We start from the raw sequence: 57671 nt of genomic DNA, 5'->3' as shown, positions 1-57671 counted from the left end.
CGACCTGGACCTGCTGAGTGCCAACTACGGCAGCAACAACGCCAGCGTGCGCTTCAATAATGGCAGCGGCATCTTCAGCGGGGGCACCGAATACACGACCGGGAGCGGGCCAAGCAGCATTTCTGCGGCCGACCTCGACGGCGATGGCGACCTGGACATGTCGGTGGTGAACTTCAACTCAAACAACCTTACCGTGCGCCTGAACAACGGAGCCGGTGTGTTTGGCAGCAGCAGCACGGTACTGACCGGCACCAACCCCAACGGCATTGCCACCGCCGATGTGGACAACGACGGCGACCTGGATTTCCTCGCCGCCAACTTTGCCAGCGCAACGGTCAGCGTGCGCCTCAACCAGCTCGCTGCTCTGCCCGACCTCATCGTGAGCACGCCGCAAAACGTGAGCGGCAACTACGGCAACGTAACCGTGACCGGCCCTGCCACCGGCGGGGCCGGCATCGGCACTCTCACTGGCCCTCTCACCGTAGCCGGTACCCTCACCATTCAGAACGGCGGCACCTTGCTCACGGCCTGCCAGCCGCTGACGGGCACCGGCAACTTTGTACTGGAAGCCAGCGGCACGCTGGGCATCTGCGACCCGGCCGGCATTGAGCTGACGGGCAACGTTGGCTCGGTGCAGCTCAGCGGCACACGCAGCTTCAGCAACGATGCCAGCTACATTTATAACGGCACGGCGGCACAGGTAACCGGCGGGGCCCTGCCCAGCCAGGTGCGCAATCTGACCACGACCAACGCTAATGCCGTGACACTGAATGGCCCCGAAACGGTGATGCAGGTGCTCACGGTGGGCGCGGCCGGCAACCTCGTGCTGAATGGCCAAACGCTGACCCTGCCATCGAGCGCAGCCGGCACGGCACTGGTGGTGAACAGCAGCACCGGCGCCGTGCAGGGCAGCACCGCCGTGGTGCAGCGCTACATCGACCCTTCGGTGAATGGCGGCCCCGGCTACCGCCACTACAGCGCGCCGGTGGCCGGCACCAACGTGGCCGATTTGACAACGGGTGGTTTTTCGCCGGTGCTGAACAGCGCATACAATATCAGCGCCCGGCCCGATTTGGAAAACCCCTTCCCCACCGTGTACGGCTACGACCAGAGCCGCCTGGCCACCACGACCAACAATTCCAGTGCGTTTGACAAGGGCTGGTTTTCTCCCGGCAACCCAACCGACGCGCTAGTCGTGGGCCTGGGTTATACGGTAAATATTTCGGCCTCGGAGAAAGTCGATTTTACGGGTGCGCTGAATAACGGTACCCGCCTGATGTCGCTGGCCCGCAACAGCGGCCCCACGGCCGCCGATGCCGGCTGGGCTCTGGTGGGCAACCCCTACCCCGCGCCGCTCGACTGGAGCCAGGTGGCCGCCGCCGACCGCCCGAACCTGGACGGGGCCATGTACGTGTTCGAAAGCAGCAGCCAATACAACGGCACCTACCGCGCCTATACCAACGGCGTGGGCGGCGGCAACCCACTCATTGGCTCCAGCCAGGGCTTTTTTGTGCGGGTGAGCGCGGGCCAGACCAACGGCAGCCTCACGTTCCGCAACAGCCAGCGCATGACCTCCTACGGCAGCCAGGCTCCCTTCCGGCGCGGCGCGGCCGATGCCCGGCCGCTGGTGCAGCTAACGCTGCAGGGCAGCACCGGCCCGGCCGATGCGCTGTTTGTGTATGCCGAAAGCGGCGCTACCGCCGGCCTCGACCCGCAGTTCGATGCCGTGAAGCTGCCCAACTCCACCGGACTGAACCTGGCGGCGGCTCCGGCCAATACGCCCACGCTGGCCATTGATGGCCGCGACCAGCTCACCGCCGCTACCGCCTTGCCGCTGAGCATCGGCGTGCCGGCGGCCGGCACCTACACCCTTCACGCCGCGCAGCTGCTCAATCTGCCGGCTAACCTGACGGCTTACCTGTTTGATGCGCAAACCAACCGGCTCATCGACCTGAGCCAGCAGCCCGGCTATTCCTTTGCCGTGACGGCCCAGCAGGCCGCTCAGGCTCAGGCCGGCCGCTTCCAGCTGCGCTTTGGGCCGACGGGCGGGCCCCTGGCCAGCACTGCTGCGCAGGCCGGCGTAGAAGTGGTGCTGTACCCCAACCCGGCGCACAACAGCTTTACGGTGGCAGTGCCCAGCAATACGGCCGGTGCGCCTGGCCGGGCTACGCTGTTCAACAGCCTGGGACAGGCCGTGCGCCAAAACGTTCCGCTTTCTGCCGCTGGCGCCGCCACTACCATCGATGTTGCCGACCTGGCAAAGGGCGTGTACACGCTGTGGGTGCAGCTGGGCGCTACCGCCGTTGCCCGGCAGGTGGTGGTGCAGTAGCGTGCTTCGATACATAAGCCCAAAACGGCCTGCCGAGCATTCGGCAGGCCGTTTTTGCATGGTGGCTGGTGCTACCGCTTTGCGTAAAGCATGGTTTTCAAGTCTTCGGCTACTCGTTGGGTGAAGGCCGCGCTGGCGGCCCGCTGCAGGTGGTTGCCGTCGGTGGTGGCGTAGGGTTGGGCGCTGTAATCGAGGTACGGCACCGTTTCGGCAAGCGCGGTTTGCCGCATAAGCTGGTCGAAACCCGGCTGATAGGTATTTTCCAGTTGGAGAAGCGCCGGGCCCACGGGCAGGCGCACCAGCACCACCCGGCCGTGCGGTTTCAGAAATGCAATGGTCTGGCGCAGGGCCACCATCCGGCCATCGGACGGGTGCTGCGTGGCGGCCAGCAGGCGGTAGTCCTGCAGCTTGCGGGCGGTGCGGGCTGCCACCTGGGCGCTGTCGGTGCCGATGTTTACTTCGAGCCAGCCGTCGGGGTGCAGGCGCTCGGTGGCGGTGGCGTAGTCGAGCAGCAGGCGGTAGAGCGGCTTGGTCTGGTAGCGCGTGAGGTAGGCCAGGTTGGGGTTCTGGCTGACCTGGTGCAGCTGGCCGATGAAAGACTGGTCTTCCGGAAACGCGCCTTCCGGCCCGCTGAGCGACAGCGACCACGGGTCTACCGCAATGATGAACAGGCCGTTGCGCACCTCCGGCCGCAGCTTGCGCCGGATGCTGGCCAGGTAGGCCGGGCCGTAGGGCGAGTGCGTGAGCGTGAAGGCATAGTTCAGCAGCGGCCCTTCGGGCTGCCCGCCCAGCTTGGCGGCAAGCACCGCCGGCTGAATGCCCTGCGCCGCCCGCGACGTCCCCAGAATCAGCGAGCCGGCCGGCGGGCTCGTGAAACGGCCGTAGAAGGCATCGACCCGGCCCCGCAACACCACCGGCCCCAGCAAAACCGCGCCCAGCAGCAGCGCGCCGCCCAGCAGCGCCAGCCGCCCCAGGAGCCTGTAAACCGCTTGTGAAACCGGGCTTTTCAAAACTGGAAATAGATAAAAGAGGTGCTGTTGAAAATGCCCAGGTAGAGAATCAGCAGCGCCAGGCCCACGTAGCCCATCCAGCGCGTGGCCACCGGCTGCGCGGCAATCCAAAGCTGCGGGCTGCGCTGGCTGCCGAAGTATTCCACCAGCAGCATGAGCCCCACGCCGAGGGCGGCCACGGCCAGCTCGGGGCGGTAGTGCTGCGAGAATTCCAGCAGCAGCGTATGCACACCACGGCTGTTCAGGTTTTGCCAGCCGCTTAGCAGGTGACTACTGATGAACACGGCGTCGCCCAGGGTATTGGCCCGAAAAAATATCCAAGCGTAGGCCACCAGCACGAAGGTGATGAGCACGCCCACCCCGCGCCGCAAGCCCGGCCGCGCCGCCAGGCCCGTGCGCTGCGCCAGCCACTCGCGCCCCGGCCGGGCCCAGGTGCTGACGACCAGATACAGCCCGTGCAGGCCGCCCCACACCAGAAACGTCCAGTTGGCCCCGTGCCAGAGGCCGCTGATGAGGAACACGGCCAGCAGGTTGCCATAGGCCCGGGCGGGAGCTACCCGGCTGCCGCCCAGCGGGATATACACGTAGTCCCGAAACCAGCCCGACAGCGACATGTGCCAGCGCCGCCAGAACTCCGGCACCGAAGCCGACTGGTAGGGCTGCCGGAAATTGAGGTTGAAATCGAAGCCCAGCACGCGGGCGGCGCCCCGGGCCAGGTCGGTATAGCCCGAGAAGTCGCCGTAAATCTGGAAGGTGAAGGCCAGCGTGGCCAACACCAGCAGGGGGCCTTCGGGGTGCTGGCGTGGGTTGTTGAAGACGGGATTGACGAGCAGGGCGAGGCGGTCGGCCACCACTACTTTCTTGAACAGGCCCCAGGCCATGAGGCGCAGGCCGCTCACGATGCGCGCATAATCGAACCGATGCTCGCGCCGAAACTGCGGCAGCATGTGCCCGCCGCGCTCAATGGGGCCCGCCACCAGTTGCGGGAAGAAGGCTACGAACAGCGCAAACCGCCCGAAATCCCGCTCCGCCTCCAGCCGGCCCTGGTACACGTCCACGATGTAGCCCACCGACTGAAACGTGTAGAACGACACGCCCACCGGCAGCAGCAGCCCGAAGGCCGGCACGGCCGCGTGCGGCAGGTGCAGCGCCCCGGCCAGCTGCAGGGCAGCATCCCGAAAGAAGTTGAAATACTTGAAGATGAACAGCGTGCCCAGGTTGCTGGCCAGGCTGAGGTAGAGCCAGGGCCGGCGCTGCTGCTTGGTGGGCAGCCGGCTCATGCGGTAGCCGCTGTAGTAGTCGAGCAGCGTGGTGGCCAGCAGCAGAATGGCGTAGGCCGCCCGCCAGCTCATGTAGAAGTAGTAGCTGGCCAGCAGCAGCAGCGGGTTGCGCCAGCGCGGCGGCAGGCCGTAATAGAGCCCGACGACTATCGGGAAAAAGACGAGGAAGTGAAGGGAATTGAATAGCATTCGCGGTGCGAAAGTAGGAACGCGCCACGGCGCGTTCAATCGTTGGGCCTAATGATTGAACGCGCCGTGGCCAACCCGCCCCGTTCGGTCTGGCGATTGAACGCGCCGTGGCGCGTTCCTACAGCGCGGGTACCTACTTTTGCAGTCCTGTTTTTGGCTTACCTCATTTCATGGCTCTCGACCTCAACCACAAGTCCATCCTCGTCACGGGTGGCACCGGCTCCTTCGGCAAGCAATTCGTCCGCACCGTTTTTGAAAAATTCCCGCAGGTGCGCCGCCTCGTGGTCTTCTCGCGCGACGAGCTGAAGCAGTACGAAATGAGCCAGGAATTCAGCCCGGCCAAATACCCGGCCATCCGCTATTTCATTGGCGATGTGCGCGATGAGCAGCGCCTGCACCGCGCCTGCGAAGGCATCGACATCGTGATTCACGCCGCCGCCCTCAAGCAGGTGCCCGCCGCCGAGTACAACCCGATGGAGTGCATCAAGACCAATATTTTCGGCGCCGAAAACGTCATCAACGCCGCCCTCGACTGCGGCGTGAAGGACGTGGTGGCCCTGAGTACCGATAAGGCCGCCGCGCCCATCAACCTCTACGGCGCCACCAAGCTGTGCTCGGATAAGCTCTTTGTGGCGGCCAACAACATGAAAGGCGGCCGCGACCTGCGCTTCTCGGTGGTGCGCTACGGCAACGTAATCGGCTCGCGGGGCTCGGTGGTGCCGTTTTTCCTGCAGCAGCGCCACACCGGTGTGCTGCCCATCACCCACCCCGACATGACGCGCTTCAACATCTCGCTCGAAGAAGGCGTGGACCTGGTGCTGTACGCGCTGGAGCACGCCTGGGGCGGCGAGATTTTCGTGCCGAAAATCCCGAGCTATAAAATCACGGAAGTGGCCCGCGCCATCGGGCCCGAGTGCGAGCAGAAAATCGTGGGCATCCGCCCCGGCGAGAAGCTGCACGAGGCCATGATTACCGAAACCGACGCCCTGAGCACCGTAGAGCTGGACCGCTACTACGTCATTCTGCCCTCGATGCCGACCTGGAACGTGGACAAGTTCATCGACACCTTCCACGGCAAGCGGGTGCCGCTGGGCTTCCAGTACGACTCGGCCAACAACCAGGAGTGGCTCGATGCGGAACAGATTCGCGAGGAAATCCGCCTGCACGTCGACCCCGATTTTGCGGTGTAATTAAATTGCCCGGCAATGCCTGACCCCGCCTTCCAGCCCACCCGCCCGATTCCCTACGGCCGCCAGAACATCACCGAGGCCGACGTGGCCGTCGTCACGGCCGCCCTGCACGCCGACTTTCTCACCCAGGGCCCCACGGTAGCCGAATTTGAAAAGCAGTTTGCCGCCTACATCGGCAGCCAGTACGCCGTGGCCGTGAGCAACGGCACGGCGGCCCTGCACCTCTGCGCGCTGGCGCTGAACGTGCAGCCCGGCCAGCGCGTCATCACTACGCCGCTCACCTTCTCGGCCTCGGCCAACTGCGTGCGCTACTGCGGCGGTGAGGTGCATTTCACCGATATCGACCCGGCCACGGGTTTGATTGATTTGCAGAAAGTGCGGGCTTTGCTCGAAGCTCATCCCAAAGGCCATTTCACGGGCCTGATTCCGGTGGATTTTGCCGGGCTGGCCGTGAACCTGGAGCAGGCCCGCCAGCTGGCCGACGAGTTCGGCCTCTGGATAATTGAGGACGCCTGCCACGCGCCCGGCGGCTTTTTCCTCGACTCGCAGGGCCGGGAGCAGCGCTGCGGCAACGGCAACTTCGCCGACCTGGCCATTTTCAGCTTCCACCCCGTGAAGCACATTGCCACCGGCGAAGGCGGCATGATTACCACCAACTCCGAGGCGCTGTTCCATCACCTGCTGCGCCTGCGCACCCACGGCATCACCCGCGACCCAGCCGACCTCATCCGCCAGCCCGACGGCGGCTGGTACATGGAAATGCAGGAGCTGGGCTACAACTACCGCCTGCCCGATTTCAACTGCGCCCTCGGCCTCAGCCAGCTCGCCCGCGCCGATGAGGGCCTGGCCCGCCGCCGCCAGCTGGCCGCGCAGTACGATGCCGCTTTCGCCCAAGTGCCGGGCCTCACGGTGCTGGCGCCCGGTGCGCCCGGCCACGCCTACCACCTCTACGTCATTCAAGTAGAAAATCGGCGGGAGCTGTACGACTTCCTGAAAACCAGGCAAATATTCGCGCAGGTACACTACATCCCGGTGCACCGCATGCCCTACTACGAAAGCCTCGGCTGGCGCGAAGGCGACTTCCCGCTGGCCGAAACCTACTACGCCCACTGCCTCAGCATCCCCATGTTCCCGACGCTCACCGACGAGGAGCAGGCCTACGTGGTGGCGTGCATCAATGAATTTTTGAGTGTTGAGGGCTGAATGTTGAGTTAGCAGGTACTTAACCAGAGAACCCGTGACTGAACCTTTCACTCAACACTCAACCCTCAACATTCAAAACTCCCAACCCTTGCAGCACACCCAACAAGAAGACTTCTGGTCCGGCGACTTTGGCCGCGAATACACCGACCGCAACTCGCGCCCACTCGACGAGTGGAATGAATTTTACCGCGACCTCTACGGCCACACCAAGCTGGAGATGAACGCCGAATTCCTCGGCGAGCTGCCCCGCGAGGCCCGGATTCTGGAAGTGGGCTGCAACACCGGCATGCAGCTGGTGGGCCTGCAGGCGGCCGGCTTCACCAGCCTGTATGGCATCGAGCTCCAGCAGTACGCCGTGGAGAAAGCCCGCGATTTCGTGCGCGGCGTGAACATCCTGCAGGGCAGCGGCTTCGACCTGCCCTTCAAGGACAACTACTTCGACGTGACCTGCACCAACGGCGTGCTCATCCACATTGCGCCCGACGACCTGCCGCGCATCATGGGCGAGATGGTACGCACCTCGCGCCGCTACATCATGGGCTACGAGTATTACGCCCCCGAAACCACGCCCATCAAGTACCGGGGCAACGAAGGCTTCCTCTGGAAAACCGATTTCGCCCAGGTGTTTCTGGACAACTTCCCCAACCTGCGGCTGGTGAAGCAGAAGCTCTACCCCTACATCAACGATGCGGAGCGCGGCAACCAGGACGTGATTTACCTGCTCGAAAAAGTTTCTTTCTAGAGCCGAGATATCAGAGCCAAGAACCAAGATATCAGAGCCAAGAGCCAAGATTGAGGCAATACGAATATTGAGTCCTTGGTCCTGATTTCTTGGTTCTTGGTTCTACTATCCTGGTTCTTGGCTCTAATATCCTGGCTCTCTCTTCTAAATTCTTGGCTCTTGGTTCTACTATCCTGCCTCTAATCACATGACAACTGCCGGCATCATTTCGCAGGTTCGCATGGGCAGCACCCGGCTGCCGAGCAAGGTGCTGCTGCCCGCCGCCGGCCGCCCGCTGCTCGACTACCACGTGGCCCGGGCCCGGCAAAGCGGCCTGCCCATCTACCTGGCCACCACCACCGAGCCGGCCGACGACGTGCTGGCCGCCTACGCCGAAGCCAACGGCATCCCCTACCACCGGGGCAGCGAGGCCGACGTGCTGGCCCGCTACTACGAGACGGCCCAAAAGTTTGGGCTCGACATTATTGTGCGCGTCACCTCCGACTGCCCGCTGGTGGACGGGCCGCTCATCGGGGCGGCCGTGGGGCGGTATCTGGACGAGGGCAACCCGCTGGTGTACCGCTCCAACTCCATCGTACGCACCTTCCCGCGCGGGCTGGACGTCGAGATTTTCTCGATGCAGATGCTGGCCGAAGCCTACCACAACGCCACGCTGCCCTACGAGCGCGAGCACGTCACGCCGTATATCAAAGCCAATCCGGCCACGGCGGGCCGCGTGATTTACCGCGACGAAGTGTGGCCCGGCGGCGACTTCAGCCGCTTCCGCATCACCCTGGACACGGCCGAGGACTACGCCGTGCTGAAAGCCCTGATTGAGCAGCACCACGCCCACGAGTTGGACGTGGCCGCCCTGCTGGCCCTGCTCGAAGCCCAGCCCGAAATCATGGCCCTGAACGCGCACATCGAGCAAAAGACGACATGAACCTGCCCGATACCCTGCGCCTGAACGAGTTCGGCTTCTACGAAATCAGGGACAAACCCACGCCGCAAGCGCTGAGCGACTACTACGCCAAGCGCTACTACCAGGAAAACCTGACCACCTATCAGCCCGCGTACCCGGCCGAGGAGTTGGAGCACATCGAGGGCAAGCTGCGGCTGCGGCACTGGGTGCTGGAGCAGCTGCGGGAGCGCGGCGGCTCCGGCTCGTTTCTGGACATCGGCAGCGGCGAGGGCTGGGCCCTGGACTACTTCCAGCGCCACGGCTGGGACGTGCTGGGGCTGGACTTCAGCAGCTTCAGCCTCGAAAAGTTTCATCCGCAGCTGCGGGAGCACCTGCGCACCGGCGACCTGTACGAGGGTGTGCAGCAGCTGGTAGCCGCTGGCCGGCAGTTCGACGTGCTGTGGCTCGACAATGTGCTCGAACACGTGCTGGAGCCGGCCGAGCTGCTGCGCCTTTGCCGGCAACTGATTAAGCCCGGCGGTGTGTTGGTGATAGACGTACCCAACGATTTTTCGGCCCTGCAGCAGCACCTGCTGGCCACCGGCCAGATTGACCGCACCTTCTGGGTGGTGCTGCCCGACCACCTCTCCTATTTCAACCCCACCGGGCTGCGCAACCTGGCGGAAGCCACCGGCTGGCACGTTGCAAAAGTCATTGGCGACCAGCCCATTGACCTGAATCTGCTCAACCCCGCCACCAACTACGTGATGGACCGCTCGGCGGGCAAGGGCGCCCACCAAAACCGGCTGGCGCAGGACAATTTTCTCATGCGTACGGCCCCGCTCCCGGCCGTGGCGGCCTACTACGAAGCCCTGGCCGGTGTTGGGCTGGGCCGCAGTATTGTTGCATTTTTGCAGCCGGGTTAATTAGTGGTTAATGATTAACGGTTAGTGGTTAGTGGTTAAGGATGAGCAGCTGGCTCCATTCCACCACATCAACGCCTTACATCAATCATTAACCACTAACCGTTAATCATTAATCACTCAATATGTCCCTTATTTCCGTGCTCAGCGGCGCCTCGGCACCGGAGCAGTCGCGCCGCGAAGGCTTCGCCCAGACGCTGCGCGAGTCGCCGATTCCGAACACCGAGCTGCTCAACAACCTGGGCCTGTACCTGAATCGGCAGACGCTTTCGCGCCTGCTGTTCTTCACCGAGCTCTACCAGCAAATCATTCCGGTGCACGGCGTGGCGATGGAATTCGGCGTGCGCTGGGGCCAGAACCTGGCGCTGATGCACGCGCTGCGCGGCATCTACGAGCCGTTCAACTACAACCGCAAAATCATCGGGTTCGACACCTTCGGCGGCTTCCCGTCGGTGGATGAGAAAGATGGCAAGCTGGTGAAGGAAGGCGACTATGGCGTGACCGAAAACTACCAGGAATATCTCACTCAAATTCTGGCTCTGCACGAGGCCGACAGTCCCATTCCGCACAAGCGCAAGTTTGAGCTGGTGGCCGGCGACGCCTCCGAAACCGTGCCCCGCTACCTGCGCGACCACCCCGAAACCGTCATCGCCTTCGCCTATTTCGATTTCGACATCTACGCCCCCACCAAGGCCTGCCTCGAAGCCATCCGGCCCCGCCTCACGAAAGGCGCCATCGTGGCCTTCGACGAGCTGAACTGCCCCGAGTTCCCCGGCGAGACGCTGGCGTTCGACGAGGTGTTCGGCGTGGCCAACTACGCCCTGCGCCGCAGCCCGCTCAACCCACTGATTTCTTATCTGGTGGTGTAGGAACGCGCCATGGCGCGTTCGGCGGCCGCAAATCATCCCCTCTTCCATTCAACGATTGAACGCGCCATGGCGCGTTCCTACCATGACCTACCGCCCTCTCCCGCCCACCGACTACCGCTACGAATCCTATCAACTCGTGCCCATCCGCTACGAGGACCGGGAGCCCATCCGCGCCTGGCGCAATGCCCAGCTGGAGGTGCTGCGGCAGGCCGCGCCGCTCACGGCGGAGCAGCAGGAGGCGTATTTTCAGCGGGTGGTGCTGCCGCTGTTTGAGCAGGAGCAGCCGGGGCAGCTGCTGTTTTCGCTGCTGCATGAGGGCGAGCTGATTGCCTACGGCGGGCTGGTGCATATTTCTTGGGCCGATAAGCGGGCCGAGGTTTCCTTCCTGGTGGAGCCCGGGCGGGCGGCCGATGCGGCCATCTACCGGCAGGATTTTCGGGCGCACCTGCGGCTGCTTGGGCAGGTGGCATTTGAGGGGCTGCAATTCAACCGTCTGTTCACCGAAACCTACGACATTCGCCCGGCCCACGTCGCCATTCTGGAAGAAGCGGGTTTTCGGCTCGAAGGCCGTTTGCGGCAGCACATCCAGCTTGCGCCGGGTACTTTTGCCGACTCACTGATGCACGGCCAGCTGGCCGCCGACTATGCCACAGCCTTTGGAACTGCCCTTTAAACGAATCTTTATCAGCGGCGCGGCCGGCGTCATCGGCCAGGAAATGGTGCGGCGGCTGGCGGCGCTCCCCGCCGATATTCAGGTGCTGGCCGGCGATTTGAAGCCGCGCCCGGCCGACTTTCCGGACCGGTTCCAGTACCGGCAGGGCGATTTGAACTTCCTCACCGAGCCGGAAATCGCGGCCTTCGCGCCCGATTTGTTTATTCACCTGGCCGCCACTTTCGAGCGGAGCACCGAAACCTACGGCTTCTGGGAGGAGAATTTCCGGCACAACGTGCAGCTCAGCCACCACCTCATGACGGTGCAGAAGGACCTGCCCAGCCTGCGCCGCGTGGTGTTCGCCAGCAGCTACCTCATCTACGACCCCGCCCTCTACACCTTCGCCGAAGTGCCGGCCCAGCCGCGCAGCCTGCGCGAAACCGACCCCATCCTGCCCCGCAACCTGACGGGCATGGCCAAGCTGGCCCACGAAATCGAGCTGCGCTTTCTCGACACCTTCCGGGCCGCGCAGTTCAGCACGGTGGCGCCGCGCATCTACCGCGGCTACGGGCGCAACGGGCGCGACATCACCTCGCGCTGGGTGCGCATGCTGCTGGCCGGCGAGGAAATCACGGTGTATGGGGCCGAGTCGTTTTTCGACTATCTCTACGCCGCCGATACCGCCGAGGGCCTGCTCCGCCTCGCCGCCGCCGAGGCCGTGACTGGCCTCGTGAACCTGGGCACCGGCCGCGCCCGCCGCGTGGCCGAGGTGGTGGACGTGCTCAGGCAAAACTTCCCGCAGATGCGAGCGAAGTACGTGGCGTCGGACATTCCCTTCGAAGCCTCGCAGGCCGACATGGCCCTGTGGAGCAGCCAGATAGATTGGCTGCCGCCCACCACGCTGGAAGTAGCCATTCCCGAAATCATCGCCTTCGAGCGGGCGCGGCAGGGCGCTGGGGCGGCCGCCGAAACAGCGGGGACGCAAGGCCCCGGCCACATCCTCATCAGCAGCGTCTCGGCCAAAGTGCCGCTGGTGCAGGCCGTGCAAAACGCCGCCCGGCGCTTTGGTCCCGGCCTGAAGGTGCTGGGCGGCGACCTCAACCCGCAGGCCCTGGCCTTTCACTACACCGACGGGCACTGGGTGATGCCGCTCACCATCGACGACCACCTGCCCGACATCATCCGCCACTGCCAGGCCGAGAACATCACGCGCATCATTCCCACCCGCGATGGGGAGCTGGCTTTCTGGGCCCGCCACCGCGCCACGCTGGCGCAGGCTGGCATTGCGGTGCTGGTGAGCGAGCCCGCCGCCGTGCACCGCTGCCTCGACAAAGTGGAGTTTGCCACCTTTGGCCGGCTGGCCGCGCTGCCCGTTATCCCCACCAGCCTGCGCCTCGATGCCCTGGCCACCGACCGCGAGCCGCTGCCCGCAAATGCCGCTTTCGTGGTGAAGGAGCGCTACGGCGCCGGCTCGCTCAGCCTGGGCCTCAACCTGCCCGAAGCCGCCGCCCTGGCGCATTCCTACGAGCTGCAGGAGCCTGTTTTTCAGCGTTTCATCCAGGGCCCGGAAATCAGCGTGGATGGCTACGTGGACCGCGCCGGCCGGGTGCACGGCCAGGTGGCCCGCACCCGCGACCTGGTGGTGCGCGGTGAGTCGCAGATTACCACCACCCTCGACGTGCCCGACGTGCTGGCGCGCCTGACGCCCGCCATCGAGAAGCTGGGCCTGTACGGGCCATTCGTGCTGCAGGCCATCCTTAGCGAAGACGGCGGCCTGCACATCATCGAGTGCAACTGCCGCTTCGGCGGGGCCTCCACGCTGGGCATCGCGGCGGGCGTCGATTCGTTTTTCTGGTTTCTGCAGGAAGCTGCCGGGGCCGAGTTGCGCCAGTTTCCGTTCCGGCCGGCACCGGGCCGGCTGCGCCAGATTCGGGCCGCCGCCGATGTGGTGGTGCCGGCGTAGAGACGCATATTTGCGTCTCGTCGTCAGGCCGTCAGGCCGAGCGCAGCCGAGGCATCTCGCTCGCTTCGTTGCATTTGGCATGGATTACTGCTACACGCGAGATGCCTCGGCTCCGCTCGGCCTGACGGCCTTTTTGCACCTTCTTCGTACGCTTTATGCCCGTCCTCGTTTTCGACCTTGATGATACGCTCTACCCCGAGCTGAGCTACGTGCACAGCGGCTTTCGGGCCGTGGCGGCCATGCTGAGCCCGCTGCTGGGCGTGCCGGCCGGGGCGCTGGCGGCGGGCATGGCGGCCGAGGAAGCCGCGCACGGCCGGGGCCAGGTTTTCGATAACGTGCTGCGCCAGCACCACCGCTGGAGCAAAGCGCTGGTGGCGGCCTGCCTGCGCGCCTACCGCCAGCACCGCCCGGAACTGGCCTTGTATCCGGATGCCGAGCGGGCCCTCACCCGCTTCGCCGACTGGCCGCTGTACATCGTAACCGACGGCCACAAGGAAGTGCAGGCCCGCAAAGTAGCCGCCCTGCACCTCGCCGGCCGCGTGCGCCACGCCTACCTCACCAACCGCTACGGCCGCCACCGCGCCAAGCCCGACCCGCACGTTTTCCAGCTCATTTGCCGCCGCGAGGGTGTGGCACCGGAGGAAGTAACGTATGTGGGCGACAACGTGAAGAAGGATTTCGTGGGCATTAAGCCACTGGGCTTTAAGACGGTGCGCATTCTGCGGGGCAACTACGCGCACTACGAGGCCGATGCCGCGCACGAGGCCGACCGCAGCATTCACACGCTGGATGAATTGTAGCGTGGAGTTTGTAACCTCGCTCTGCATGTCCCCGCCGTTGCCGGCTACCTAAGGCTTATGATTGAGGCGTATGTTTAATGTACCGTTTCGCTGAACGGTAATGGCTACTACCTTTCTGCATGAAATCGCCCGTTGTTCTTTTTGTGGTCAGCTTGCTCACTTTGGTCTACGTGGTATTCCGGATAGTCAGCGTGCGCCCGCGAGCAATTCCTACCTCCGATGTGGCGCTTATCCAGTTTGCCGTTCATCGCTGCTGGGGCTGTGGAGTTGACGGGCCTACGTACGCGATTGACACTGCCTTTCGCAACTTTGGCCCTACTAGGGTACGAGCACACGCGGAACGCAAACGTCTCGTTCACGGGGCCCTCACTCGCAACCCCCGCGCGGCCTTTATTGCCCAGGTCGCCGTGACACCGTTAGTAACCCCAAACGCCTCCCCCGACGTCCTAGCCCTGCAGCGGCAACTAGCCAGAGCCAATGGAGACACCACACCCGTGTTCTCCCTCACGTTTTCGGTCCCTGCTACGTTGGCGGATGGAACAAGATGCTACTATGTAGAAAAACGACGGTGGGACCATCGCTGGGGGAGCGGCGACATTTACGTGCTAAGAAAAGGGGCTGTGGTCTCGGTAGTGGACGTTTGGGTAAATTAACCCTCCTTTCCTTAAACCCCAACCTTAAACAGCCGGCCATTTCCGTGAGGGCTTAGAACTGGCTACCACCGCGTGTAGGGAGTTTATAAAAACTCGTCTACGAATGAAAGTTTATGAAACTCGCCGAGGGGCTGAGTACCGTAAACGCTGAACGTTTGCGCTAATCGTTCCCCTTGCGCTGGTACAACTTGGCAACATACTTCTGGGAAGCTTCCGTCCACAAAGGGCAATGCGTAATTGTCAGGCCTTGCCTGCGGCGAGGCGTACCTTTGCGCTTCCGTTTCGCACCCCTCAACCCATGACCGAAATCACCATCGGCGGCCGTCTGGTTGGCCCCGCCCACAAGCCGTTTATCATTGCCGAAATGTCCGGCAACCACAACCAGAGCCTGGCGCGGGCGCTGGCCCTGGTGGATGCCGCCGCCGCCGCCGGCGTCGATGCCCTGAAGCTGCAGACCTATACCGCCGACACCATCACGATGGACACCGGCTTTGCCATCGACGAGGAAGGCCAGTCGCTGTGGGAGGGCAAGAACCTGTACAAGCTCTACGAGGAGGCCCACACGCCGTGGGAGTGGCACGCCGAGCTGTTTGCCCGCGCCCGGCAGCACGGCATGCTGGCCTTCAGCTCGCCGTTTGACGAGACGGCGGTGGATTTTCTGGAAACGCTGGATGTGCCGGCCTACAAAATTGCCTCCTTCGAAAACGCCCACTGGCCGCTGCTGCGCAAGGTAGCCGCCACCGGCAAACCGGTGATTGTGAGCACCGGCGCCGCCACCCTGGCCGAGATTGACGACGCCGTGCGGGTGCTGCGCGAAGCCGGCTGCCGCGAGCTGGTGCTGCTGAAGTGCACCAGCACCTACCCCGCCTCGCCGGCCAACACCAACCTGCGCACCATCCCGGTGCTGGCCGAAACCTTCGGCTGCCCCATCGGCCTGAGCGACCACACCATGGGCGTGGGCGCGAGCGTGGCCGCCGTGGCCCTGGGCGCCTGCGTCATCGAGAAGCACTTCACCACCAGCCGCGCCGAGGGCGGCGTGGACTCGGCCTTCTCGCTGGAACCGCACGAGTTGAAAATGCTGGTGGAGGAAACCGAGCGCGCCCACCAGGCCCTGGGCACGGTGCAGCTCTGCATCCAGACCGGCGAGGAGAAAAGCCGGCTCTATAAGCGCAGCATCTACGTGGCCAAGCCCATTGCGGCCGGCGAGGAATTCACCCCCGATAACCTGAAAATCATTCGACCCGGCGACGGCCTGTGGCCGCGCCATTGGGAGATGGTGCTGGGCCGCAAGGCCGTGAAGGACCTCAAGCCCGGCACGCCGCTGACCTGGGAAGCCTTGTAGCACATGCTTTAGCTTGTGCGGCATTGCACGGCAGGCAGACCAATTTCCTCCATAAAGCACTTCCCATGCACAAGCTAAAGCATGTGCTACTGCCGCTTATCCCGCGCCTGCGCGATATTCTGCAGCTGCGCTTCACGGCCATATTCGCGGCGCTGCCGGCGGCGGCCCTGGCCGATATTTCGCCGGCCAACCCGCTGAAGCGGCTGGTGCGGGTGCTGGGCTACGCGGGCCTGCGGCTGGTGGGCAACGTCTTCCAGCCCATCCGAAACCGGGAGGAGCTGCGCGGCAAGGTGTGGCTCTACGTGGTGAGCGCCAACAACTACGACGCGCTGGAATTCATCCAAAAGGTGCGGGCCGATGCGGTGCTGGTGGCGGGGCAGGCGAAGAACATCGGGCGCTACAACGCGGTGGTGAACCGGCTTTCGCTGCGGCGCAAGGGGCTGTATTATTGGCAATTCCCGCTGGCCTTTTTCGGCTTGCTGAAAACGGACGGCCGCCGGGCCTGGCGGTTTTTCGACTTCATCTTCTACGCCATCGGCTACTACGAGGTGTACCGGCGGGCGCTGCGCCACTACCGCCCGCGCGCCGTGGTGTTCTCCAACGACCACAACGACGACACCCGCTCCCTGCTGCTGGCCTGCCGCGCCGAGGGCGTGCCCACCGCCTACGTGCAGCACGCCAGCGTGAGCGCCAACTTCCCGCCCCTGAGCTTCGACCTAAACCTGCTCGAAGGCCAGGACGCGCTGGACAAGTACCGCCTTTGCGGCCCCGTGCAGGGCGCGGTGGAGCTGGTGGGCATGCCCAAGGCCGATGCCTACCTCGGCCAGAAAAACACCGCGCCGGCCGTGCGCCGGGTAGGCATTGCCTGCAACATTCACGACCCCCTGCCGGCCCTGACCGATACGCTGGTGTACCTGCTGCGCGAGCTGCCGGACCTCACCTTCACGCTGCGCCCGCACCCCAGCGACGGGCGCGACTTCGAGCCGCTGCGCCGGCTCCTGCCGGCCCTGCAGTGGTCGAGCGCCCGGCAGGAGAACGTGTTTGACTTCCTGCTCCGGCAGGATGCGCTGGTGGCGGCCGATACCTCCACCCACCTCGAAGCCACGCTGCTGAACGTGGCCAGCATCTACTTCCGCTTCGGCACCTTTGCGCTCACCAACGACTATTATGGCTACGCCGGCCGGGGCCTCGTGGAGCGGGCCGACTCGCCCGCCGAGCTGGCGGCGGCGTTGCGGCGCTACGCCCAACACAAGCCGGCCGACCTCTACCGGCGGGCGGCTTATTACAACGCCACGCTGGGCACGCCTGCTGAAGGCCACAGCCAGACCCGCACCGCCACGCTCTTAAACGAGTGGCTGAACAAGATTGCGCCAACCACCTGATTTTCCAATACTTTTACCACAATGTCCATTGCACCCGATGCCTCTGCGCTGCCGCCGCTAAGTGCCGTTTCGGTTACGGCCGAAATGCGGCTGGCGTATGTGTTGCGGCATTTCCGGCTGGCTTACCCTGCTGCGCCCAGCGTGGCCATTGGCTACACGGGCAGTCGGCCAGCCATCACGGTGGCGGACGGTGCCGACGGTTTTTTCGAGCAAAATACGCCCTACCCTCCCGCGCCGAGCTACCGCGACTGGACCGGGCAGCGCATCCCCTTTTTCTTCGACGGCCGGCCCGAAGCACCGCTGCTGGAACGGAGCGCGGGCCGGGTTACCATCAACGCTGACATCATCTCGGCGGCCTTTTACCTGCTCAGCGGCTGGCAGGAATATTTCTCCGACGAGCGGGACTGGCACGGCCGCTTTCCCTACGATGCGAGCGTGCAAAAGCAGTACGGCTTCGTGGCGCTGCCGGTAGTCAACTACTACTTTGACGTGCTGAAAACGGCCGTGGAGCACGTCACCGGCCAGCCTTTGGAGCCGCACCGCTGGCCCGGCAATGCGCCCTTTGCCGCCTTCATCAGCCACGACATCGATACGCTCTACGGTGCCTGGAAAGCGCCGGCTAAAGCGACTCTGAAGCAAGGAAATATCCTGGGGTTCGGCAGGCTGCTGTGGCGGCATCTGACCAGTCCCGACGCCTGGAACAACCTGGAAACCGTAGCTGCCGCCACGGCAGCGTTCGGGGGCGCTTCCACGTTTTTCATTCTTCCCGAATTTCGGCCCGGAGGCAATGGCACGCCCAATGCGGACTACCGCCTCTCGCCCGCGCTACGAAATCGGCTTGGGCGGCTCGGCCAGAAAGGCTGTGAAATCAGCGTGCACGGCAGTATTGGCACGGCTACCGACTCGCACCAACTGGACCGCGAGGTATTCCGGCTCCAGCCCACTTTCAGCGGGCTGCGGTTTCACTACCTGTATTGGGAGCCCCGCCTCACTCCGGCCTTGGTGGATGCGACCAATTGCTTTGCCTACGACTCGACGCTGGGCTTTGCTGAGCATTTTGGCTTTCGGAATTCGTACAGCCACCATTTCTATCCGTTCAATTTCGCCACCGGCCGCGCGTGTGAGTTCCTGGAAATTCCGCTCAACGTGATGGATGCCACGCTGCACCATCCCAATTACTTACATCTGCAAGCCAATGAAATTTTGCCCGCGCTTCAGCCCATGTTTGCCGAGATTGAGCGGTTTGGCGGCGTGGCCTCCGTGCTGTGGCACAACGACCACTTCGACCCGGCCAACACCTTTACCGGCCCCCGGCAGTTTGCCGAAATCATGGCCTATCTGCAGCAGCGCGGGGCGGCATTTCTCACCGGAAGCCAGATTGTAGCCGAACTTTGAAGCGCGTAGCACGAGCGGAAGCCAGTGTTGCGCATTTACTCATTTACCACCTTACCGTTTGGGCATCGTTCAGCGCCAGGGCATCCGCAACACCCTGATTTCCTACGTCGGGCTGGCCATTGGCTTTGCCAACACCATTCTGGTGCTGCCCCGGCTGCTTTCGCCGGCCCAGATTGGCCTCACGGCCAGCGTGCTGCTGCCGCTGGCCACCGTGGGGGCGCAGGTAGCATCCTTCGGGTTTGCCAACATGGGCATCCGGTATTTTCCGTTTTTCCGGAACCAGGGGCGTAATCATGCGGGCTTTTTCCCGCTGCTGCTGGGGCCGCCGCTGCTGGGCCTGGTGGTGGTGGCGCTGGCCCTGCTGGTGGGCAAGCCGCTGCTGCTGCGCTGGTACGACGCGGCCGACGCGGCCCTGCTGGCCCCGCACTACCTGGCGGCCATTGCGCTGGCGGGCTGCATCATGCTGGGCTCGCTGCAGGATGCCTACCTGCGCTCGCTCTACCACACGTCGTTTTCCTCGTTCTGCCAGGAGATTCTGCTGCGGCTGATGCTGGTGGGCGCGGCCGTGGCTTACAGCCAGGGCCTTATCAGCTTCCACGGCTTTGTGCTGGCCTACGTGGGCGCGTATGCGGTGGTGGCGGTGCTGCTGGCCATTTACCTTGGCGTCATTGGCGAGCTGCACCTGCGGCCTACGCGGGCGGCGCTGCGCATCAAGCCCCTGCGCGAGATGCTGGGCTTCGGGGCCTTTGTGCTGCTGAGCAACATCTCGGGCACGGTGCTGCTCAACATCGACAGCCTGATGGTGGGGGCCAAAGTGAGCCTGGCGGCGGCCGGCATCTACCTCATTGCCACCAACGTGAGCACCGCGCTGGTCCTTCCCTTCCGGGCCCTGTATAAAACGGCATTTTCGCTGATTGCCGAGTATTGGAAGGAAGGCAACCTGGCCAAGATGGCCGACTTCTACCGCCGCAGCACGCGCATCAACACACTGCTGGGCTGCTATTTAGCCCTCGGCATCGGCCTCAACCTGCCCTTCATCTACGGCCTCATCCACAAGCCCGAATACGCGGCGGGCACCGGCGCGGTGCTGCTGCTGCTGGCCGGCCGGCTGTTCGACGGCATCACCGGGGTGAACGGCATCATCGTGGCCACGTCGCCCCGCTACCGCTTCGATTTGGTGTTCAACATCTCGCTGGCCGCCGCCGTGGTGGTGCTCAACTGGCTGCTGATTCCGCGCATGGAGCTGGCCGGCGCGGCGCTGGCCTACTGCATTGCCCTGGTCGGCATCAACACGGCCCGCACCTGGTTTGTGTGGCGCACCTACGGCATGCAGCCATTTGATGGTCAGATTGCCCGCATCCTGCTGGTGGCCGCCGGGGCCGGTTTCGTGGCCTGGGTACTGCCCGATACCGGCAACGCCTGGCTCACGCTGCTCCTGCGCGGCGGCGTGCTCACCGTGCTGTACGGCGCGGGCGTGCTGCTCACCGGCACCGCACCGGAGGCCATGGCGCTGTTCGGGAAGTTGCGGCGGCGTTAAGCCCCCACCAGCTCCGGCTGCCGCTTGCGTCGCCGGGGCGCCGGCCCGTTCTGATTCATCTCGCGGTAGAAGAAGGCGAAGATGAGGGGGAAAATCAGCAGCGTGAGGATGGTGGCCGTCACCAGCCCGCCGATGACGACGATGGCCAGCGGCTTCTGGGTTTCGGAGCCGATGCCGGTGCTCAGGGCCGCCGGGAACAGGCCAATCATGGCCATGAGGGCCGTCATCACCACGGGGCGTACGCGCGAAGCCACGCCCAGGCGCAGGCTTTCGGCCAGGCTCAGCTTCTTGCGCAGGTTTTCCTTGAACACGGTGATGAGCACGATGCCATTCTGAATACAGATGCCCAGTAGCGCAATGAAGCCAATGCCGGCCGAGATGGAGAAATTGACGCCCGTGATGTGCAGCGCCGCAATACCGCCGATGAGGGCAAACGGCACGTTGGCCAGCACCAGCGCCGCGTCCTTGCCGTTGCCGAAGGTGATGAAGAGCAGGATGAAGATGATGACCAGCGACACCGGCACCACCTGGCTCAGGCGCTTGGTGGCCCGCACCTGGTTCTCGAACTCGCCGGCCCACTCGATGCGGTAGCCCTTGCCGAGCTTGATGGTCTGGTCCATTTTTTTCTGGGCTTCCGCAATAGTGCTGCCCATGTCGCGGTCGCGGATGGAGAACTTCACGGCAATGAACCGCTGCCCGTTGTCGTGGTACACGAAGGCCGGGCCATTGGCCGTGCCAATTTCGGCAATTTCCTTCAGGGCCACCTTGCTGCCCCGGATGGTGGGCACGCGCAGCTCACCGATTTTGCCTTCAGTGTCGCGGTCCTGCTTGGGGTAGCGCACGGTCACGTCGAACTTGCGCTCACCCTCGTAAATCTGGGTGGCGGCCTTGCCGCCCACGGCCATTTCCACCACGGTCTGGGCGTCGGCGGTCTGCACGCCGTAGGCAGCCATGCGGGTCTGGTCGAGGCGCACGCTCATCTCGGGCTGGCCCAGGTTACGCAGAATGCCCAGGTCCTTCACGCCGCGCACCGTGCCGAGCACTTTCATCACCTCGTTGGCCTTGCCGTCCAGTTCCTTGAGGTCGTTACCAAAAATCTTCACCGCCAGCGCCGCGTTGATGCCGGCCACAGCCTCCTCCACGTTGTCGATGATGGGCTGCGAGTAGTTGAAGATGATGCCGGGGTACTCCTTCAGCTTCTTGTCCATCTCCTCAATCAGCTGCTCCTTGGTGATGTTCCGCTTCCACTCCTCCTTGGGCTTGAGGTTGACCTGGGCCTGCACGTAGTAGATGCCCGAGGGGTCGGTGCCGTCGTTGGAGCGGCCGGTCTGGCTCAGCACCGACGTGACCTCCGGAAACGAGCGCAGGATGCGGCGGTAGTTGGCGGCCATTTTATTCGTTTCCGTCAGCGAGGAAGACATCGGCAGCTTGGTTTCCACCCACAGCGCGCCCTCGTTCAGCTCCGGCAGAAATTCCGACCCCAGGAAATTAAACGAGTACAGGCCCGCCGCCACCACGGCCATCGTTACCCCGAAGCTCAGCAGCTTGTGCCGGTAAGTAAAGCCAAATGCCTTGGTCACAATGCTATCGAAGAAGCTCACAATCGGATTGTGCTTCTCCTTCACGTCCTTGTTCAGCAGCAGCGAGCACAGCACCGGCACCAGCGTCAGGGTCAGAATGAGCGCGCCCACCAGGGCAAAGCCCAGCGTGTAGGCCAGCGGACTGAACATCTTGCCCTCCACTTTCTCAAACGAGAAAATCGGCAGCAGGCAGGTCAGAATGATGAGCTTGGCGAAGAACACCGCCTTGCCCAGCTCGCCGCCGGTTTTGCGAATCAACCCCAGCTTGGCCAGCTTGTTGAACTTCTCCATGCCCACTTTTTGGGCCTTGTGGTCGAGCACCACGAAAATGCCCTCCACCATCACCACCGCCCCGTCGATGATGATGCCGAAGTCGATGGCGCCCATACTCAACAGGTTGGCGCTCATACCTTTCAGGCGCAGGCACACGAAGGCAAACAGCAGCGCCAGCGGCACCACCACGCCCACGATGAGCGTGGTGCGCCAGTCGGCCATGAACAGCAGCACAATCAGCGTCACCAGCACGATGCCCTCAATCAGGTTGTGAATGACGGTGTGCGTGCAGTGGTCCATCAGCACGTCGCGGTCATAGAACGTTTTGAGGTACACGCCGCTAGGCAGCACCTTCTCGTTCAGCTCCGCAATTTTGGCCTTTACGCGGCCCAGCACTTCGGCCGGGTTTTCGCCCTTGCGCATAATCACGATGCCCTCCACCACGTCGCTCTGGTCGTCGAGGCCGGCCTGGCCCACGCGGGGGGCGTTGCTCTCGGTCACTTTGGCCACGTTGCGCACCAGCACCGGCACGTTGTTGATGTCCTTGACGATGATGTTGCCGATGTCTTCGGGCCGGGTGAGCAGGCCGATGCCGCGCACCACGTAGCTCTGCGAGTTCTTCTCAATCACGTCGCCGCCCACGTTCAGGTTGCTCTTCTGCACGGCGTCGTACACCTCCAGCGGGGTCATGTCGTACTTGGCCAGCATGGCAGGGTTCACGCTGATTTCATACACCTTGCGCGTGCCGCCGAAGGCCGCGATGTCGGCCACGCCGGGCACCGATTTCAGCTGCCGCTCCACCGTCCAGTCCTGAATGGCGAGCAGCTCGTTGGTGGTGCGCGGCGTGCGGCTCTGCACCGTGTAGCGGAAAATCTCGCCCGTTGGCCCGTAGGGCGGCTGCACGTGCGAGTCGCAGCCAGCCGGCAGGTTCACCCCGCTGAGCAGGTTGTTCACCTGCTGCCGGGCGAAGAAATCTTCCACGTTGTCTTCGAAGTTTATCTTCAGCACCGACAGGCCAAACATGCTGATGCTCCGCATGTTGCTTTTCATCTGCACCGAGTTCATGGCCACCTCAATCGGCGTGCTCACAAAGCGCTCCACCTCCTCAGCCGAGCGGCCGGGCCAGAGGCTCACGATAATCATCTGGGTGTTGGTAACGTCCGGAAACGCCTCGATGGGTGTGTGCAGGTAGCTGTAGGAGCCGCCGGCCACCAGCAGCGCCGTCATGAAGAAAACGAAAAAGCGGTTCTTCAGCGAAAAGGCGACGATGCCCGAAATAAACTTATTCATCAGAGCCGGGAGCGGGTGGGAATGAGCAGAAAATGAGAATTTGGTGAAAAGATGATGAGAAAACCATGAGGGTTGAATGAAGCCGCAGCGCATAAAAAAAGCCCGCTGCCGGACGTGGCAGCGGGCTTTTAAGCTGATTGTAAAGTCGCAAATATGCGTTTCTACATCAATGCGCAGCCGTCGGCTCTACGTAGCCTTTCTCGCCGGGCAGCGGCACGTATTTGGTGTGCTCCGAGCGGTAGAACCGCTCGAAAACCAGCGGGAAAATGAAGAGTGTGAGGATGGTACCCGTTATCAACCCGCCGATGACGACAATGGCCAGCGGCTTCGACGTTTCGGAGCCGATGCCCGTGCTGATGGCGGCCGGCATCAGGCCGATGGTGGCCATGAGGGCCGTCATCACCACGGGCCGCACCCGCGAAATCACGCCTTCGTTGATGCTGTGGTCGAGCGTGTGCTTCTTCACCAGGTTTTGCTTGAAGACGGAGATGAGAATCACGCCGTTCTGAATGCAGATGCCGAACAGGGCGATGAAGCCGATGCCGGCCGAAATCGAGAAGTTGGTGTGCGTGATGAGCAGCGCGGCGATGCCGCCGATGATGGCAAACGGCACGTTGAGCAGCACCAGTCCGGCATCTTTCAGGTTGCCGAAGAGGATGAACAGGATGAAGAAGATGAGGCCCAGCGAAATGGGCACCACCTGGCTCAGGCGCTGCGTGGCCCGGCGCTGGTTCTCGAAGTCGCCGGTCCATTTCTGCTCGTAGCCTTTGGGCAGCTGCACGTGGCGGTTCACTTTTTCCTGGGCTTCGGCAATGGTCGAGCCCATGTCGCGGCCCCGGATAGAGAATTTGACGGCGGCGAAGCGGCGGTTGTCGTCGCGGTAAATCAGGCTGGGACCGGTAACGGAGCCGATGTTGGCAATTTCACTCAGCGGAATGGTTTTGCCGTTCTGGGTGGGCACCATCAGGCCCGCAATTTCGGCCGGGGTCTGGCGGAACTGGGGCTCGTAGCGCACCCGGATGGGGAATTTGCGCTCCCCCTCGTACAGCTGCGTGGCCTGCTTGCCGCCCACGGCCATCTCCAGCACCGAGTTGGCATCCGATTTATCGACGCCGTAGCTGGCCATGCGGCGCTCGTCGAGGTCGACGTGGAACTCCGGCTGGCCGATGTTGCGCAGCACGCCCAGGTCGTCGATGCCGCGCACCGTTTTCAGCACCTCATACACTTCCCGCGCCTTGGCCTCCAGCGTGGCCAGGTCGGTGCCGTAAATCTTCACCGCAATCGAGCCTTTCACGCCCGAGGCGGCTTCTTCCACGTTGTCGGTAATGGGCTGCGAGAAGTTGAAATCCACCCCCGTAAACTTGTCGAGCTTGGCCTTCATGCGCTCCACCAGGTCTTCGCGGTAGGCCTTCGATTTCATCTTCTTTTCCACCTCCGGCGTGTGCTTCAGCTGCACCAGAAACTCGTTGTTGTAGAAGCCCGTGGGGTCGGTGCCGTCGTTGGGGCGGCCGGTCTGGCTCACCACGTCGCTCACTTCGGGGAAGCTCAAAAAGTCGCGCCGCATCTGGTTGCACAGCTCGTTTGAAGACTGCAGGCTGATGCTCAGCGGCAGCTGCGCCCGCACGTAAATCGAGCCCTCGTTCAGCTCCGGCAGAAATTCCGACCCCAGAAACGAGAACGAATACAGGCCCACGGCCGTCACGGCAAAGGCGATGATGAGGCTGGCCGTTTTGCGGGCGTAGGTGAAAGCGAAGAAGCGCTGCGCCCCCCGGTTCACGGCCCGCACAAAGAAGTTCTCCTTTTCTTTCACATCCTTTTTCAGCAGGATGCTCACCAGCACCGGCACCAGCGTGAGGGTGAAAATCAGCGCGCCCAGCAGGGCGAAGCCCAGCGTCCAGGCCAGCGGGCTGAACACCTTGCCCTCTACTTTCTCGAAGGAGAAAATGGGCAGCAAGGCCGTGATAATAATGGCTTTGGCGAAGAAAATCGACTTGCCCATGTCGCGGCCCGACTTCTTAATCAGCCCGAGCTTGGAGAGCTTGTTGAAGCGCTCCATGCCCAGCTCGTGCGCCTTGTGGTCGAGGGCCACGAACAGCCCCTCCACCATCACCACGGCCCCGTCGATGATGATGCCGAAGTCGATGGCGCCCATGCTGAGCAGGTTGGCGCTCATGCCGCGCAGGCGCAGGCAGATGAAGGCAAACAGCAGCGCCAGCGGAATGATGACGGACACGATAATGGTCGTGCGCCAGTCGGCCATGAACAGGAACACAATCAGCGTCACCAGCACAATGCCTTCGAGCAGGTTGTGAATCACCGTTTCGGTAGAGAAATCGATGAGCTGCTGCCGGTCGTAGAAGGTTTTCATCTTCACGTCGGGCGGCAGAATCTTGGTATTCAGCTCGTTCACCTTGTCGTGCAGGCGGGCAATGACTTCCGACGGATTTTCCCCCTTGCGCATCACCACGATGCCTTCGAGTTTGTCGTCCTCGTAGCCCCGGCCCACCTGGCCCAGGCGCGGCAGGGCGCTTTCGCTCACCTTGGCCACGTCGCGCACCAGAATGGGCACCCCGTTCACGTTCTTAATCACCGTGTTGGTGATGTCCGAAATATTGTTGAGCAGGCCGATGCCGCGCACCACGTAGTTCTGCTGGCCCTGGTTTATCACGTCGCCGCCCACGTTGATGTTGGAGCGCTGCACGGCATTATACAGGTCGAGCGGCGTGAGGCCGAAATCCTGCAGCTTGCCGGGGTTCACCGAAATTTCGTAGTCCTTCACCTCGCCGCCGAAGCTGTTCACGTCGGCCACGCCGGGCACGGCTTTCAGGTTGCGCTCAATCACCCAGTCCTGCAGGGTTTTCAGCTCGCGCACGGTTTTGTCCTTGCTTTCCAGCGTGTAGCGGTAGATTTCGCCGGTGGGGCCGTAGGGCGGCTGCACGTCGGGCACGATGCCGTCGGGCAGGTCTACTTCGCGCAGCAGGTTGTTCACCTGCGGGCGGGCGAAGGCATCGTCCACGCCGTCGTCGAAAATCACTTTCACCACCGACAGCCCAAAGAGCGTGGTGCTGCGCACCGAGGCCTTTTTCTGCACCGGGTTCAGCGCGATTTCAATCGGCACGGTCACGAATTTCTCCATCTCCTCGGCCGAGCGGCCGGGCCACTGCGTGATGATGGTGATTTCGGTGTTGGTCACGTCCGGAAACGCCTCGATGGGCGTGTTCCGGTAGCTCACCACGCCCATGATGATGACCACCAGCGTCAGCAAAAAGACGAAGCCTTTATTCTTCAGCGAAAAGGCGATAATGCCTTGGATGAACTTGTTCACTTCCTGGAGTTATAAGTTGTGAAGGATGAGTGATGAGTTGGGCAAGGCGCGGCCAGTCCGACCAGCAAAAGCGGCGGTTCGGGGGCTGAATCAGGAGTCGGAACTGGCCCCGCGATTGGACCAATTCATCACTCATCATTCATCACTCATCATTTGATAATCAGTCGTTCAGCTCGTCGTACACCAGCAGCTGGTCTTTGGCAATCACCACGTCGCCGGGCTTGAGGCCGGCGCTCACGTAGCTGTAGTCGCCCACCGTTTTGCTGATGGTCACGGGGCGGGTTTCGACGTGGGTGCGGTCCCGGAACACCATCACGAAGTTGCGGTCTTTGTCAAAAACGACCGATTTGGCGGGCACGGCCAGGGCCTTGGCGCCTTCGGTGTTCTCCACCCGCACCTGGGCATACATCTCGGGCTTGAGCAGATAGCCGGGGTTTTCCAGCTTCACGCGCACCTTCATCACCTTGCTGTCGGGGTCCAGCACGTTGAATACTTTGTCAATCTTGCCCCGGAAATGCTTATCGGGGTAGCTCAGCGTGGTCACGTCGGCATCGTAGCCCACCTTCACCTTCGAGATATCCGACTCGAACACGTTGGCCATAATCCAGACATCGTCCAAGTTACTCACCGTGAACAGATTGCCCACGTTGTCGTCGTTGAACTGCTCGTGGTCGGTGGCTTTTTTCTCGGTGATGAACCCCGAAATCGGGGCCCGCAGCGCATACATGCCATCGGCCCCCACGCCGTACACGCTGAGCTGTTTCACGTTTTTGCCCACCGTGCCCCGGGCTTTGGTCACCTCGGCGCGGGCCAGCACCACGTCGCGCTCCGAGTTCAGGCCTGCCTTGTACATATCCTCGGCCACGGCCAGGTTTTTCCGGGCAATGTCGAGGTCCGACGTGGCGGCCGTGGTCTGGTTCTGCACGTCGGCAATCTCGCCCGACTTGATGACGGCCAGCACCTGGCCCTTGGTCACCTTGTCGCCGAGCTGCACGTTCAGCTTTTCCACCACGCCGCCCACCAGCGGAAACACCTGCACGGTCTTGTCGCCATCGGCCTGGATTTCGCCGGTCAGCACCAGCTCGTCCTGAATGGGCCGCTCGCGCACCGTGTCCAGCACAATCTGCTGCATCATGGTGTCAGACAGGCGAAAGCCCTCCTTTTTTTCTTCTTTAGCTTCGGGTTTGGAGCAGCCTGCGAGGGCCACGGCGGCCAGCAAGGCCAGGAAAGGACGGTTCATTGTATTGCGCTGTTAGCCATCAGCTGATAGCTGCTAGCTTTTGATGAGGGATAGATTTCAGGAAGATATGCCAGCCAGGCGCTGGAGGCTGGCGGCCGAGCCAGGCTACTGGTCGGCACGGAAGACGGGCTTGCCCACCGCAAAGTTCAGCTGCTCGAACGCCCGCACCCGGTTGGCGCGCAGGGTATTGAGCTGCACCAGGTTGTTCTTGTAAGACTCGAAAAAGTCGAGGTATTCCACCACCGACAAGATGCGTTTGGCATAGCTCTGCTCGATGCCGACCATGAGGCGGGCAAAGGGCGACGTGTCGCGGTCGGTGCTCTGGTAGAGCTCGTCGTTGCGCGCCGCCAGCTGGTAGGCCTGGTGCACCTCGCTCTGCACAATGAGCTGCTGCTGGTCCACAAGCAGCTTGCTGCCCGCAATCTGGGCCTTGGCCGCCTGGATATTGCCCTGGTTGCGGTTGAAGATGGGCACCGCAATGCCCAGGGTCAGCGCGTTGTAATTATTGATGTAGGAGCCGGCCTTGTCGTAGGTGTAGCCCACGGCCAGGTCGGGCGTGGCCAGCTTTTGCTGCAGGCGCAGGTTCAGGTTTTGCTGTTCCAGGGTGGCGCGGCGGGCGTTCAGGTCGGTGCGGCGCACCAGGGCCGTGTCAATGAGCTGCTGCTCAGAATAGCCATTCAGGCTCAGGGCGCGCGTGCGGCTGGTGTCCACTACGGGCACAAACTGGCTGCCGCTGGCATCGCGCAGCAGCACGTGCAAATCGGCCTGGTCCGAAGCCACGTCGTTGAGAATGCCCTGCCGCTCGCTTTGCAGCGTGAAGAGAAAGGCCCGCAGCCGGATTACTTCCTTCAACGCAATGTTTCCCTTCTCAAACTGCGTCTGGTAGAGGCCCACCGTGCGCGTCAGCGACGAAATCTCCGTAGCGTAAGCCTTCAGCGTCTGCTGCTTATAGAACACGTCGTAGTACGTAGTGCGCAGCTGGTAGCGCAGGTTGCGCAGCAGGTCCTGGAGGTTGTATTGCTCTACCACGGCGCCTTGCTGGGCGGCCTGGCCGGCGGCCTTGCGGCGCCCGGCCAGCGAAAACAGCTGCTGCACCGTCACAATTGCTTCGCTGGAAGGCGTGCCCTCGGGCACCGTGGGGCGGCCAAGGCGGCGGCGCAGCACGTCCTGCTCCACATACAGCGTCGGGTTATCGATGAGGCGGGCCTGCACGGCCTGGGCCTGGGCCACCGTCACATTATACTGCTGGGCCAGCAGCGCCAGGTTGTTCTGAAAAAACTGCTGCTCGGCCTGCGGCAGCGTGAGGCGAATGGTATCGGCCGGGGCAGGCGGCACGGTGGTAGCCGGTGCTTGGGCGGCAGCGGGCAGCAGCACACCGCAGCAGCAACTGAACAGAACCGCAAAAAATAGACGAGACATATCCTTTATTGATGACCTGACAAAGTTGGCCGGGTTCGCATGAGGATAAAATGAATGTAACGGCAATGCCGCCAACGCTTCCGATTACTCGGTGAACGGGGCTTCCTGGCCGGTTAGAAATCACCGTTCGGCACCGGGCTGCTACCGTGGCTCTCCCCGGCACCAACCTGAATGACTGAAACTGGAGCCGCCTGCGCGGCGTGCAGTGCCGGGCGCACCGGGCGCAGCGCTCCCAGTACCACCACTCCTGCTCCGGTCATGAGCAGCAGCACCGCTGCCACCACGTACCACCGCGCGCCCGGCTGCTGAGCAGCCACCTGCCGCACGGCGGCGTAAGTCGTTGCGCTGATGCGCCAGGGTTGCTTCGGGCGCAGCCCCGCAACCTGCACCAGGTCTTTCAGCTCGGCGGGCAGCATGGCCTTAGTCTTGGCTTTCAAGCCCTCCAGCACGGTGGCAAGGCCTTCGGCCTTGAGCGTATGGCAGGCAGCATACTTGCCCACCACGCCCAACAAAGCCGTGCCCACCAATGCCAGCAGACTACGCACCAAGGCAGGCTGCAGCCCGGCATACCGCGCCAGTTCCCGCACGACTATCCCCTCCGCATCCCCAAATGCCACTGTCAGCAGCTCTTCGCCAAGATGCAGGGGGCTGCCAGCGACCTCGCGGCCCCCGAGCATTACCAATATTCCGGTTACGTCAGTCCGAACCGGCGGCTGGCACAGCTCATATACCAATGCCGCGTTTTGTGTGGCGGCACGGGTCAGCCCGCCCAACATCACCGGCACGGCTCCGCCAAGCATTCGCTTCATGCTGTTTGCGCTCGCCCCCAGCCGGGCAGCCAAATGTCCGCTCAGCACTGGTGGAAATGCAGTGGAGACAGCCGCGAGTAAATCCGACATAGCAAGAGGAATGGTAGATGGGTATCCTTTAGTCGAGACAAAGTAGCGGAATTATCTCCCCCTCATTTTCTGCATTCCGACAAAGCTGCCATCCTGCCCGGCCAACCATCGTTTTTACCTGCCAGATGAATGGCCCAATCAGCTAAAATGGACCTGAACTGTGAGACCAAACGCTCCCAACAGACACGCAAACACAGCGGTAACCGTATAATTTTCAAAATTTTACAAATACCCTTCAGCGTGTCATTTTCTTCGGGTTTGCGGGCAGCTATGCCCTAGTCATCCTCATAGTCCAGCCCGAGGCAGCTGTTCAGCGCCTGCAGCAGCTCGCTGGCGGCGTGCTGCTGGCCAGCCTTGCGTGCCACCTGCAGCCCGGTCCGGTACACTTTCTCCGCATCGTCTTTCCTTCCAAATTGTTCCAGCAGCTTGCCGGCATGGTAGTAAGTCCCCACGTAGTCGGGATGCTCCTGCATTAACTTTTGGTAAAATTCCCAGGCGCGCTCCGGCTCCTGCGCCCGGTACTCGGTAGCCAGGGCATATATCGTGAAGGCATCGGTGGGGTCGTCGGCGTAGAAAGCCAGCAACTGCTGCAAACGTGTGGGCGTAGTGTTCATTAGGGCGAGAGATTTGTTTACCTTTGGGGCAAAATTGCGGCTTTTCTCCCGCATCTCGTTGTATAAGGGTGGTTGCCGGAAACCGGCAAGCCCCTTCAGGTTGTTATGCATGCAGCCTTTTTTCTTTGATTTCGCCACCCAAACCCTCTTTAGATGAAGTTTCTGGTTTGCATTTCCAACGTGCCCGACACGACCACCAAAATTGCCTTTACGCCCGATAACAAGGAGTTTAACAAGGCCGGGGTGCAGTTCGTGATTAACCCCTGGGATGAGTACGCCCTCACCCGCGCCATTGAGCTGAAGGAGGCCGCCGGCAGCGGCACCGTTACCGTCCTCAACGTGGGCGAGGCCGACACCGAGCCCAACATCCGCAAGGCCCTGGCCATTGGGGCCGATGACGCCATCCGCGTCAACGCTGCCCCGCAGGATGCCTACTTTGTGGCCGAGCAGATTGCGGCCATCGCTAAGGAAGGTGCCTACGATGTGATTCTGATGGGCAAGGAAAGCATCGACTACAATGGCTTTCAGGTGCACGGCATGGTGGGCGAAATGCTCGGCATTCCGACCGTGGCCCCGGCTATGAAGCTGGACATGAGCGGCAACACCGCCACGCTGGAGCGCGAAATTGAAGGCGGCAAGGAAATCGTGACCGTGAACACGCCCTTCGTGGCCTCGTGCCAGCAGCCCATGTGCGAGCCCCGCATCCCCAACATGCGCGGCATCATGACGGCCCGCACCAAGCCCCTGAAAGTGGTGCCCGCCGTGGGCGAGCCCGCCCGCACCACTGTGTCCGAGTACGCACTGCCGCCCAAAAAGCAGGGCGTTAAGCTCATCGACCCGGCCAATGCCGCCGAGCTGATTACGCTGCTCCGCACCGAAGCCAAAGTCATCTAGTTACATTATGAATTAAAAATTATGAATTATGAATTGCTATCATAAGAGTCTTGAGGCTCAAATGGCAATTCACAGTTCGTAGTCAGCAATTCATAATTTCTAACTCATAATTCATAATTCTCTCCAGATGTCTGTATTAGTTGTAGTTGAATGCGCCGACGGCGAAGTAAAGAAGTCGTCGCTGGAAGTTGCCTCGTATGGGGCGCAGGTGGCCGCCCAACTGGGCACCACCGCCACGGCCATTGCCGTGGGCGAAGCCAATGAAGCCAACCTCGCCAAACTGGGCGAGCAGGGCATTGCGAAAGTGCTGTACGACGCGGAGCCGCGTCTGAAAGACTTCGTGAACAATGCCTATACCAAGCTTATTGCCACGGCAGCGGAGCAGGAGCAGGCCAACATCATTGTGCTGGCCAACAGCAACATTGGCGCGGCAGTAGGCTCGCGCCTGTCGGTGCGGCTGAAAGCCAGCCTGGCGACCAACGTGGTGGCTCTGCCTAAAACCGACGGCGGCCAGTTCACGGTGAAGCGCGGGGCTTTCTCGGGCAAGGCGTTTTCGGATGTGGTGCTGAGCGGCGACCGCAAAATCATTGCGGTGAAGAAAAACTCGACCGAAGCCACGCACGATGCCGGCAAAACGGCTGAAGTAGCCAGCTTCTCGGCTCAGCTGTCGGATGCCGACTTTGCCGATGCGCCCAAGCAGGTAGTGATGCAGGACCAGGCCGGCGGGGTGCTGCTGCCCGAGGCCGAACTGGTCGTTTCCGGCGGCCGGGGCATGAAAGGCCCGGAAAACTGGAACCTGATTGAGGATTTGGCCAAAGCGCTGGGCGCGGCCACGGCGTGCTCCAAGCCGGTGTCGGACGTCGACTGGCGCCCTCACCACGAGCACGTGGGCCAGACGGGCATCACCATCTCGCCCAATCTGTACATTGCCTGCGGCATTTCGGGCGCTATTCAGCACCTGGCCGGGGTAAACAGCTCGAAGGTGATTGTGGTCATCAACAAAGACCCCGAGGCCCCTTTCTTCAAAGCGGCCGACTACGGCATCGTGGGCGACGTTTTTGACGTATTGCCCAAGCTGACTGCTGCCGTGAAAGCGCTTAACTAATACCAGACGTGAACTGATTGGGGGTTCGGGCAGTTGGTTTTCGGCAGAAAACTACTGGCTGAGTCCCCAATCTTTTTTTGGGGTTTCGCGGTTTCAGGGGCAGTATTCGGCGGCAGATGCCCGGACTTTCCTTTATTTGCAGCTACATCCTTTTCATCGGCCCCGGCCGCTGCCCAGCCGCCCCTCCCCCCACGCCCCAAGACATCCAGTCCCCTATTACCTTGAAAAAAATCCAGCTTGAAATCCTGGGCCTTTCGTCCAGCCAGTCCCAATCTGGCTCCTTCGCGCTGATTTTGGGCGAGAAGGGCGGCAACCGCCGCTTGCCCATTATCATTGGCATGTTTGAAGCGCAAAGCATTGCCATTCAGATAGAAAAAATCAGCCCCAACCGGCCCCTTACGCACGATTTATTCAAGTCGTTTGCCGAGCATGTGCACGTCGTGATTCTGGAAGTCGTGATTTCCGACCTCAAGGAAGGTGTTTTCTACTCGCGCATTGTGTGTTCCGACGGGGCCACGACGTTCGAAATCGATGCCCGGCCCTCCGATGCCATTGCCATCGGCCTGCGCTTTGGGGTGCCCATCTACACGGTCGAAAGCGTGCTGAGCGAAGCCGGCATCATTCTCTCCGACCTTGACGAAAACGAAACCGACCCGGAAGACGAGGACGACGACGAGGACGACGATGCCGAACACGACTCGCCCCGCGCTCCCCGGGCCCAGCCCGAGCCCCGCGACCCCAGCGGGCAGGTATCGATGGAGGAGTTGTCGAAAATGCTTTCCGAGGCGCTTAACCGCGAAGACTACGAAAAAGCTGCCAAGATTCGCGACGAACTGAACAAGCGCAACGGCTAGCACTCGAATCGAAAATCGGAAAAGTGAAGAGTTGACCGGGATTTTCCCCGATTGGCTCTTCACTTTTGCTTTTCGGGCTTTGCTCCCTCTTCTGCTCAACTTTTACTTCTGTATGGACGACTCCCTCAAATACCCCATTGGCCGCCCGCAGCTGCCCACCACGCCCCTTACCGCTGCCGAGCGCAAGGCATTCATCCAGCAAATTGCGGAGCTGCCGGCTCAGCTCACGGCGGCCGCCAAAGCGGTGGGCGGCGTGGGCCTGGAACAACCCTACCGCCCCGGGGGCTGGAACGGCCGCCAGGTGATTCACCACGTGGCCGACTCGCATATAAATGCCTACGTGCGCTTCCGGCTGGCCCTTACGGAGGACAACCCGACCATCAAGCCTTACGAGGAACAGGCCTGGGCCGAGCTGCCCGACGTGGCCGCCACGCCCATCACGGTGTCGCTCACGCTGCTGGAGGCGCTGCACACGCGGTTTGTTACGCTGCTGCACCATCTCACCGAAGCGCAGTGGCAACGCACGTTTTATCACCCTGGCAACCAGCGCACCGCTACGCTCGACCAGACGCTGGCGCTGTATGCCTGGCACGGCCGGCACCACCTGGGGCACCTCAGGCTGCTGCTGCCCAAAGCAGCCTAGGTGGTGCTATACCAAAAGCCCGTCCTGCTGAATGTGGCAGGACGGGCTTCGCGGTAATTTTCGGGCTACCGTCAGATGCCGCCGCCCGACTCGCTCTCCTCGGCGAATGCAGCGATGCCGCCTTCCGTCTCCTCGTCAACGCGCTTGGCGGCGCGCACCAGGCTGCTGCTGAAGATGAAGTCCCGGAGCTCGGGCACGGTGGCGTTGAGGATTTCCTCCTTGGTGCCGTCCCACAGCTTTTTGCCCTGGTGCAGGAAGATGATGTGCTCGCCAATCTCAATCACCGAGTTCATGTCGTGGGTTACGATGACGGTGGTGATGTTGTATTCGTGCGTGATTTCCTGAATCAGGCCGTCGATTTTGATGCTGGTGAGCGGGTCGAGGCCGGAGTTGGGCTCGTCGCAAAACAGGTAAGTACACTGCGGCGCAATGGCGCGGGCAATGCCAACGCGCTTTTTCATGCCCCCGGAAATCTCGGCGGGCATTTTATTGCCGGCATTTTCGAGGCCCACGCGCTTGAGGCAGAACTCTACCCGGTCGCGGCGCTCCTCGGCCGACATCTCGGGCGTGAGCATCTGGAGCGGAAACTCCACGTTCTGCGATACCGTCATGGAGTCGAACAAGGCCGAGCCCTGAAACAGCATCCCGATTTTGCGGCGGATTTCCTGCCGAATGTCAATCTTGCTGTTGGTGTACACGGTGCCATCGAAGGTGATGGAGCCGATATCGGGCTTCATCAACCCCACGATGCACTGCAGCAGCACGCTTTTGCCCGTGCCCGAGCCGCCCAGCAACAGGTTGCACTTGCCGGTTTCGAAGGTGCAGGTGATGCCTTTCAGAACGGGATTTCCGTCGAACGACTTTTCGATATTCGATACCTCAATCATGATGTAACAGGTAATTGAACGAATGGCTGAATGGGTGCACAAGCGGCGTTTGCGGCTTCATGCACCGGCCTATTTGGTCGTTTGCGTCTTGATTTAGAGCAGGATGGCAGCCAGCGCAAAGTCGGCAATCAGGATGGCAATGATGGAATTAGTGACGGCTCCGGTGCTGGCAGCGCCTACTTCCAGGGCTCCGCCCGTGGTATAGTAGCCCTTAAAGGAAGAAATGCCGGACACAAGGAAGGCAAATACCACCGCCTTGATGAGGGCAAACACGATGTTGTAAGGGATGAAATCGGTGCGAATGCCTTCGATGTAGTCCTGGGCCGTCATCACGCCGGTGAGGGTGCCCGCGAGGTAGCCGCCCAGAATGGACAGCAGCATGGCCAGAATCACCAGCAGCGGAAACATGAGCAGCGCCGCCAGAATACGCGGCAGCACCAGGTAAGAGGTTGAGTTGATGCCCATTACTTCCAGCGCCGACACCTGCTCGGTGATGCGCATGGTGCCCAGCCCGCCGGCAATGCTGCTGCCCACCTTGCCCGCCAGCACGATGCTGGTGATGGTGGGGGCCAGCTCCAGAATGGTCATCTCGCGCACCATGTAGCCGATGGTGGACTGCGGAATGAGCGGGTTGGTGAGGTTATAGGCAATCTGGACGCAGGTAACGGCCCCGATGAAGGCCGACACGATGGAAACAATGACGATGGAATCGACCCCGATGAGTATGGCCTCGTCGATGGTGCGGTTCCAGAGCACACTAAACCGCTCCGTGCGCGTGACCATGCCGCGCATAAAGAGGACGAACGAGCCGAAAATTTTAAGCATGAGAAGCTGTTAGGAAATAAAAACCGTTGGGTGGGCGCCGGTGTTGCTGCAAGCAGAACTTTGAGGGCCTCGCCACCTTACGTAAAATCAGATGAGCACAGCGCAAACCAGTGAAAAATTAATTGTCGTCACGGGCGGCAGCAAAGGTATTGGGCGGGCCGTTGTGGAACGCTTTCTGCGTGCCGGCTATCCGGTGGCTACCTGTGCCCGCTCGGCCCCCGACCTGGCCACGCTCACAACCGAATTGCGGGCGAATGTTCCCGGAGCCGTGCTGCATACCCTGCCCGCCGACCTCAGCCAGCAGGCCGACTGCGCCCGTTTTGCCGCTTTTGTGCTGCGCCTCCAGCTGCCCGTTGCGGTGCTGGTGAACAATGCCGGGGCCTTCGTGCCGGGCCGCCTGCAGGACGAGCCCCTCGACGGCTCCCAGCTTCGCCAGATGCTGGCCGTGAACCTGCTCAGCGCCTACGACGTGACCTTGCCCCTGCTGCCGGGCCTCGTGGCACAGGGCACGGGCCACATCTTCAACATCTGCTCTACGGCCAGCATCACGGCCTATCCCAATGGCGGCTCCTATGGCATTGCCAAGCACGCCCTGCTGGGCTTCACCAAAAACCTGCGCGAGGAGCTGAAAGCCAGCGGGGTGCGCGTAACGGCCGTGCTCCCCGGCCCTACCCTCACGGCCAGCTGGGCAGGCGTGGAGCTGCCCACCGAGCGGTTTGTGCAGGCCGAAGACGTAGCCGAAGCCGTTTTTTCGGCCCATAATCTATCGGCCCACGCGGTGGTGGAAGAGCTGCTGATTCGGCCGCAACTGGGCGATTTGTAGCCGGCGTGGCCCGCAGGCTACTCTGCCCGCTTGCTTCCCCGGCCCGTTACCTGGATGCCCACGGTGGCTGGCGCGCCGCCGTAGTACACCGTGCCATTGCCGGCCACCGTGCCGATAACCAGGTCGGAAGCCCGCACGTGGGCATCGCCGTCGCTGTCGCGCGTTGTGGTGAAATAGCACCGCCGCAGGGCCAGCCCCTGGGCAAACAGCCGCCCTGCCCCGCCGAGGGTAAAATTGAGCTCCTCGGCTGTGCCCCGCAGGTTGAAATCGCCGAGCTCGTATTGGTCGATGTTCAGGTAGCGCGCCTGCAGGCTCAGGTCGAAATCGCCGGCCCCGATGAGGTGGCAGAACATGGTATCCTGGGCAAAAGCTCCCACGGTACTCACGTTGCCCTGGCCGCGCAGAAACAGGTTGGCAAGGCGCGGCAGGTGCAGCGTCACCTCGCGGGGCGAGTCGTAGCTGCGCGTCCAGTTGCAGGTGCTGGTGTTGGTTATTTCCAGCGCGTTGCCTTTGCGGGTGAGCACAATGTCGTCGATGAGATTTTCGCCGGCCCGCACTTCGGCGTAAGTCTGGGCATCCTGCACAAGGCGCAGGTCCACGTTATCGAAAGCGGTGACGGTAACCAGCCCGGCCTCCACGGCGCGGCGGTGCGTAACGATGGAACCGGTGCTTTTCAGGCAGTCGGTGCCGTGGCCGGGGCCGCAGGTGCTCAGGCTCATAGCCAGTGCGAGGCCCAGCCCGGCCCGACTTAGCGTGCGCCCTATCCTTCCAAACCCTCTCAGGCCGCTAACTTGCGGCCGCAAACTCGTATAGCGCATCTGCATCCTTACTTTTTCCAAAGATAAATGGACCTTACCGGTAAAGTTGCTATCGTAACCGGCGCCAGCAAAGGAATCGGCCGCGCCACCGTGGAGGCCCTGCTGGCACGCGGGGCCGCCGTGGCCGGCTGGGCGCGCACCGCCCCCGAGGGTCTGACGCACGACCGTTTCCAGTTTTTCGAGTGCGACGTGCAAGACGAGCACTCGGTAGCCGAGGCCCTGACCAATACCCAGCGCGAGCTGGGTCCGGAAATTCAGGTGCTGGTGAATAACGCCGGCCTGGGCATCATGGGCGACGTGGACGGCTTCAAAACCGAGGACTGGAAAACCATGTTCGATACCAACGTGCTGGGCACCTTCTTCTGCACCCGCGCCGTGCTGCCGCAAATGAAAAAACAGCACGCGGGCCACATCGTGAACGTGGCCTCGCTGGCCGGCACGGCGGGCACGGCTGGCTTGAGCGGCTACTGCGCTACCAAGTTTGCCGTGCGCGGCTTCTCTGATGCCTTGTTTAAGGAGCTACGCCCGGCGGGCATCCGCGTGACGTGCGTGATGCCCGGCTCGGTCGAAACCAACTTCAACGGCAAGGAGCCTGGTGTTACCCCGGACCCGCACAAGATGCAGCCCGAAGACATTGCGGCCGCCATTGTACACGCCATCGAGGCACCGGACACGACGATGATTTCGGAGATTCAGCTGCGGCCGGCGAATGTGAAGTAATATGGTATTGAAAGAACGTCATGCCGAGCGCAGCGAAGCATCTTTACCGCAGTAGTAAATGGATTGCGTTGTACGGTAAAGATGCTTCGCTGCGCTCTGCATGACGTTCTTTTGAACAACGAGACAACATCAACCACACATGGTAGAAATCGAGCACCTGACCAAAACCTACGGCACCCAAAACGCCGTGGACAACATCAGCTTCACGGCGGGAAAGGGTGAAATCGTGGGCTTCCTCGGGCCGAATGGCGCGGGCAAAAGCACGACCATGAAAATTGCCACCGGCTACCTCCCCCCCACCGCCGGCACCGTGCGCGTGGCCGGCTACGACGTGCTCGCCGACAGCCTGGAAGTGCGCCGCCACGTGGGCTACCTGCCCGAGCACAACCCGCTCTACCTCGACATGTACGTGCACGAGTACCTCGAATTCATCGGCTCGGTGCACGGGCTGCGCGGCCCCGGCCTGCGCACCCGCGTGAGTGAGCTGGTGCGCCGCGTGGGCCTGAGCCGCGAGCAGAACAAGCAAATCGGCGCGCTGAGTAAGGGCTACCGGCAGCGCGTGGGCCTGGCCCAAGCCCTCATCCACGACCCGGAGGTGCTCATCCTCGACGAGCCCACCACCGGCCTCGACCCCAACCAGATTCTGGAAATCCGCCAGCTCATCCGCGAGGTGGGCGAGGATAAAACCGTCATTTTCAGCACCCATATTCTGCCCGAAGTCACGGCCCTGTGCTCCCGCGTGCTCATCATCAGCCGGGGCAAGCTGGTGGCCGACAGCCCGGTGGCCGAGCTGGCCGCCCGCGCCGCCGGCGAAACCGTGGTGCGCGCCGAGTTTGAAGGTCCGGTGGATACCGCCAAGCTGGCCCTGCTTCCCAATGTGCGCCACGTCGAGTTCGCGCCCGACGGCGCGGTATTACTGCGCACCGCGCCGGGCACCGATGTGCGCGCCGCCGTGTCGCGCCTGGCCGGACAGGAAGGTTGGATTCTGCTGGGGCTGCGGCAGGAGCAGCAGAGCCTGGAGGAGGTGTTTGGGGAGTTGACGAAGTAAATGGCAACGATAAAAAGAACGGTCATGCAGAGCGCAGCGAAGCATCTTTACCTCAATACTAACTAATTACTTGCGCGGTAAAGATGCTTCGCTGCGCTCTGCATGACGTGCTTTTACCTGACGCTCAGATACTATGCTTACCATCCTCCAAAAAGAATTCAACGCCTTCCTGAACTCCCCCGTGGCCTACGTGGTGCTGGGGGTGTTCCTGATTGCGACGGGCCTGTTCGTCTGGGTTTTCCCCGATAGCAGCGTGCTCGACTACGGCTACGCCGACCTGCAGACGCTGTTCAACCTGGCCCCGTGGATATTCCTGTTTCTGATTCCGGCCCTCACCATGCGCACGTTTGCCGAGGAGAAGAAGGCCGGCACCATCGAGCTGCTGCTCACCCGGCCGCTCACCGACGGGCAGATTATCGGCGGCAAGTACCTAGCCTGCCTGCTGCTGGCCCTGCTGGCGCTGGTGCCCACGCTGCTCTATTATTACTCGGTGTACAAGCTGGGCAGCCCCGAGGGTAACATCGATTCGGCTGCCACGGTGGGCTCTTACCTGGGGCTGGCGCTGCTGGCGGCAGTGTTCGCGGCCATTGGCATCCTGGCCTCGGCCCTGACGCGCGACCAGATTATTGCCTTTCTGGTGGCCGTGGTGGGCTGCTTTCTGGTGTATTCAGGGTTCGATTCGCTGGCCTCGGTGCTGCAAGGCAGCGCGGCTTACTACGTGAGCCAGCTCGGCATCGCGGCCCACTACCGCGACCTGAGCAAAGGTTTGGTCGACTCGCGCGACTTGGTTTATTTCTTCAGCGTGGTGGCCGTGGCGCTGCAAGGCACGCGGCTGGCTTTGCGGAGCCGGAACTGGTAGTAGAACATGCTTTAGCTTGTTCCCGTCTGCCATCAATTGACCTCTATGAATCCATCCGAAAACTCGTTCTCCCCGGCGCAAGCTGAAGCTTACGCTACAAGCCGCAAACGCAACGACCTGCTAACCTTCGCCGCCATCATCGGCGGGCTGCTGCTGTTCAACTTCATTGCCCAGCGCTTCTTTTTCCGGGTCGATATGACCGAGGAGAAGCGCTACACCATGTCGGACGCGACCAAGAAACTGCTGCGCGACCTCAAGCAGCCGGTCACCGTCACGGTGTACCTCAGCGGTGATTTCCCGCCTGCCTTCCGCCGGCTCGAGCAGGGCGTGCGCGAAACCCTCACCGAATTCCAGGTCTACGGCGGGGCCAACCTGAACTACATTTTCATCGACCCCAGCGCCGGCAGCACCGAAGCTGCCCGCAACACCTTCTACCAGAGCCTCTTCAAAAAAGGCCTGAAACCCACCAACCTTGGGGCCACCGAAAACGGCAAGCGCGTCGAGAAAATCATTTTCCCCTACGCCGTGGTGAGCGTGGGCGGGCACGACAAATCGGTGCTGCTGCTGCGCGGCAACCAGGCCGCGCCGGCCGAAGTGCGCCTCAACCAAAGCATCGAAGGACTGGAATACGAGCTGGCAAGCACCATCCGGGCGCTGGTGCCCAGCCTGCGCAAGCGCATCGGCGTGGTGGAAGGCCACGGCGAGCTCGACAACGTGCAGGCCGGCGACATGCTCGGCAGCTGGCAGCAGCAGTACGACGTATTCCGCGTCACGCTCAGCAAGGTGAAGGACCTGAGCGCGCTCGACGCCATCGTGGTGGCCCAGCCCAAAACGCCCTACTCCGAAGACGACAAGTTCAAGCTCGACCAGTTCATCACCCAGGGCGGCCGGGCGCTGTTTTTTGTCGATGCCCTGCGCGTGGACCTCGACAGCGTGAGCCGCAACGGCGCCTCGCTGGCCACGCCCTACAACCTCAACCTCGACAACCTGTTCTTCAAATACGGCCTGCGCCTGAACCCCAACCTGCTGCTCGACCTCAACAGCGGCCAGATTCCGCTCGTGACGGGCATGGAGGGCGCCAAGCCCAAAATCGAGCCCATGCCCTGGCAGCTCTACCCGCTCATCAACAAGTTTAGCCCCCACCCCATCACCCGCAACCTCGACGCGGTGTACCTGAAATTCGTGGGCAACCTCGACACGGTGAAGGCCACCGGCATCCGCAAAACCGCGCTGATGACCACCTCGCGCTACACCCGCGTGCTCCCCGCCCCGGTGCCCATCAACTTCAACGACGCCCGCCTCGAACCCAACCCCAAGCTCTATCAGAAGGGTTTCCAGCCGGTGGGCTACCTGCTCGAAGGCCAGTTCACCTCACTCTTCGCCAACCGCGCCCGGCCCGGCACCCTGCAGTTCCAACCCGAGAAGCCGGCCAACGCCAAACCCAGCAAAATCCTGGTCGTGTCCGACGGCGACTTCATCCGCTCCGACGTCGACCCCAAAACCGGCAACCCCTACCGCCTGGGCTTCGACCGCCTCGCCAACACCGAATTCGCCAACCGCGAGCTGGTCCTCAACGCCACCGACTACCTGCTCGACGAAACCGGCCTCATCGCCGTGCGCGGCAAGCAAATCACCCTCCGCCCCCTCGACAAAGTGAAGCTCGCCGAGCAGCGCCGTCGCTGGCAGCTGCTCAACCTCGGCGCGCCGCTGCTGTTGCTGGGGGCTTTCGGGGCCGTGCGGGCTTGGCGGCGCAAGCGGCGCTACGCGGGGTTTGCGAGCTAACGGATATAGCCTGGCACCCTCACCTGCATAACCAAACGCAGCAAAATGGAAGACTTTCTGGCCGGAATCATCGAGCAGCTGTTTGCCATTTTGCTTCTGATTCCAATTGGCTTTGTGTATTTGTGGCTGCGATACCGCAATAAATTGCGCGTAAGAGAGACGCTTGCAAGAGAGTATGAGAACAGCTATGCCAATGTGGGCAGTGCTATAGTGGCAAATACAATTGCCGCATTAGGAGCTCTGGCAGTGGGCAGTCTGGTGCTTCTCGCAGTCGTAGTTCAACTACGGGAGTGGCTGAACACCTAAAGCTCCTTCAGCAACTGCGCGCTGTGGAATATTCGGGCTTTTTGTCCTTGCCCTTAGAAGAATGGGCCGGCCGGTGAATTTCAAGCGCCTATGTATTTTGTCAGGTACTTGCAACCCAGGTTTCAGACACATGCGGGAACTGAAAGACCTCTGAAATCTGAGTTGCGAACACTTATGTATCTCTGCGGGACTCTGCAACTCGGGCCACGAACAGTTACAATTCCAATGGCCTCGACGTATGATGAATCTTCAAAATCAGGATTCGCTCATCCGGCAGCAATTCGTAGATAATGCGATAGTTGCCTTCCAGCAACTCCCGCAACGATTCGTCATTCGGAGCTTCGGGCAACTTGCGCCCTGACTGCGGGAAGTTGTGCAAAACATCAACCCGGCTGATGATTTTGTCCAGCAAGCGCTTCGCGTAAGCTGGGGAGTTTTGCGAGAGGTATTCGTGTAACTGGTGCAGGTCGTCGCGGGCACCGTTGGTGAAGGTTATTTTTGCCATGAGCTCACCTCGCGCTTCATGTCTTCAAAGGATACCGTTTCACCGTTCTCACCCTGCTTGCGGCGATTTTCAAGCTCCTCCAGCAGAATCAAACGTTCCACCAACTCATTAAGCTCAAAATTGAGTGGGAGGGATTTAATAGTTTCGATGGCAGCTTGCTGATTCATGGCGTAGTAGCAATAGTATGTAAAGCAAGATACGCCTGCTACGAATAGGTTGGTTCAACGAATGGATGAAGCTGGTCAAAATCGCCCTTCCAAAGCCCAACCGCACCCCCTATCTTTGCCCTCCCTTAATCCCAGCCCTAGCCTCGCACCATGAAATTCATCGTATCCTCCTCCGCGCTGCTTAAGCAGCTGCAAAGCATCAACGGCGTGGTCACGAACAACCCCGTGGTGCCCATTCTGGAGAACTTTCTCTTTGAGATTGAGGCCGGTAAGCTCACCATCACCGCTTCCGACCTGGAAACGAGCATGATTACCGAGCTGCCCGTGGAGGCTCGCGACACCGGCCGCATCGCCGCGCCCGCCCGCATCCTGCTCGACACCCTCAAGAACCTGCCCGACCAGCCCGTCACCTTCACGCTGGACGAGGAAACATACACCATCGAAATCAGCTCGGCGAATGGCCGCTACAAGCTGGCCGGCGAGAACGCCGCCGACTTCCCCCGCGTGCCGGTGGTGAAAGGCTCGGCCCCGATTGAGATGCCCTCGTCGTCGCTGGCACGTGCCATTAATAAAACCATCTTCGCGGTGAGCACCGACGAGCTGCGCCCGGCCATGACCGGCATCCTCGTGCAGCTGGCCGACGCCCAGGTGACCTTCGTGGCCACCGACGGGCATCGCCTGCTCCGCTACCGCCGCCAGGATGTGGGCGCCGGCCAAACCGCCAACCTCATCATCCCGCGCAAAGCCTTCAACCTGCTGAAGGGCACGCTGCCCTCGGAGGCCACGCCGGTGAAAATCGAGTTCAACCAGAGCAATGCCTTCTTCAGCTTCAACCAGATGCGCCTCGTGTGCCGCCTGATTGATGAGCGCTACCCCGACTACGAGAACGTGATTCCGGTGAGCAACCCCAACAAGCTCATCATCAACCGCGCCGAGCTGCTGAATTCGGTGCGCCGCATCAGCATCTACTCCAACAAAACCACCCACCAGGTGCGCCTGCGCCTGGCCGGCTCCGAGCTGGTGGTTTCGGCCGAAGACCTCGATTTCAGCAACGAAGCCAAGGAAACGCTGAGCTGCCAGTACGACGGCGAAGACATGGAAATCGGCTTCAACGCCCGCTTCCTGCTCGAAATGCTCTCGAACATCGACTCCGAGGAAATCACCCTGGAGCTGAGCACGCCCAACCGCGCCGGCCTGCTCATGCCCACCACCCCCGACGACAACGAAAGCATCCTGATGCTGGTGATGCCGGTGATGCTGAACAACTACGTCTAACTTTTTGCCTTCAGAACTGTCATCCTGAGCGGAGCGAAGGACCTTATCACCACCGAACGAAAACCGTTCTGACTGGATAAGGTCCTTCGCTCCGCTCAGGATGACAACTTTTTACCCCTTATGAAAAAATCAGAAATACGCTTCAGCATCGCCCTCGACGACAACAAAGTACCCGAGGCCATCAGCTGGTCGGCCACCGATGCGGGGCCGGATATCCACTTTGCCAAAGCCATCAACGTGGCGCTGTGGGACCGGGAGCAGGCCGGCACCATGAAAATCGACCTCTGGACCAAGGACATGCCCGTGGACGAGATGAAGCGCTTCGTGGTCGATAACATCGGCTCGATGGCCGAGAACATTGTGACGGCTACCGACGACAAGGAAATGGCCAATAAGATGCGTGCCCTCTGCAAAGAGCTTTCGGACTACCTTGACAAGCAAGAACAGGGCCAGTAGCCCTGTAGCACATGATTTAGCTTGTGCATCTTGTGAACAGCATTTTATAAAAAAGCCCCGTCGGAATTCTCCGGCGGGGCTTTTTGCATTCGGGGCGCAAGTCAAAGCGTGCGCTACAGGCTAGCGGGCATTGCGGCCCAGGTTGCCAGCAGGACGGTTGACGGGCCGGGTGCTGGTTGGTGAGATGGAGGCATCGTTGGCCCGGGCGGGCGCGGGATTCTGCACCGAATTGGTGAGCAGGATGCTGGCCGACTGGCTGGCAAAGTCCTTATCGTACTTGTAGTAGTTGGCGCGCGAGCCGAAGTAGCTGCTGTACTGGTCGTTGCTGAGCACGGCCTGCAGCTCACGGTCACGCTCTTTGCACACGCCATTGCACTGCTCGTCAATCAGCTTCTGGTTGCCGGCATTTTTGCGCTCGATGGCGGCCATTTTTGCTACTTTGTCGGCGTTGATGGCACGAAGTTTCTCAGCCTGGTAATTGTTGAGGCGCAGGTCTCGCACCATCTGGTTGCTGAGGTGGTCGGCGCGCTCGGTTACGGGGTTGAGGCGGGGCGTGGACTGGGTTTTGTCCTGCACCTGCACGTTGTTGTTGGGAGCTTGCTGAGCAGAAGCGGCACCAGCCAGCAGCGTCAAGAGAACGGAAGCAAAAGCAGTTTTCGTAGTCATCGTCGTAGGGTTTAGGTAACACACTTACGCAAGGGCCGTGCCAGCCACCGGCGGCGCGGATACTGATTTCAACGAATAAAAACGCGCTGCGGTTCGGTTTTAGTGCTTCCGCATTGCGCCGATGCTATATTCTACCACTTGTTTTTCCACATCATCGACTCTACCGGTTTGTCGGTTTTGTCGTTGTATTTGGCGTTCTGCTTGCGGTTGTAAAGCGTGTTGACATCGCCCTGCACGGTGAAATAAATGAGCTGGCCGATGGGCATGTTGTGGTAAATCCGGACGGGCATCGACACGCTGATTTCCAGCGTCCAGTGGTTGCAGAAGCCCACGTCGCCCTTCCCGGCGGTGGCGTGGATGTCAATGCCCAGCCGGCCCACGCTGCTCTTGCCTTCGAGGAAGGGCACGGTGGCGTGGGTTTCGGTGTATTCTTCCGTCACGCCGAGGTAAAGGCGACCGGGCTGCAGCACAAAGCCTTCTGCCGGGATTTCAAAGGTGTCGATTTCGTTGTGCTTGCGCGCATCCAGCACTTCGTCGCGGTAGGTGGCCAGGTACTTGCCCAAGTGCACATCGTAGGAGTTGGTGCCCAGGCAGCTGCGGTCGTAAGGCTGAATAACAATGGTGCCTTTTTCGATTTCCGCGAGGATTTGCTGGTCGGTAAGAATCATGGAGCTGGTGAACGGATTGCTTGGGGTTTGCAGAAAATGGAAGGTGGCGGGTTAATCGTCGTCGTGATGGCGGTAGGGGCCGTTCGCGGGTTCGGGTCCTTCGTCCTCGTCCTCATCGTCCTCGTAGCTGTCTTCGCGCAGGCCGGTGTTGCGGGTGGGGCGCAGGCGACTGGCAATGCTGCGGGGCTCGGGCTCCGGTTCGGGGTCGGCAGCCAGGTTGTTGATGCGCCGGCTGATGCCAGGCAACATGCTGGTAATGATGTAAAAAAGCATCACAACACTGGCCAGGCTGAGCAGCAGCGTGAAGTAGTCGAGCCAGTCGTGCTGCGGCGCGGGGCCGCTGACGGCGGGCGCGCTGGTGAGCGGCGCTTCGTCGGCCACGGCAGCGGGGGCCGTTTCCGGATTGGCGTCGCCGTTGGTGGTGAGGGGCGCGGTGACGGGGGCCTCGGGCTGGGCGTCGCTTTCGGCGGCAGCGGCGGCGGGGCCGGCGGGCGCGCCGGAATCGTTGAACTGCGCGGTGGCCTGCTGAATCAGGCGCTGCTCGGCCCGGATGAGGGACACCCGCTCGTCGCGCGGCAGGTTGTGAATGAAAAACTCGAAATTCTTGTCCAGCAGCACCGATTTGAGCTGTTTCTCGAACTCAGCCAGCGTGAGCGCGCCGTTGCCGAAGCGGTTTTTGTAGCGCTCGGCAATGCCGTTGTAGTTCATAAACAGCTGCTTCAGGCCGGCATTGTCGCCGAAGCCATCGAAGCTGCGGCGGGCGGCAGCGGTGCGCAGCGTGAGCGGGAATTTGCCCCGGGTGAACGACTTGTCGTACACCGTTTCCATGGTGCGAAAATTCAGCTCGTCGATGGTTTTATCGAAGAGGCGCTTGTTGGCCTGCGCGGGCGTTTCGGCACGGGCCAATTGCCCCAGAAACAGCAGAAAAACTAGAAAAACCTGTTTTACCATGCGGCAAAGGTAAAGCGCAAGGGTGCGCAAGGTGAAAAAAGGTTTCGCGGAGTTTTCGGCTGTCATGCTGAACGCAGTGAAGCACCTTCTCCCGTTTGAACATTGCGTTCCGACGGGAGAAGGTGCTTCGCTGCGTTCAGCACGACAGGCAATGACTACAGATTGTGCGCCTCCATCAGCGACTCGCGGCAGGCTTTCAGGTACAGCTCTACCAGCTCGTCGGTGATGGCCGTGGACACGAACAGGGCCTCAAACTGCGAGGGCGCCAGGTAGATGCCCCGGTTCAGCATGGCGTGGAAATAGCGACCGAAGGCGGCGGTATCGCAATGCTTGGCATCGTCCAGATTATTCACCGGCTTATCGGTAAAAAACAGGCTGAACATGGAGCCCACGCGGTTCACGGTGTAGTTCAGGCCCAGCTCGGCGGCAATCTGGCGGGTGCCGTCGGCGAGGCGGGCGCTGCTGGCTTCGAGGGCCGTGTAAAGCTCGGGGTGCTCGTGCAGGTAGCGCAGCTGGGCCATGCCGGCGGCCGTGGCCATCGGGTTGCCGGAGAGCGTGCCGGCCTGGTACACTTTGCCGGCCGGTGCCACACAGTTCATGATGTCTTCGCGGCCGCCGTAAGCGCCCACGGGCAGGCCCCCGCCGATGATTTTGCCCAGCGTCGTCAGGTCGGCTTTGATGCCATAGAGCTGCTGCGCGCCACCCGGCGCGAGCCGGAAGCCGGTCATCACCTCATCGAAAATCAGGACGATGCCGTGCTCGGTGCAGAGGTCGCGCAGGGCTTGCAGAAAGCCTTCGGCGGGCGCTACGAGGCCCATGTTGCCCACCACGGGCTCCAGGATGAGGGCGGCAACCTGGCCGGGGTTGGCGGCGATGAGGGCCTGCACGGCGGGCAGGTCGTTGTAGGGCGCGGTGAGGGTATCCTGGGCCACGCCCTGGGTCACGCCGGCCGAGTCGGGCTCGCCGGCGGTGAGGGCCCCGCTGCCGGCGGCAATCAGGAAAGCATCGCCGTGGCCATGGTAGCAGCCTTCAAACTTGATGATTTTGGCGCGGCCGGTGTAGCCCCGCGCGGCCCGGATGGCCGACATGCAGGCCTCGGTGCCGGAGTTCACGAGGCGGACTTTTTCGATGCTGGGCACCATCTGCCGAATCAACTCGGCCATTTCCACCTCGCGGTGGGTGGGCGCGCCGAAGCTGAGCGAGTGTGGCAGCGCCTGGCTCACGGCATCGAGCACCACCTGCGGGGCGTGGCCGAGAATCATCGGGCCCCAGGAGTTGATGAAGTCCACGTAGCGGTTGCCGTCCACGTCGGTGAGCCAGGCCCCGTGGGCGCTTTGCATGAACACCGGCGAGCCGCCCACCGAGCGAAAGGCGCGCACCGGGGAGTTTACCCCGCCGGGAATGAGGGTTTTGGCGCGTTCGAACAGGGTGGCGGAAGTGGTGAGATTGAGCATGTTTGGGGTCAGTATTGGTTGATTATGGCCGTCATGCTGAGCGTAGCCAAAGCATCTCTACCGAATTACTCTTGAGGTAGAGATGCTTCGGCTACGCTCAGCATGAAAGCCTACTTGTCAAGGAAAAGCCCTAGCGCAGCACCTGAGTTTCCAGGTTGTTGAGCTTCACAATGGGCACCACCTGGTTGTCGTGCGCGCCGCCGGAATAGCTCTGGCCCTCGAAGATGGCCCCAGGCTGCTGGGGGGCATTGGCCAGGCCAGCTTGAAAAGCCGGGCCGTACTGAAACAGCGCATTGCCGAAATAGAGCAGCAGCTCGAAGCCCTGGTCGGCGTACACGGAGGGCGGCAGGTGCTGGCTCAGCAGGTAGAGCTGGCGGAAGCGACGGAAGCCGGGCGCGGCTTCGTCGAAGTATTTGGACTGAATGAAATAGACGTTGCCGCTGAGCTGGCCGAGGTCGACGCGGGGGTTTTCGAGCCAGGCGCTGGGGCACACCAGGGGCAGGCGCGGCGTGCCGGCGGGCGTGGCGCGCAGGGCGGCCAGCGCCACCGGGCCGGTACGGCGGTTATCGGAAGCCACCATCAGGTGGCTGGCCCCGGCCAGGTCGAGCCCGGCAAAAGCGGTGCTTACCTCGGCCTCAACTTCGGGATTGAACCGGCGCAGGGTGCTGAATTTGCCGCCCAACTCCTCGTAAGTCGATTTATAAGCGGCGGCAAATGAAGTGTCGTCGTAGCCGTCCTCGTTCAGCAGAATGGCGGGCTTGCCGATGCCAAAGGCATTGGCGGCGAACTGGGCGGCCAGTCGGCCCTGCGTGGCGGCGCTGGGCGCAAACAGGTAGTGCCAGGGGTTGTCGAGCACCAAAGCGCCGTCCTGCGAGAGCGGATTGATGCAGACAATCTGATGTTCCTGCGCGTAGCGGGCCAGCAAGCGGGCACCCGACTTATAAACCGGCCCGATGAGCATGTCCATGCCGGCCAGTTCGGGCAGGGCCAGGGTCTGCTTCAGGGTGAGGGTGTCGGCCCCGGTGTCGTAGGCAAACAGCTGGACGGGGTGACCGGCCCGCTGCAGGCTGTCCTGGGCCAGGCGCAGGCCGGCGTAGAGGTCGGTCACGAATTGGTTTTTGCGAACGGTCTGCCAGCTGGGGTCGCTCAGCTCGAAGGGCAGCAGCACGCCGATGTTGTAACTGGCTTTGCGCACCGACACGGGGCGCGGGCGCGGCGTGTAGCGGGCGCGGTCGAGGCTGAATTTGCCAATCAGTTCGTCGAGCTGCGGGCGGTCGGCCTCGGTGTAAGCCCCGCCGATGATGAGGTGGTCGGCGTAGGCGCGGGCCAGGGTGGCGTCGTCGGGGTAGCGGCGCAGGTTGCGCAGCCAGGTGTTGCGGTCCCTGATGCGCGGCAGGTAGGTGGCCTTCATGGCTTCGCGCTCGGCCACCAGCTTGTCGGGCGGCAGCAGGGCCAGGGTTTTGAGCGCCGTGTCGAAATCCTCCTGCTCAAACGAAGCCTGCCCCTGCAGGAACAGCGCATCGGGCATGTTCGGGTAGGTGGGGTACTCGGTGCGCAGCAGGTTGAGCAGCTGCTCGGCATCGGCCCACTGCCTGAGGCGGGCGGCGGCCACGGCGGCCAGGTAGGCAGCATCGGCGGCGCGGGCAAAGCGGGAGGTGGGCTGGGCCAGGAGCTCCAGCTGGGCCAGCGCGGCGGCGTAGTTGCCCTGGTCGAGCTGGGTTTTGCCGGCGCGGTAGCGCACGTTGGCTTCGGCGGGCGGCACGGCGGTGGGGCGCGGCTTGGGAGCGGGCGCCCTGGTGGCTGCCGGCCGGGCGGCGGGCGCGGCGGTAGCAGCCGGCGCTTTGGTGGCGGCTGGTACCGTTGGGGCGGGTGCTTTAGCGGCCGGCGCTTTGGTGGGCGGAGGCGAGGCCGGCACCTGGGCCAGCGCCGGGCTGGCGAGCAGCAGGCCGGCCGCCAGCCATCGGAGCGACTGCCGCGTAGAAAGTAACGTCATTGAACCAGAAAACAGACTTGCCCGCGTGGAAAGCCGGGCAAAATTAGCTATAAAATGCGGGGGCTATACGCAGCCCGCCGGCGGCGGCGTTGTCGTTCGGCCAGCGCGCCCAGGGCCGCAACCTGCTATGGCCACAACCTGGCGCTTCTCGTTTAACTTTATGCCTATGCAAGCCACTACCCTTCCCGGCCTCCCCTTCTCGCGCGCCCGGCTCACGCTGGTGTTTGTGCTGGCCGCCTCCATCGCCCTGAGCGTGCTCCTGATTATCGGCCGGGCGGCCATGACGGGCCGCCTCACCTTCCTGTTCCTCATCTGGAACCTGTTTCTGGCCGTCATTCCGTTCGGCCTCAGCACCATGCTGGGCACCGCCAAAGGGCCGCTAAAGGCGCGCATGCTGCTGCCGGTGGGCGCGGCGTGGCTGCTGTTCTTCCCCAATGCGCCCTATATCCTCACCGATTTATTCCACCTCGACACCCGGCCCGGCGTGCCGCTCTGGTACGATTTGGCCCTCATTCTGAGCTGTGCCTGGAACGGCCTGATGCTGGCCTACGCCTCCCTCTCCGACATGCAGCGGCTGGTGCAGCAGCGCCTGGGCTTCTGGGCGGGCTGGGCGTTTGCCACGGTGGCGCTGCTGCTCAGCAGCTTCGGCATCTACCTGGGCCGCTACCTGCGCTTCAATTCCTGGGACATTCTCACCAACCCGCTCACGCTGTTCTACGACATCATCAACCGCGTGCTGCACCCGTTCTCGTTCCCCGGCACCTGGGGCGTGACGCTGGTGTTTGGGCTGTTTTTGCTGATGGGCTACGGCACGGTGCGGCTGCTGGGCCGCACGCACGAGGAAGGGCAATAGCCGTTTTCGGGGCAGGGAAACAGGCTATCCGGCCAGGATGCGCAGGGTTTTCTCGTCTTTGGCCCCGTGGTAAAACTTGTCGAGCACCTGCTGAAACACCGGCGGCGCACCGGGCAGCGTGGCGAAAAGCGTCATGGACGAGCGCAGCTTCAGGTCGTCGGGGCTGCCCATGATGGCGTGGGCATCGTTCGAGGCCAGGCCCAGCAAGGCCCCGCTGATGCCGAGCAGCCGCGGCCCCAGCACCGGATGGGCCAGGAAATCGGCGGTTTCCTGCACGTTCTTCAGCGCGTAGAGCCGGGCGTATTCGCTGCTGCCCAAGCCCTGAATTTGCGGAAAAACGTACCACATCCAGTGGGTGCGCTTGCGGCCGCTGCAGATTTCGGCCAGCGCGTTGGCATAGTTGCGGGCCTGGGCTTCGGTGAATCTTTCCAGCGGGTCTTTCATCGGCTTGTCTACGCTTAGCTCAATACCAGTACGGAGCCGGCCGCAGGATGGATAAACCGGCGGCGGCGTGCAGTCGTCGGCCGCGCCGTAGCTTCGCCCCGAGGGCGCAATTCTACTCCCAAGCCCCTGCCCATAACATGACCAAACGACTACTTTTTGGCCTCCTGGCGCTGCTGCCCGGCCTGGCCCTGGCCCAAAAGCATAAGCCCAAACCCGCCCCGCCCAAAGCCGCCGGCCCGTATTTCCAGCAGGAAGTCAATTATTCCATCGACGTAGCGCTCGACGACAAGGCCAATACCCTCAGCGGCCGCGAAGAGCTGACCTACGCCAACCACTCGCCGCAGGCCCTCACCTTCATCTGGTTTCACCTGTGGCCCAATGCCTACAAGGACAATTCCACGGCCTTTGCCCGGCAGCAGCTGCGCAATAACAAGCGCACCTATCAGTTTGCGCCGGCCGAGGGCCGGGGCTTTATCGACGGGCTCGATTTTAAGGTAAATGGCCAGGCGGCCAGGCTGGAATACGACCCCGCCAATGCCGACATTGCCAAGCTGGTGCTGCCGCAGCCGCTGGCGCCGGGGGCCACGGCCACCATCAGCACGCCGTTTCGGGTGAAGATTCCGGCGTCGTTTTCGCGGTTCGGGCACGTGGGCCAGAGCTACCAGATTACGCAGTGGTACCCCAAGCCGGCCGTGCTGGACCGGCGCGGCTGGCACCCCATCCCCTACCTCGACCAGGGCGAATTCTACTCCGAGTTTGGCTCCTTCGATGTCACCATCACCCTGCCCGCCAACTACATTGTGGGCGCCACCGGCGAGCTGCAAAACCCCGACGAGCGCGCCCGCATGGACGCCCTGGCCGCCGCCGGCGCCGCCAAGAAAACAGCCAAGGATTTCGGCTCCGACCTCAGCTTTCCGGCCTCCGACGCCACCACCAAAACCCTGCGCTACAAGCAGGACCGGGTACACGACTTCGCCTGGTTTGCCGACAAGCGCTTCAACGTGCTGAAAAGCGGCGTGACGCTGCCTTCGGGCCGCACGGTCACGTCGTGGGTGCTTTTCACCAACCGGGAACCCGAAAAATGGATAAAGGGCCTGCAGGACGTGAACGACGCCCTCACCTACTACTCGCGCTGGGTGGGCGAGTACCCCTACCCGGCCGCTACGGCCGTGGACGGTGCCCTGAGCGCCGGCTCGGGCATGGAGTACCCCATGGTGACCGTGACCATGCCCGAAGCCATTGTGCACGAGGTGGGCCACAACTGGTTCTACGGCATTCTGGGCTCGAATGAGCGGGACTTTCCGTGGATGGACGAGGGCGTAAACTCCTACGAGGACCACCGCGTGAGTGCGCGCGACACGCTGCACCCCGGCGGCATGCTGGCGTTTGCGCAAAGTCCCAAAATTGCCCGCACGTTCGGCCTCGAGAGGCTGCCGGCGTCGGCTTTCGACCAGGTGCCCTACCAGGCGCTGGCCAGCCGGGGGCTCGACCAGCCGGTGCAGGGCCCTTCGATGGCCAGCTACACGATGGTGAACTCCGCCGTCATCGTGTATGAGAAAACCGCCGCGCTGCTGAAGTACCTGGCCGGCTACCTGGGCCAGGAGAAGTTCGACGCGGCCATGCACCTCTACTACGAGCGGTGGCAGTTTAAGCATCCCTACCCGGAAGACCTGCAGGCCGTGTTTGAGGAAAGCACGGGCCAGAAGCTGGGCTGGTTTTTCCAGGGAATGCTGACCAATACGCAGCATTACGATGCTGATTTGCAGACTCTGGCCAGCTTTGCCGACGTAGTGAAGGTGCTGGTGCGCACCGACTCGCCCACGCCCTGGGCCGTGCCGGTGTCGTCCGTGGATGCCAGCGGCAGGGTGCTCGAAACGCTCTGGACGCCGCCCTTCGGCAACACCGACCCCAACGCCGAGGAAGAAGCCACCAGTCAGCTCAATTTCCGGCGCGAAAACGTGGCGGCGCTGGTGGTGGATGCCGCTTACCTCACCCCCGAGCTCAACCGCCGCAACGACCGCCTCACCGTGGCCGACCACCCGTCGCGGGCCACGCCCCTGCGCCTGCGGCCGCTGGCCAGCGTGGAGCGCTGGGACAAGGCCACCATCAGCTGGCTGCCGGTGCTGGGGGCCAATACTTCCGATAAATTCATGCTCGGCGCGGCGTTCTACAACAGCCCGCTGGTGCCCAAGCGGCTGCAATACCTGGCCATGCCCATGTACAGCTTCAACCGGAATGAGCTCAACGGCATCGGGCAGGTGCAGCTGAATGTGCTGCCGGCCCACTTTTCGCGCCAGGCGGCCCTGGCCTTCGGGGTGCAGCGCTTCGAGCGCTATATCAAGTACGAGCCCAGCGTGAGCCTGGTGTGGCCCCACGCGCCGGGCCAGGGCCCCAGGCAGCGCCTCACCCTGGCCAACACCATTGTGAAGGACGAAGACCGCAACCAGACCGGCGTGTTTCAGGCCGTGGACTACCGCGTGAGCCACGGCAACGCCCTGCAGGGCTGGAGCGCGGCCGTGGACCTCAACCGCATGATTGCCAGCAGCGCCGACGATGCCAGCAACCGGCAGTCGGTGTTGCTGCGCGCCAGCGCCAGCTACTACCGCTACTACTCGCCCCGCAAAAAGGTGCAGGCGCGCCTGTTCGGCGGCCGGTTTCTGCAGCAGCCCGGCGGCTCCGGCTTCGTGCTGGGCCTGAGCGGCAGCCCCGACTACCGCCGCCAGACCGCCTTCCTCGACCGCCAGCAGATTTCGCACGCCCTCACCGCCCAGCTGCACCAGACCGACGACCGCGACGGCGCCTTCAAAGGCTTCCTGCCCGTGGCCGATACCAAATGGCTCAGCACCCTCAACCTGCAGGTCGATTTGCCGGTGACGCGCCTGGCCGTGTTCGCCGATTTTGGGGCCACCCACGACTATTTCCGCCCCAGCGAATCGACTACCCGCGCCGCCCAGCGCCTCTACTACGACGCCGGCCTGGTGGTGCCCGTGATACCCGAGATTTTCAGCTTCTATCTGCCCGTGGCGGGCTCGCAGTACGCCAACGGCTTCCCCGGCAGCCGGCAGGATTTCACCGACCGCATCCGCTTCGTACTGAATCTGAACAAAATCAACCCCTTCCGGCTGCTCGATGAGCAGCTGGCGCAGTAAATACGGTCCCGCCTGTCCTCCTGAGCGCAGCGCAGGACCTTCTCACGTCCCAACACCAAACCTTCTGGCGGGAGAAGGTCCTGCGCTGCGCTCAGGAGGACAGATGAGGTGTTCATTTCTTCTTGATTTCCATTGACTCATCCCATGCAATGGCCGCGCCTGCTCTCGCAGCGCCGCTTTCCCGACCAGCAGCTGCCGCCCGCCAGCGCGGCCCCCGTGCGCGGGGCCTTCGTGCAGGACTACGACCGGGTGGTGTTCAGCTCTGCCTTCCGCCGCCTGCAGCGCAAAACCCAGGTAATGCCCCTGCCCGAAACCGATTTCGTGCACACCCGCCTCACCCACTCCCTCGAAACCGCCGTGGTGGGCCGCTCGCTGGGCCGCCTCGCCGCCCGCCATTTGCTGGAAGCCGATGCCGAGCTGGCCGCGCAGCTGCCCAACCTCGACCAGGACTGCGGCGACATTGTGGCCGCCGCCTGCCTGGCCCACGACATCGGCAACCCGCCCTTTGGCCACTCCGGCGAAGACGCCATCAGCAGCTACTTTCTCAGCCCGGCTGCCGCGCCGTACCTGGCGCAGCTGAGCGCCGCCGAAGTAGCCGATTTGCAGCATTTTGAAGGCAACGCGGCCGGCTTTCGCATCCTCACGCACACCTACGCGGCGCACAGCTCCGGCACCGCCGGCCTGGGCCTCACCTATGCCACGCTGGGCGCGTTTACCAAGTACCCGCGCCCCAGCCTGGTGCCCGAGGCCGCCAAAGTCGGCGGCGCGTCAGAGAAGAAATACGGCCATTTCCAGACCGAAGCCGCGCGCTTCCGGCACGTGGCGGCCGAGCTGGGTTTGCTGGCCAAAGCTGCCGATGCCGGCTTCTACCACCGCCACCCGCTGGCCTTTCTGGTGGAGGCGGCCGACGACCTCTGCTACCGCATCATCGACTTCGAGGACGGCCTGAAGCTGGGCCTCATCGCGCCCGAAACCGGCCTGCCCCTGCTCAAAAAGATGCTCAACGACCCCGCCGGCCGCGTGGGCAGCGTGCAGTGGCACGACTGGCGCGAGGAGTTGGGCTACGTCCGCGCCCGCCTCATCGGCAAGCTGGTGGCCGAGCTGGCGGGGCTGTTTGCCCGGCACGCCCCCGCCATCCTGCGCGGTCAGTACGACCAGTCCCTCATCAAAGAGTTGGCCTGCTGGGCCGATTTGCAGGAAGTGCAGCGCCTGAGCATCAACCAGCTCTACCGCAGCCGCCCGGTGCTCGAAATCGAAGCCGCCGGTTTCGAAGTCCTCGGCGGTCTGCTCGACGCTTTCCTCTGCGCCGTGTTCGATGCCAGCCAGGGCCACCGCAGTCGCAAGCTGCTCCTGCTGCTCCCCGAGCAGTTCCGCGCCGAGGGCCACCAGGCCCACGTCTCGCCCTACGAAAAAATCCTCCTGCTCACCGATTTCGTGGCCGGCATGACCGACCAGAACGCGCTGAGCCTGTACAAGACCATCAAGGGAATTGAGCTGCCGAAGGGGTTTTAGACTCGATTCCTTTGGTGCTGTCCCAATAAGAACTGCCCATCAGGAAAAGCACTGCTAACAAACACATACAACCACAAGTGACCAGAAAAACTAGCCACTTGATTATGCGCTTCCAGAATGCTTGCTTCACTACCAAGCCCGGCCAAGCCAGCCAAAAGTAGCAGGCTAACAACAGCATCAGAACGGCAAGGGTTACATAAAGCATTTCAACTGGGTTGCTTGCTTCCACTATGTTAAACTTACTGTTGCTCGCGCTCATGTAGCGCCACCAGATTCGCCAGCAGCGACTCCAGCAGCTTGCGCCCCTTCCAGACTGATTTCAGCTTTCCGCGAATCTGCTCCGCCGTCTGCACAAATTCCTGCTCTTCGGCCTGCTCGTGGCCTTCGTCGGCCATCAGCTGCTCCACCATTTCCACCGTCATTTCGGGGTGAAACTGCAAGCCAATCACGCCATCACCCCACACAAAGCCCTGCGTAGCCGTCGCCGCCGACATGCCCACGCGCTGCGCACCCGGCGGCACCGTAAACGTATCCAAATGCCAGTGTAGCACGGCAGCCTTCTCGGGCCACCCACGCAGCAGCGGATGCTCCAGCGACTTCCCTGAAAACCGCACGGTCCAGAAGCCAATTTCCGAGGCGTGGTTCGGCCGTACTTCGCCGCCCAGCGCCTCGGCTACCAGCTGCGCGCCCAGGCAAATGGCCAGCGTAATCTTTCCCGCCCGCAAGGCTTCGCGAATGAAGGCCTTCTCTTCGCGCAGCCAGGGCACATGCGCTTCGTCGTGCACGCTCATAGGGCCACCGAGAATTAGCAGGCCATCAAAATCCGTTAATGCCGGGAATGGCTGTTCAGGCTCAAACAACTTCGTGAACGAGAGCGAATGCCCGTGCGCCGCCAGCCAGTCGGCCGCGTGGCCGGGGCCTTCGTTGGGCATGTGTTGGAGGCAGTGCCAGCGCATGTGTTCGTTGGAATTATGGTGATAAAATAGAACGTCCTGCTGAGCGCAGCCGAAGCATCTCTACCACAATAGTAACGGA

49 protein-coding genes (1 of these 49 only partly in view) are annotated in these 57671 nt (G+C 62.4%); 29 read left to right on the top strand and 20 right to left on the bottom strand.

Going from position 1 to position 57671, the window contains the following annotated elements; genetic code table 11:
- A protein-coding gene (locus ACYVHT_RS08600) for an FG-GAP-like repeat-containing protein (protein WP_460550058.1) crosses the window boundary here: on the top strand, positions 1–2329 show its 3' portion. 1019 nt of this gene lie to the left of the window's left edge; only the last 2329 of its 3348 coding nucleotides appear in the window; the start codon falls outside the window, past its left edge; it ends in the stop codon at positions 2327–2329.
- Between the two features lie 71 nt (positions 2330–2400).
- On the opposite strand, the gene ACYVHT_RS08595 is transcribed toward ACYVHT_RS08600, so the two are convergent.
- Both ACYVHT_RS08595 and ACYVHT_RS08590 read right to left on the bottom strand, forming a co-directional pair.
- Positions 2401–3339, bottom strand: a complete 939-nt coding sequence (locus ACYVHT_RS08595) for a hypothetical protein (protein WP_460550056.1) — start codon at positions 3337–3339, stop codon at positions 2401–2403.
- Positions 3336–4808 carry an MBOAT family O-acyltransferase gene (locus tag ACYVHT_RS08590; protein ID WP_460550054.1) on the bottom strand — a complete coding sequence of 491 codons (1473 nt, stop codon included), beginning with the start codon at positions 4806–4808 and terminating at the stop codon, positions 3336–3338. The genes ACYVHT_RS08595 and ACYVHT_RS08590 overlap by 4 nt, the downstream gene beginning before the upstream one ends.
- A gap of 170 nt (positions 4809–4978) precedes the next feature.
- Between ACYVHT_RS08590 and pseB the strand changes: the two genes are divergently transcribed.
- The 13 genes from pseB (at position 4979) to ACYVHT_RS08525 (ending at position 20339) form a co-directional block, all read left to right on the top strand.
- Entirely contained in the window at positions 4979–5998 is a 1020-nt protein-coding gene (pseB, locus tag ACYVHT_RS08585; protein WP_460550052.1) for a UDP-N-acetylglucosamine 4,6-dehydratase (inverting), read from the top strand.
- Positions 5999–6013: 15 nt separating this feature from the next.
- Positions 6014–7201: a PLP-dependent aminotransferase family protein gene (pseC, locus tag ACYVHT_RS08580; protein ID WP_460550050.1), complete on the top strand. Its 1188-nt coding sequence runs from the start codon at positions 6014–6016 to the stop codon at positions 7199–7201.
- An 88-nt stretch (positions 7202–7289) separates the two neighbouring features.
- A complete protein-coding gene (locus tag ACYVHT_RS08575) occupies positions 7290–7943 on the top strand; it encodes a class I SAM-dependent methyltransferase (RefSeq protein WP_460550048.1) in 654 nt (217 codons plus the stop codon).
- Positions 7944–8130: 187 nt separating this feature from the next.
- Positions 8131–8865 (top strand): cytidylyltransferase domain-containing protein, encoded by a 735-nt coding sequence (locus tag ACYVHT_RS08570; protein ID WP_460550046.1) that lies wholly within the window; start codon positions 8131–8133, stop codon positions 8863–8865.
- Positions 8862–9749 (top strand): class I SAM-dependent methyltransferase, encoded by an 888-nt coding sequence (locus ACYVHT_RS08565; RefSeq protein WP_460550044.1) that lies wholly within the window; start codon positions 8862–8864, stop codon positions 9747–9749. The genes ACYVHT_RS08570 and ACYVHT_RS08565 overlap by 4 nt, the downstream gene beginning before the upstream one ends.
- 122 nt (positions 9750–9871) lie before the next feature.
- Complete coding sequence (locus ACYVHT_RS08560) at positions 9872–10615, top strand: class I SAM-dependent methyltransferase (protein ID WP_460550042.1); 744 nt, start codon at positions 9872–9874, stop codon at positions 10613–10615.
- Between the two features lie 82 nt (positions 10616–10697).
- Positions 10698–11288 (top strand): GNAT family N-acetyltransferase, encoded by a 591-nt coding sequence (locus ACYVHT_RS08555; RefSeq protein ID WP_460550040.1) that lies wholly within the window; start codon positions 10698–10700, stop codon positions 11286–11288.
- Positions 11272–13230, top strand: a complete 1959-nt coding sequence (locus ACYVHT_RS08550; protein ID WP_460550038.1) for an NAD-dependent epimerase/dehydratase family protein — start codon at positions 11272–11274, stop codon at positions 13228–13230. The genes ACYVHT_RS08555 and ACYVHT_RS08550 overlap by 17 nt, the downstream gene beginning before the upstream one ends.
- Before the next feature lie 155 nt (positions 13231–13385).
- Positions 13386–14030: an HAD family hydrolase gene (locus ACYVHT_RS08545; RefSeq protein ID WP_460550036.1), complete on the top strand. Its 645-nt coding sequence runs from the start codon at positions 13386–13388 to the stop codon at positions 14028–14030.
- A 951-nt stretch (positions 14031–14981) separates the two neighbouring features.
- Positions 14982–16025: an N-acetylneuraminate synthase family protein gene (gene pseI / locus ACYVHT_RS08540; RefSeq protein WP_460550034.1), complete on the top strand. Its 1044-nt coding sequence runs from the start codon at positions 14982–14984 to the stop codon at positions 16023–16025.
- A 65-nt stretch (positions 16026–16090) separates the two neighbouring features.
- Positions 16091–17407, top strand: coding sequence for a glycosyltransferase family protein (locus ACYVHT_RS08535; protein WP_460550032.1), 1317 nt, complete (start codon positions 16091–16093; stop codon positions 17405–17407).
- A gap of 21 nt (positions 17408–17428) precedes the next feature.
- Entirely contained in the window at positions 17429–18802 is a 1374-nt protein-coding gene (locus ACYVHT_RS08530) for a polysaccharide deacetylase family protein (protein ID WP_460550030.1), read from the top strand.
- Between the two features lie 58 nt (positions 18803–18860).
- A complete protein-coding gene (locus tag ACYVHT_RS08525) occupies positions 18861–20339 on the top strand; it encodes an oligosaccharide flippase family protein (protein ID WP_460550028.1) in 1479 nt (492 codons plus the stop codon).
- Here ACYVHT_RS08525 and ACYVHT_RS08520 read toward each other — a convergent pair.
- From ACYVHT_RS08520 to ACYVHT_RS08495, 6 genes are all read right to left on the bottom strand, one after another.
- A complete protein-coding gene (locus ACYVHT_RS08520) occupies positions 20336–23482 on the bottom strand; it encodes an efflux RND transporter permease subunit (RefSeq protein WP_460550026.1) in 3147 nt (1048 codons plus the stop codon). The genes ACYVHT_RS08525 and ACYVHT_RS08520 overlap by 4 nt on opposite strands.
- 166 nt (positions 23483–23648) lie before the next feature.
- A complete protein-coding gene (locus tag ACYVHT_RS08515; protein WP_460550023.1) occupies positions 23649–26807 on the bottom strand; it encodes an efflux RND transporter permease subunit in 3159 nt (1052 codons plus the stop codon).
- A gap of 160 nt (positions 26808–26967) precedes the next feature.
- A complete protein-coding gene (locus tag ACYVHT_RS08510) occupies positions 26968–28047 on the bottom strand; it encodes an efflux RND transporter periplasmic adaptor subunit (RefSeq protein WP_460550021.1) in 1080 nt (359 codons plus the stop codon).
- A gap of 105 nt (positions 28048–28152) precedes the next feature.
- Positions 28153–29421 carry a TolC family protein gene (locus ACYVHT_RS08505; RefSeq protein WP_460550019.1) on the bottom strand — a complete coding sequence of 423 codons (1269 nt, stop codon included), beginning with the start codon at positions 29419–29421 and terminating at the stop codon, positions 28153–28155.
- A gap of 158 nt (positions 29422–29579) precedes the next feature.
- The gene (locus tag ACYVHT_RS08500) at positions 29580–30365 is read right to left on the bottom strand and encodes a DUF937 domain-containing protein (protein ID WP_460550017.1); all 786 of its coding nucleotides are present in this window, start codon (positions 30363–30365) and stop codon (positions 29580–29582) included.
- Positions 30366–30640: 275 nt separating this feature from the next.
- The gene (locus tag ACYVHT_RS08495; protein ID WP_460550015.1) at positions 30641–30979 is read right to left on the bottom strand and encodes a tetratricopeptide repeat protein; all 339 of its coding nucleotides are present in this window, start codon (positions 30977–30979) and stop codon (positions 30641–30643) included.
- A 153-nt stretch (positions 30980–31132) separates the two neighbouring features.
- Here ACYVHT_RS08495 and ACYVHT_RS08490 point away from each other — a divergent pair, with 153 nt between their 5' ends.
- From ACYVHT_RS08490 to ACYVHT_RS08475, 4 genes are all read left to right on the top strand, one after another.
- A complete protein-coding gene (locus tag ACYVHT_RS08490) occupies positions 31133–31873 on the top strand; it encodes an electron transfer flavoprotein subunit beta/FixA family protein (RefSeq protein ID WP_460550013.1) in 741 nt (246 codons plus the stop codon).
- Positions 31874–32000: 127 nt separating this feature from the next.
- Positions 32001–32978 carry an electron transfer flavoprotein subunit alpha/FixB family protein gene (locus ACYVHT_RS08485; protein WP_460550011.1) on the top strand — a complete coding sequence of 326 codons (978 nt, stop codon included), beginning with the start codon at positions 32001–32003 and terminating at the stop codon, positions 32976–32978.
- Positions 32979–33199: 221 nt separating this feature from the next.
- Complete coding sequence (locus ACYVHT_RS08480) at positions 33200–33832, top strand: bifunctional nuclease family protein (protein WP_460550009.1); 633 nt, start codon at positions 33200–33202, stop codon at positions 33830–33832.
- Between the two features lie 112 nt (positions 33833–33944).
- A complete protein-coding gene (locus ACYVHT_RS08475; protein ID WP_460550007.1) occupies positions 33945–34475 on the top strand; it encodes a metal-dependent hydrolase in 531 nt (176 codons plus the stop codon).
- 71 nt (positions 34476–34546) lie between these two features.
- On the opposite strand, the gene ACYVHT_RS08470 is transcribed toward ACYVHT_RS08475, so the two are convergent.
- Positions 34547–35362, bottom strand: coding sequence for an ABC transporter ATP-binding protein (locus ACYVHT_RS08470; RefSeq protein ID WP_460550005.1), 816 nt, complete (start codon positions 35360–35362; stop codon positions 34547–34549).
- Between the two features lie 93 nt (positions 35363–35455).
- Positions 35456–36187, bottom strand: coding sequence for an MlaE family ABC transporter permease (locus ACYVHT_RS08465; RefSeq protein ID WP_460550003.1), 732 nt, complete (start codon positions 36185–36187; stop codon positions 35456–35458).
- A 91-nt stretch (positions 36188–36278) separates the two neighbouring features.
- On the opposite strand from ACYVHT_RS08465, the gene ACYVHT_RS08460 reads away from it, so the two are divergent.
- Positions 36279–37010, top strand: coding sequence for an SDR family oxidoreductase (locus ACYVHT_RS08460; RefSeq protein WP_460550001.1), 732 nt, complete (start codon positions 36279–36281; stop codon positions 37008–37010).
- Positions 37011–37027: 17 nt separating this feature from the next.
- Here the strand turns inward: ACYVHT_RS08460 and ACYVHT_RS08455 are convergent, their stop codons facing one another.
- Positions 37028–37729 carry a head GIN domain-containing protein gene (locus ACYVHT_RS08455; RefSeq protein ID WP_460549999.1) on the bottom strand — a complete coding sequence of 234 codons (702 nt, stop codon included), beginning with the start codon at positions 37727–37729 and terminating at the stop codon, positions 37028–37030.
- A gap of 126 nt (positions 37730–37855) precedes the next feature.
- Between ACYVHT_RS08455 and ACYVHT_RS08450 the strand changes: the two genes are divergently transcribed.
- The 5 genes from ACYVHT_RS08450 (at position 37856) to ACYVHT_RS08430 (ending at position 42543) form a co-directional block, all read left to right on the top strand.
- Positions 37856–38548, top strand: coding sequence for an SDR family oxidoreductase (locus ACYVHT_RS08450; protein ID WP_460549997.1), 693 nt, complete (start codon positions 37856–37858; stop codon positions 38546–38548).
- A 139-nt stretch (positions 38549–38687) separates the two neighbouring features.
- Positions 38688–39596, top strand: coding sequence for a gliding motility-associated ABC transporter ATP-binding protein (gene gldA, locus ACYVHT_RS08445; protein WP_460549995.1), 909 nt, complete (start codon positions 38688–38690; stop codon positions 39594–39596).
- 133 nt (positions 39597–39729) lie between these two features.
- Positions 39730–40455, top strand: coding sequence for an ABC-2 transporter permease (gene gldF / locus ACYVHT_RS08440; protein WP_460549993.1), 726 nt, complete (start codon positions 39730–39732; stop codon positions 40453–40455).
- Between the two features lie 45 nt (positions 40456–40500).
- Positions 40501–42237, top strand: coding sequence for a motility-associated ABC transporter substrate-binding family protein (gene gldG / locus ACYVHT_RS08435; RefSeq protein ID WP_460549991.1), 1737 nt, complete (start codon positions 40501–40503; stop codon positions 42235–42237).
- A 45-nt stretch (positions 42238–42282) separates the two neighbouring features.
- Entirely contained in the window at positions 42283–42543 is a 261-nt protein-coding gene (locus ACYVHT_RS08430) for a hypothetical protein (RefSeq protein WP_460549989.1), read from the top strand.
- 214 nt (positions 42544–42757) lie between these two features.
- Here ACYVHT_RS08430 and ACYVHT_RS08425 read toward each other — a convergent pair whose 3' ends face one another.
- Complete coding sequence (locus ACYVHT_RS08425; protein ID WP_460549987.1) at positions 42758–43048, bottom strand: type II toxin-antitoxin system RelE/ParE family toxin; 291 nt, start codon at positions 43046–43048, stop codon at positions 42758–42760.
- The gene (locus ACYVHT_RS08420) at positions 43036–43215 is read right to left on the bottom strand and encodes a hypothetical protein (protein ID WP_460549985.1); all 180 of its coding nucleotides are present in this window, start codon (positions 43213–43215) and stop codon (positions 43036–43038) included. The genes ACYVHT_RS08425 and ACYVHT_RS08420 overlap by 13 nt, the downstream gene beginning before the upstream one ends.
- Positions 43216–43365: 150 nt before the next feature.
- Between ACYVHT_RS08420 and dnaN the strand changes: the two genes are divergently transcribed.
- Positions 43366–44490, top strand: coding sequence for a DNA polymerase III subunit beta (gene dnaN, locus ACYVHT_RS08415; protein ID WP_460549983.1), 1125 nt, complete (start codon positions 43366–43368; stop codon positions 44488–44490).
- A gap of 120 nt (positions 44491–44610) precedes the next feature.
- Positions 44611–44946, top strand: a complete 336-nt coding sequence (gldC, locus tag ACYVHT_RS08410; protein ID WP_460549981.1) for a gliding motility protein GldC — start codon at positions 44611–44613, stop codon at positions 44944–44946.
- Between the two features lie 120 nt (positions 44947–45066).
- Here the strand turns inward: gldC and ACYVHT_RS08405 are convergent, their stop codons facing one another.
- The 5 genes from ACYVHT_RS08405 to ACYVHT_RS08385 all read right to left on the bottom strand — a co-directional run bounded on the left by ACYVHT_RS08405 (position 45067) and on the right by ACYVHT_RS08385 (position 50678).
- Positions 45067–45612 carry a hypothetical protein gene (locus ACYVHT_RS08405; RefSeq protein WP_460549979.1) on the bottom strand — a complete coding sequence of 182 codons (546 nt, stop codon included), beginning with the start codon at positions 45610–45612 and terminating at the stop codon, positions 45067–45069.
- Between the two features lie 131 nt (positions 45613–45743).
- The gene (gene dcd / locus ACYVHT_RS08400; protein WP_208174697.1) at positions 45744–46280 is read right to left on the bottom strand and encodes a dCTP deaminase; all 537 of its coding nucleotides are present in this window, start codon (positions 46278–46280) and stop codon (positions 45744–45746) included.
- 51 nt (positions 46281–46331) lie between these two features.
- Positions 46332–47231, bottom strand: coding sequence for a hypothetical protein (locus tag ACYVHT_RS08395; RefSeq protein ID WP_460549977.1), 900 nt, complete (start codon positions 47229–47231; stop codon positions 46332–46334).
- Positions 47232–47386: 155 nt separating this feature from the next.
- Positions 47387–48685 carry a glutamate-1-semialdehyde 2,1-aminomutase gene (gene hemL / locus ACYVHT_RS08390; RefSeq protein ID WP_460549975.1) on the bottom strand — a complete coding sequence of 433 codons (1299 nt, stop codon included), beginning with the start codon at positions 48683–48685 and terminating at the stop codon, positions 47387–47389.
- Positions 48686–48815: 130 nt separating this feature from the next.
- A complete protein-coding gene (locus ACYVHT_RS08385; protein WP_460549973.1) occupies positions 48816–50678 on the bottom strand; it encodes an ABC transporter substrate-binding protein in 1863 nt (620 codons plus the stop codon).
- A 166-nt stretch (positions 50679–50844) separates the two neighbouring features.
- Between ACYVHT_RS08385 and ACYVHT_RS08380 the strand changes: the two genes are divergently transcribed.
- Complete coding sequence (locus tag ACYVHT_RS08380; RefSeq protein WP_460549971.1) at positions 50845–51531, top strand: DUF1361 domain-containing protein; 687 nt, start codon at positions 50845–50847, stop codon at positions 51529–51531.
- Between the two features lie 24 nt (positions 51532–51555).
- Here the strand turns inward: ACYVHT_RS08380 and ACYVHT_RS08375 are convergent, their stop codons facing one another.
- Positions 51556–51975: a DUF1810 domain-containing protein gene (locus ACYVHT_RS08375; RefSeq protein WP_460549969.1), complete on the bottom strand. Its 420-nt coding sequence runs from the start codon at positions 51973–51975 to the stop codon at positions 51556–51558.
- 137 nt (positions 51976–52112) lie between these two features.
- Here ACYVHT_RS08375 and ACYVHT_RS08370 point away from each other — a divergent pair, with 137 nt between their 5' ends.
- Together ACYVHT_RS08370 and dgt are read left to right on the top strand one after the other, a co-directional pair.
- Positions 52113–55124 (top strand): M1 family metallopeptidase, encoded by a 3012-nt coding sequence (locus ACYVHT_RS08370; RefSeq protein WP_460549967.1) that lies wholly within the window; start codon positions 52113–52115, stop codon positions 55122–55124.
- Positions 55125–55268: 144 nt separating this feature from the next.
- Entirely contained in the window at positions 55269–56636 is a 1368-nt protein-coding gene (gene dgt / locus ACYVHT_RS08365; RefSeq protein WP_460549965.1) for a dGTP triphosphohydrolase, read from the top strand.
- 239 nt (positions 56637–56875) lie between these two features.
- Here dgt and ACYVHT_RS08360 read toward each other — a convergent pair whose 3' ends face one another.
- Positions 56876–57592, bottom strand: coding sequence for a type 1 glutamine amidotransferase (locus ACYVHT_RS08360; protein WP_460549963.1), 717 nt, complete (start codon positions 57590–57592; stop codon positions 56876–56878).
- Positions 57593–57671 lie beyond the last annotated feature (79 nt).

It is taken from the genome of Hymenobacter daeguensis (assembly GCF_054780555.1).
Note: the sequence above shows the minus strand (reverse complement) of the source record. Positions and strands in the feature narration are given on the sequence as shown.

What these genes read in the sequence shown, in the direction of transcription:
- ACYVHT_RS08590 (WP_460550054.1), bottom strand. Translation starts at nt 4,808, where the DNA reads ATGCTATTCAATTCCCTTCACTTCCTCGTCTTTTTCCCGATAGTCGTC.
- pseB (WP_460550052.1), top strand. Translation starts at nt 4,979, where the DNA reads ATGGCTCTCGACCTCAACCACAAGTCCATCCTCGTCACGGGTGGCACC.
- pseC (WP_460550050.1), top strand. Translation starts at nt 6,014, where the DNA reads ATGCCTGACCCCGCCTTCCAGCCCACCCGCCCGATTCCCTACGGCCGC.
- ACYVHT_RS08570 (WP_460550046.1), top strand. Translation starts at nt 8,131, where the DNA reads ATGACAACTGCCGGCATCATTTCGCAGGTTCGCATGGGCAGCACCCGG.
- ACYVHT_RS08565 (WP_460550044.1), top strand. Translation starts at nt 8,862, where the DNA reads ATGAACCTGCCCGATACCCTGCGCCTGAACGAGTTCGGCTTCTACGAA.
- ACYVHT_RS08560 (WP_460550042.1), top strand. Translation starts at nt 9,872, where the DNA reads ATGTCCCTTATTTCCGTGCTCAGCGGCGCCTCGGCACCGGAGCAGTCG.
- ACYVHT_RS08555 (WP_460550040.1), top strand. Translation starts at nt 10,698, where the DNA reads ATGACCTACCGCCCTCTCCCGCCCACCGACTACCGCTACGAATCCTAT.
- ACYVHT_RS08545 (WP_460550036.1), top strand. Translation starts at nt 13,386, where the DNA reads ATGCCCGTCCTCGTTTTCGACCTTGATGATACGCTCTACCCCGAGCTG.
- pseI (WP_460550034.1), top strand. Translation starts at nt 14,982, where the DNA reads ATGACCGAAATCACCATCGGCGGCCGTCTGGTTGGCCCCGCCCACAAG.
- ACYVHT_RS08535 (WP_460550032.1), top strand. Translation starts at nt 16,091, where the DNA reads ATGCACAAGCTAAAGCATGTGCTACTGCCGCTTATCCCGCGCCTGCGC.
- ACYVHT_RS08530 (WP_460550030.1), top strand. Translation starts at nt 17,429, where the DNA reads ATGTCCATTGCACCCGATGCCTCTGCGCTGCCGCCGCTAAGTGCCGTT.
- ACYVHT_RS08520 (WP_460550026.1), bottom strand. Translation starts at nt 23,482, where the DNA reads ATGAATAAGTTTATTTCGGGCATCGTCGCCTTTTCGCTGAAGAACCGC.
- ACYVHT_RS08510 (WP_460550021.1), bottom strand. Translation starts at nt 28,047, where the DNA reads ATGAACCGTCCTTTCCTGGCCTTGCTGGCCGCCGTGGCCCTCGCAGGC.
- ACYVHT_RS08500 (WP_460550017.1), bottom strand. Translation starts at nt 30,365, where the DNA reads ATGTCGGATTTACTCGCGGCTGTCTCCACTGCATTTCCACCAGTGCTG.
- ACYVHT_RS08495 (WP_460550015.1), bottom strand. Translation starts at nt 30,979, where the DNA reads ATGAACACTACGCCCACACGTTTGCAGCAGTTGCTGGCTTTCTACGCC.
- ACYVHT_RS08490 (WP_460550013.1), top strand. Translation starts at nt 31,133, where the DNA reads ATGAAGTTTCTGGTTTGCATTTCCAACGTGCCCGACACGACCACCAAA.
- ACYVHT_RS08485 (WP_460550011.1), top strand. Translation starts at nt 32,001, where the DNA reads ATGTCTGTATTAGTTGTAGTTGAATGCGCCGACGGCGAAGTAAAGAAG.
- ACYVHT_RS08475 (WP_460550007.1), top strand. Translation starts at nt 33,945, where the DNA reads ATGGACGACTCCCTCAAATACCCCATTGGCCGCCCGCAGCTGCCCACC.
- ACYVHT_RS08470 (WP_460550005.1), bottom strand. Translation starts at nt 35,362, where the DNA reads ATGATTGAGGTATCGAATATCGAAAAGTCGTTCGACGGAAATCCCGTT.
- ACYVHT_RS08465 (WP_460550003.1), bottom strand. Translation starts at nt 36,187, where the DNA reads ATGCTTAAAATTTTCGGCTCGTTCGTCCTCTTTATGCGCGGCATGGTC.
- ACYVHT_RS08460 (WP_460550001.1), top strand. Translation starts at nt 36,279, where the DNA reads ATGAGCACAGCGCAAACCAGTGAAAAATTAATTGTCGTCACGGGCGGC.
- ACYVHT_RS08455 (WP_460549999.1), bottom strand. Translation starts at nt 37,729, where the DNA reads ATGAGCCTGAGCACCTGCGGCCCCGGCCACGGCACCGACTGCCTGAAA.
- ACYVHT_RS08450 (WP_460549997.1), top strand. Translation starts at nt 37,856, where the DNA reads ATGGACCTTACCGGTAAAGTTGCTATCGTAACCGGCGCCAGCAAAGGA.
- gldA (WP_460549995.1), top strand. Translation starts at nt 38,688, where the DNA reads ATGGTAGAAATCGAGCACCTGACCAAAACCTACGGCACCCAAAACGCC.
- gldF (WP_460549993.1), top strand. Translation starts at nt 39,730, where the DNA reads ATGCTTACCATCCTCCAAAAAGAATTCAACGCCTTCCTGAACTCCCCC.
- gldG (WP_460549991.1), top strand. Translation starts at nt 40,501, where the DNA reads ATGAATCCATCCGAAAACTCGTTCTCCCCGGCGCAAGCTGAAGCTTAC.
- ACYVHT_RS08430 (WP_460549989.1), top strand. Translation starts at nt 42,283, where the DNA reads ATGGAAGACTTTCTGGCCGGAATCATCGAGCAGCTGTTTGCCATTTTG.
- ACYVHT_RS08425 (WP_460549987.1), bottom strand. Translation starts at nt 43,048, where the DNA reads ATGGCAAAAATAACCTTCACCAACGGTGCCCGCGACGACCTGCACCAG.
- ACYVHT_RS08420 (WP_460549985.1), bottom strand. Translation starts at nt 43,215, where the DNA reads ATGAATCAGCAAGCTGCCATCGAAACTATTAAATCCCTCCCACTCAAT.
- dnaN (WP_460549983.1), top strand. Translation starts at nt 43,366, where the DNA reads ATGAAATTCATCGTATCCTCCTCCGCGCTGCTTAAGCAGCTGCAAAGC.
- gldC (WP_460549981.1), top strand. Translation starts at nt 44,611, where the DNA reads ATGAAAAAATCAGAAATACGCTTCAGCATCGCCCTCGACGACAACAAA.
- ACYVHT_RS08405 (WP_460549979.1), bottom strand. Translation starts at nt 45,612, where the DNA reads ATGACTACGAAAACTGCTTTTGCTTCCGTTCTCTTGACGCTGCTGGCT.
- dcd (WP_208174697.1), bottom strand. Translation starts at nt 46,280, where the DNA reads ATGATTCTTACCGACCAGCAAATCCTCGCGGAAATCGAAAAAGGCACC.
- ACYVHT_RS08395 (WP_460549977.1), bottom strand. Translation starts at nt 47,231, where the DNA reads ATGGTAAAACAGGTTTTTCTAGTTTTTCTGCTGTTTCTGGGGCAATTG.
- hemL (WP_460549975.1), bottom strand. Translation starts at nt 48,685, where the DNA reads ATGCTCAATCTCACCACTTCCGCCACCCTGTTCGAACGCGCCAAAACC.
- ACYVHT_RS08385 (WP_460549973.1), bottom strand. Translation starts at nt 50,678, where the DNA reads ATGACGTTACTTTCTACGCGGCAGTCGCTCCGATGGCTGGCGGCCGGC.
- ACYVHT_RS08380 (WP_460549971.1), top strand. Translation starts at nt 50,845, where the DNA reads ATGCAAGCCACTACCCTTCCCGGCCTCCCCTTCTCGCGCGCCCGGCTC.
- ACYVHT_RS08375 (WP_460549969.1), bottom strand. Translation starts at nt 51,975, where the DNA reads ATGAAAGACCCGCTGGAAAGATTCACCGAAGCCCAGGCCCGCAACTAT.
- ACYVHT_RS08370 (WP_460549967.1), top strand. Translation starts at nt 52,113, where the DNA reads ATGACCAAACGACTACTTTTTGGCCTCCTGGCGCTGCTGCCCGGCCTG.
- dgt (WP_460549965.1), top strand. Translation starts at nt 55,269, where the DNA reads ATGCAATGGCCGCGCCTGCTCTCGCAGCGCCGCTTTCCCGACCAGCAG.
- ACYVHT_RS08360 (WP_460549963.1), bottom strand. Translation starts at nt 57,592, where the DNA reads ATGCGCTGGCACTGCCTCCAACACATGCCCAACGAAGGCCCCGGCCAC.